The organism is Dactylosporangium sp. NPDC000521, from assembly GCF_042898305.1.
Taxonomy (GTDB): Bacteria; Actinomycetota; Actinomycetes; order Mycobacteriales; family Micromonosporaceae; genus Dactylosporangium.
Map to the genome: position 1 here is coordinate 1 of NZ_JBIAYW010000019.1, position 57,671 is coordinate 57,671.

Here is a 57,671-nt window from a genome sequence, read left to right on the forward strand (position 1 = left end):
AAACCCCCCCCCCCAAACCTTACGTTTTTTTTTAACCACCCCCCCCCCGCCCCCCGCCCCCGGGGGGGGGGGGGGGGGGGCCTCCGGTTGGGGGGGGGGGGGGGCCGGGCCCCCCCCCCCCCCCCCCCACTGCTGTGCGGGCCACGAACGCCGCACCGACGGCCGGCCGGCCATTCGACAGAAAACGTCGATGTTGACGGGCCACTCACGGGCAGTTCACGCACGGCGCGACGTCGAACGAAGCCTCAGCGCCCGACGGTGAGCCGGAGGGCGTTGAGGCGCTCGGCGGGGGTGTCGGACCACGCGCCGCCCTTCAGCTCGCCGGGCGCGGTGACGCCGGCGCGGTCCAGCGCCGCGGCCACCCGGGCGACGAGGTCGGCGGCGACGCCCTCGCCGGGGACGGTGTCCACCCGCTCGCCGAACTCGTCGGACCAGCCGAACCGGGCCGTCACCCGGTCGCGGGTGAACTCGCCCTCCGCGACCATGGCCCCGTTGCCGCGGCGCAGCCGCCAGTGGGCGCTGCTGGCGTACGGGTGCAGCATCGGCAGCGCGGAGCACCACGACGTGAACAGGGCGCGCAGCTCCTCGAGCGTCCCGTCGAGGGTCTCCGACGGCGAGTGGTCGTAGATCATCATGCCGTGCAGGGCCTTGGCCTGCGGCGCCTCGATGTCCGGCTCGGTGAACCACTGCTCGTCCGGGGCCCACTCGTCGGGCGTCATCATCCACTTCTGCTTGTTGTAGATGACGTTCTCGCGCGGGCCGGTCGGCTCCGCCGTCAGCCGGATGTGCCGGCCCCACAGGGCCTCGAGGGTGATCGTGGTGTCCTCGCCACGCCAGCGCGCGAGCGGCATCCGGCCCTCGGAGCCGACGATCGGCGGGTGGCCGAGCACCGCGACGGCGCCGGCGAGCGCCCGGCGGAAGTCCTCGACGACGCCGGCCTCGCCGACCGGCCGCTGCGCGCTCAGCGAGCTGAGCTCGCCGTGCCCGTAGTACCCGGCGTCCCAGTCGTGCGCCTCGATCCGCTCGCCGCCGGCGGCCAGGAGGTCCTCGCCGTCCGGCTGCCAGCCCTGCTCGGCGACGAGCCGGTCGAACGCGCCGCGGGACCAGTCGCCGAGCCCGCCGGCGAAGACCGCGCACAGCCGCCGCCACTCCGGCGAGGGCGCCGGCAACCGCGTCGCCGGGTCAGGGTCGTCCGGCACCTGCTGCCCGGGGCCGGGCGCGACCGTGCGCAGCTGCGGCGCCCGCATGCCGTTGTTGTCGAACGAGGTGTAGGTCAGCAGGGCCGGCTCGGCGATGCCGTGCACGTCGCGCAGTGTCCGGACGATCACGTCGGCGAGCCGCCGGGCCTCGGCGGGCCGCACCGGCACCGGGACCTCCGGCATGCACAGGGTCACGTCGCCGTCCTCGTCCGGCCGCCATCCCAGCGCGGCGAGCTCCGCCGCGCGCTCCGGCACGTCGCGGGTGAGCATGTACACCGACGACACATCCAGCTTGAGGCCGCGGGTGAAGCGGATGAACTGCACGAACGCGTCGCCGAGGGCGAGGGAGATCGCCGCCTCGGGCCGCAGCGCGCCGATCGCCTCCACGAGCTCGCCGGTCACTTCAGGCCACTCCGCTGATGCCATCACGCACTCCCCCCGTCGTCCGGTGACGGGTGGAGCATAGGTGTCCGGGCGGCGGCCGCCGAGGTGAGGGCGGGTGAGGGCGGGTGAGGGCGTCCGGCAAGCGGCCGTTGGTCGATGCGGCGGCGGATAGACTCGCCGCAGCCCTGCCATCCGGGAGGCCTCATGGCCACTGCGCCGCAGATCCACGGCTACCGCGACCTGACGCTGATCAGCGCCCGGGGCGGGCAGGCGCACGTGTACCGGGCACGCAAGGCGACGATGGACTCCTCCGCCGTCGCGATCAAGGTGTACCGGCGGGACCTCGACGACGCCGACCGGCGGCGGTTCCGCCGCGAGGTCGAGGCGCTGCAGGCGCTGCAGGGCCGGCCGCACGTGGTGCGGCTGCTGGAGGCCGACTTCACCGCCGAGGGCCCCGGATACGTGGTCATGGACCTCTACCCCGGGTCGGTCGCCGACCGGCTGGCGGTGGAGGGGACGCTGCCCGTCGGCGACGCGCTGCGCATCGGCGCGGAGGTGGCCGAGGCCCTCATCCACACGCACGAGGCGGCGCCGTGCATCCTGCACCGCGACATCAAGCCGGGCAACATCCTGCTCACCGGCGACGGCTCGGCGGTGCTGTCCGACTTCGGCATCTCCGCGATCCACCGCGACGACGGCCGGTTCACGGCGACGGCGAGGATCGGCACGCTGGGGTACACGGCGCCGGAGGTGCACGCCGGGGAGTCCGAGAGCGTCGCGTCGGACCTCTACTCCCTCGGCGCCACCCTGCACGCGCTGCTGACCGGCGCCCCGCCGGCCGGGCCGGGCCAGGCGCCGCTCGACGGGGTGCCCGGCCCGGTCGCCGTGGTGCTGCGCCGGGCGCTGTCGCCCGACCCGGCGGACCGGCAGGAGTCCGCCCGGCGGATGCGCGAGGACCTGCTGCGCGCCGCGGACCTCGGGACCACCCGGGAGTCGTCGTTCGCCAGTCCCGCGCCGGCCTCGACCAGGGTCCTGCCGGACGACCCGCCCGAAGGCGTCCGGCCGCGGCTGATCGAGCCGCCGCCCAGCGACCCGGACCTGGGCCGCAACATCGCCGCCGGCCTGCTCGCCCTGCTCGGCGGGCTCGGGGTGCTGGTGCTGCTCGACTGGGCCTGGTGGGGCGGCGCGCTGATCGTCGCGGCGCCGCTCGTCGCGGCCGCGGCCGTGCGCCGGGCGCTGGGGGCCCGGCGGCTGTTCGGCCCGGCCGCCGCGGCGACGCTCGTCTGCTACGCGGTGCCGTGCGTGACCTACCTGACCCGCATCGGCGAGGACCCGTTCATCAACCTCGTGATGGCCGTGTTCACGCTGATCGCGTTCGGCGGCCAGCTCACCGCGGCGCACGAGGTCGAGCGGTTCGCCCGGCAGGACATGGCGCAGTCGGAGACCGCCCGGGCCAACCAGGAGCGCGCGCGGATGTTCGAGCTGATCCGCGAGCGGTACTGGCTGGACGGCGGCCACCCGCCGGACTGGCTCGACGACGTGCTCGGCCCGCTGCCCGCGGCCCGGGCGATGCCCTGGCGGGGCGGCGGCGCCGTCCGGTTCGCGGTGGTGTGCGACCGGAGCGTGGCGCTCGTGGCCGTGCTCGACGGCGTGCGCCCCGGCCGGTACGAGCTGAGCCCCGCGAACGGGAACCCCTGCCGGGTGTTCGCCGACGGGCGGCCCAACACGTCCGTCGACACGCGGCTCAAGGAGCTCGCCCGCGGCGTCGACGCCGCCGGCTGGGGCACCGCCGGGGTCAGCGCCGGCTGCGTCGTCGTGCTGACCACCGACGGCGCGCGGTCCGACGGCATCCGGCTCGCGCCGGCGCAGTTCGAGTCGTCGAGCCTGACGGTCGTCGTGGCGCGGGACGCCGGACCGGCGCTCGTGCGGCTGCTGGCGGGCGCGGACCCGCAGGTCATCGACCCTGTACTCCTCCAGATGGTCGCCGAGCGCGCCCGGCGGGCCTGAACCCGCCCAGCACCCGCTCGATGTAACGCAACCCACACGGCTTGACACCGGTCGCTCCGCAACTATTCTATTCCTACCTACTAACTAGACAAGATAGGCAATGACAGCACCCGGGGGAGTCGATCGGAGCACAGCGAGGTGCACATCTCTGTCCGTGCCGACTACGCGATCAGGGCGATGCTCGCGATCGCCGCGGCGGAGCCGGGCCGGATCACGGCATCGGAGCTGGCGCACAGCGAGCGGATGTCCATCGGATCGTTGCAGACAGTACTTCTTGAACTCCGCCGCGTGGGGCTCGTGCACAGCCACCGCGGCACGGAGCGGGGATACGGCCTCGCCCGACCGGCGGCAGCCATCACGGTCGGCGAGATCCTCCGCGCCATGAACGGCGCACTGACCACGGTGCGGGGCCTGCCCACCGAGCAGGCCACGTACGACGGGGTCGGCCGCGGGTTGCGCAAGGTCTGGCTGTCGGTCGACGACGCGGTCAACACGATCGTCGACCAGGCCACCCTCGCCGACCTGCTCGCCGACCCGGACCTTGAAGACGACCACCGCACCACCCCCTTGAGCACAGCCGACCCCAGGAGGACAGGTTCCCCATGAAGCACCGGATCAGAGCGGCCGCCGCTCTCATGCTCACCGCCGGCTTACTGCTGTCGGCGTGCGCGGGGACCACCAAGAAGGACGACGCCGGCGCCGCCGGCGAGTCGACCACGCTCAACATCGTCGGCTTCGCGGTGCCCGAGGCCGCGAACAAGGCCATCGCCGCCGAGTGGAACAAGACCCCGGCCGGCAAGGGCGTCAAGTTCCAGACCTCCTACGGCGCCTCCGGCGACCAGAGCCGCGCGGTCGTCGCCGGCCTCAAGGCCGACTACGTGCACTTCTCGGTGTCCAGCGACGTGACCCGCCTGGTCGACGCCAAGCTGGTCGACCCGAGCTGGAACGCCGGCCCCACCAAGGGCATCGTGTCCTCCTCGGTCGTGGTGCTCGCGGTGCGCCCCGGCAACCCGAAGGGCATCAAGGGCTGGGACGACCTGGTCAAGCCCGGCATCGGCATCGTGACGCCCAACCCGGCCTCGTCCGGCGCGGCCCGCTGGAACGCCCTCGCGGCGTGGGGCCACGTCACCGCCAACGGCGGCACCGACGCGCAGGCCGGCGAGTTCCTCACCAAGCTGTTCTCGAACGTCGTCGCGCTGCCCGGCTCCGGCCGCGACGCCACGACGGCGTTCCTCGGTGGCACCGGTGACGTGCTGCTCGCCTACGAGAACGAGGCCATCCTGGCCCGGCAGAGCGGCGAGAAGCTCGACTGGGTCTACCCCGACACCACCATCCTGATCGAGAACCCGGGCGCGATCCTCACCAACGCCAACCCGAAGGCGAAGGAGTGGCTCGACTTCGTCCTCAGCGCCAACGGCCAGCGCCAGTTCGTGCTCAAGGGCTTCCGGCCGGTCATCTCGGGGGTCGACACCAAGGGCGTCGAGGGCGCCATCGACCCGAACAACCCGTTCCCGACGCCGAAGAAGCTCCTCACCGTCGACAAGGACTTCGAGAGCTGGTCGAAGCTCTCCAAGAAGTACTTCGACGAGAAGGAAGGCCTGATCGTCAAGATCATCGCCGCCTCGGGCAAGGCCAAGTGACATCCGAGGCCACGGTCACGGGCCGGCCGGCGGGCAACCGCCGGCCGGCCCGGTCGGCCGTTTCCGGGCACCCCCTCACGCGCGTCTCCGGCCTCGGGCTCGGGGTCGCGATGCTGTGGTTCAGCCTCCTGGTCCTCATCCCGCTCGCCGCCGTCATCACCGTCGCCGGCTCCGAGGGGTGGAGCGGCTTCTGGGAGGCGATCACCGCCGAGCAGACCCTCGCGTCGATCGAGCTCACCATCTTCACCTCGATCGGCGTCACGCTGGTGAACGTCGTCATGGGCACGCTCATCGCCTGGGTGCTGGTCCGGGACCGCTTCGTCGGCAAGCGGGTGCTGGAGGTCCTCGTCGACATCCCGTTCGCGCTGCCGACGATCGTCGCCGGTCTGGTGCTGCTCTCGCTGTACGGGCCGAACAGCCCCATCGGGGTCGACATCGCCAACACCCGGGTCGCGGTCTTCGTCGCGTTCCTGTTCGTGACGCTGCCGTTCATCGTGCGGACCGTGCAGCCGGTCCTCGCCGAGATCGACCGGGACGTCGAGGAGGCCGCCGCCTCGCTGGGCGCCAGCCGGTTCACGATCTTCCGGCGGATCATCCTGCCCAGCCTCACCCCGGCGATCACCGCCGGGGCCGCGCTGTCCTTCGCCCGCGGCGTCAGCGAGTACGGCTCGCTGGTCCTGCTGTCGGGCAACCTCCCGATGCGCACCGAGGTGACCTCGGTGCGCATCTTCAGCAGCATCGAGAACGACCACCTGGAGAACGCGGCTGCGGTCGCGACGGTCCTGCTGGTCATCTCGTTCGCCGTCATCGTGATCCTCGACGTGATCCAGCGGAGGACGGTCCGCCGTGGCTGACACCCTCGTGAAACCCGCGCCCGCCACCAAGGCCGCCGGCAGGGCCACCGGCAAGGCCTGGACCCGCCGGCGCGGCCCGGTCGCATACCTGGTCCGGCTGATCGTCGTGGCCTACCTCTTCTTCCTGGTGGCCTGGCCGGTGTACCTCGTCGGCCAGAACACCTTCAAGAACGGCTTCGACGACCTGCAGGCCATCCTCACCGACCCGGACATCGTGCACGCGCTGCACCTGTCGCTCGAGATCGCGGTCATCGCCGTGGTCATCAACACGGTCTTCGGCGTCGGCATCTCGATCCTGCTCGTGCGCTACCGCTTCCCCGGCAAGCGCCTGCTCAACGCCCTGCTCGACGTGCCGCTGTCGGTGTCGCCCGTCGTCGTCGGCCTGTCGCTGGTGCTCGTCTACGGCGGCCGCAACGGCTGGTTCGGCCCGACCCTGGAGAGCTGGGGGCTGCAGATCATCTTCGCCGAGGCCGGCATGGTGATGGCCACCGTCTTCGTGGCCCTGCCGCTGGTCATCCGCGAGGTCGTGCCGGTCCTCGAGGAGATCGGCGAGGAGCAGGAGCAGGCCGCCCGCAGCCTCGGCGCCAACGCGTGGCAGACCTTCCGCCGCATCACCCTGCCATCGATCAAGTGGGGCATCATCTACGGCGTCGTGCTGAGCCTCGCCCGCTCGCTCGGCGAGTTCGGCGCGGTGAAGATCGTGTCGGGCAACGTGCTGGGCCTCACCCGCACCGCACCGCTCGTAGTCGAGGAGAAGTACCTCAACTTCGACAAGGGCGGCGCCTACGCGACCGCGTTCCTCCTCGCCCTCGTCGCCGTGGCCAGCATCATCGTCGTATCCGTCCTCCGGCCGAAGGAAGACCGTTGAGCATCGAAATCGCAGGGGTCGGCAAGCGCTTCGGGGACTTCGTCGCGCTCGACAACGTCTCGGTGAGCATCCCGTCGGGCCGCCTCACGGCGCTGCTCGGCCCGTCCGGCGGCGGCAAGTCCACGCTGCTGCGCATCATCGCGGGCCTCGAACGCGCCGACACCGGCCGGGTCGAGATCGAGGGCGTCGACGCGACGGACCTCCCGCCGCAGAAGCGCAACGTCGGCTTCGTGTTCCAGCACTACGCCGCGTTCAAGCACATGTCGGTGCGCCGCAACGTCGCCTTCGGTCTGCAGATCCGCAAGCGCCCGAAGGACGAGATCGCCGAGCGCGTCGACGAGCTGCTCAAGCTCGTGCACCTGCAGCAGTTCGCCGACCGGCTGCCCGCCCAGCTGTCCGGCGGCCAGCGCCAGCGCATGGCCCTGGCCCGGGCCCTCGCGATCAAGCCGACCGTGCTGCTGCTCGACGAGCCCTTCGGCGCCCTGGACGCCAAGGTCCGCAAGGAGCTGCGCGACTGGCTGCGCCGGCTGCACGACGAGGTCGAGGTGACCACCGTCTTCGTCACCCACGACCAGGAGGAGGCCCTCGAGGTCGCCGACGAGATCGTGGTCATCAACGACGGCCGGATCGAGCAGATCGGCTCCCCCGACGACCTCTACGACCGCCCCGCCAACGACTTCGTCATGCGCTTCCTCGGCCCGGTCACCCAGCTCGGTGACCGCCTCGTGCGCCCGCACGACCTGCAGATCGGCACCGGTCCCGCGGACCCTTCCGCCCCGGACGGCGTCACCGGGCAGGTCGCGCGGATCACCCGGATCGGCTTCGAGATCCGCATCGACGTCACCACCGCCGCCGGCCAGGACGTCATCGTGACCGTGACCCGCAACGAGTTCCTGGCCCTGGGCATCGACACCGGCGCGACGGTCCACCTGCGGATCGCGCCCGGCAGCCCGACCACCCCGGCCGCCGGGAGGCCCGCCGCCGAGCCCGACCTCGCGACGACCGGCAGCCACTGACGCGCCGGGCCGCGCGGCGGGTGCCGCACGGCCCGGCCCGAACGGTCGGGTCAGGACGATCGGGTCAGGACGGCGGCCTGACCCGGAAGGTGACGTAGGCCCAGTCGGAGACCAGCCCGTCGCCGCTGGTGCTGCGGACGAGGAGGTCCACCCAGCCACCGGTGGCGTTCGGGTACTCCAGCGGCGTCCACCGCACCGTGGCGGTGCCGTCCGCCGCGGCGGTGACCGTCTGCCGCGGGTCCGCGCCGAACTGGTAGGTGTAGGACACGACACCGGCCGCGGTCGGGTGGAACACGAACGTGCCCTCGACGCCGGGCCCGCCGCCGCCCTGCCAGTCGCCGGGCGGGTAGTCCGCGGACGTCACGGCCGGCGCGATCGACGCCGGGAAGAACGAGACGCCGGCGGTCTCCGACTCGGTGCCGTCGGCCGTCCTGGAGGTGACCGTCAGCGTGTTGTAGCCCGCCCGGCCCGGGGTGAAGCGGACCGTCGCGGTGCCGTCGGCGCCGGCGGCGACCGTCCGCTGCGGCTGCTCGTCCTCCTGCCCCCGGTTGAACTGGTACGTGTAGGCGACCACGCCGTGCAGGTGCGGCTTCAGCGTGAAGACGCCCTCGGTGCCGACCGGCTTGCCCTGGGAGCCGTCGGTCGGGTAGTCCGCCGACTCGACGAAGGGCTCCGTGTCGACGTACAGCGTCCGCGAGCTCGTGCCCGACCTCATCCCGGCCGCGGTGGTGCTGAACACCGAGACCGTGGTGCCCTCGGCGCCCGGCACCACCGTGACGCGCGCCTTGCCGTCCGCCTCCGCCGGCACCGTCCGCTGGGTGCCGCCGTCGAGCTGGTACGTGTAGCTGACCGTGCCGTCCAGGTTGGCGGCGAACGTCAGGTGGTGCGGGTCGCCCAGCCAGGCATCGGGGTCGGCGTCCTCGATCGCCGGTGCCGTGTTCCGGACCAGGAACCGGTAGGACACCATCTCGGAGAGGTTGCCCGCGCGGTCGACGCTCTGCACGTACAGCGTGAGGATCCCCGACCGGGACGGCGCGAACTGGATCGTGACCGGCCCGCCCAGGGTGGGGGCGGCGACGCGGGTCATGGAGAAGTAGGACTCGCCGTACTGGTAGCCGGCGACGTCGGCGACCCCGTTGGCCGTGAACGTGAAGGCGCCGGGGATCCCCGGGCCGCCGTGCGCGGGGCTGCCGGGCGGGTAGTCGGCGGAGGACACGGCCGGCGGCGCGGGGTGGCTGGTGTCGACGGTGAAGCGGCACTCGGCGCTCCACGGCGACACGTCCGTGTCGTCGCGGGACTGGGCGGCGACCGCGTAGGTGCCGCCGTCGGTGAGGATGCCGGCCGGGATGCTGCCCCACGACCGGGCCGGCGTGTACCCGGCGAAGTTCTCCGGCAGCTCGACCCGGTCCTGCGGCCGGTCGACCGGCCACACCGCGAACCTGCCGTAGGCGACGTCACGGCCGCTGCCCGGGTCGTTGATGTCGGCGTCGGTGAGCAGCGCGGTCAGCTGCGGCGTGTCGGTCGTGACCCACAGCGGGCCGCCCGTGTCGCAGGACCGCCCGTCGACGGTGAGCTGGGCGGGTGTGCCGGGCAATCCGTTGGCGTTGATGAGCAGCACCGGGTCGTTGCGGACGTGCCGCCCGTAGTGCAGGTTGCCCTCGAGGCGGTCGGGGACCCGCAGCTCGAACGTGACCGTGTGCTGGCCCGCGGCGAGCGCGTCCCGCACGACGGTGCCGAGGTCGACGCCGATGTAGCTGGACGGGCAGGCGTCGGCGCCGGTCACCTCGAACAGCTTCCGTTCGCGCGGCGGCCGGCTCCACGACGTCGTGGACGTGACCGGGTCCGTGCTCCACAGCTGCCAGCTGCGTTCCTTGCGGCAGTCGGTGACCTGCGTCTCGGCGAGGACGAAGCCGGCCGCGTTGATCCGCATCCCCTGGTACGCGCTGATGTCGTAGCTGAAGTAGGACCGGGACTTGTGCTTGCCCGCGGCGTCCCTCCAGGCCCCGACGGGCGCGTCGGCGGCGCTGCCGGTGACGGCCTTGCCGGGCGTGCGGGAGTCGGTGTAGGTCCAGCTGGTCGGCGGGAGCGCCTGCTGGCTGGTGGCGGAGGCGGCCGGCGGGTGGACGAGCACCGCACCGCCGGCCGCGACGAGGACCGCGACGAGCCCGGCCCGCCGACTTCGTGATGACGCAGGGTTTCGTGACATTGGAGCCCCCCGTGACGATGGACGTCTGTCGAGGCGAACCATAGACCCGCGCCACGGTCCCCGTCACCCCGGTTTCTCCAATGTGGACAGAGACCGCGAAGTCACCGTCGGGATGCTCCAGGTGGCGGGCCGCCCGTGCCGTGGACACGGGCGGCAACCTGTTCCAGGATGGCCGGCTTCCTACGTTTGCCGGATGACGACGTTGTCGACGCCGGCCTCGACCAGGCTGGCGGTCGAGGCGTCCGCCGCCTCGAACAGGATCCGGACGCTCTGCCCCGCGTACGGGGTGAGGTTGACGCTGCCGGTCGACCAGGAAGCGTCCCGGTCGGAGGCGGCGCCGGCCACGGTGGCCAGCACGGTCGTGCCGCTCGCCGTGACGACGCTGACCCGGAAGAAGTCCGCCGACGAGGCGTTGCTGCCGTGGCCGAGATACCAGGAGTAGCTCAGCGTCAGCGTCCCGCCCGCCGGCAGCGTGATGCTCGGCGAGCGCACGCTCGTCGTGCCGCCGTCGACGTCGTTGGCGCCGGCGCTGGAGCCGGCCAGGCGCGCCGTCACCAGGTCGTTGCTGCCGCTGACCGTGGTGCCGAGCTGCTTCGGGCCGCTGGAGTCGGTGGCTTCCGGGTCGCCGCGCTCCCAGGCGCCGCTGGTCGCGGTGTCGGTGCCCGACGGGTTGGTGGTCCAGCCGAGGTTCGTCTCGAAGTCGTCGGACCAGACCGTGGTGCCCGGCGTGGTGGTGCCGCAGTACTGGGCCTCCTTGCCGATCACCCGGTACGGGCAGTCGGCGTACTCGGCGATCTGCAGGCTCGCCTCCCGGTTGAGCGCGGTCTGCGCGGCGATCACCTCGTCCGGCGGGTAGAAGCCGCCGCCGCCGGAGTTGCCCGGGTACATCTCGAACGTGTAGGACCACACGCCCTGGTCGGCCCACAGCCAGTCGTCGATGGTGCCGTCGGTGATGTACAGGTCGCTGGCCTGCTCCGGGGTGTAGCCGTTGGTGGCGGCCATCTGGGTGCCGAGGGTGCGGAAGGTGAGCTCCTGGTCGGCGTCCAGGCCCGGTGCGGTGTTCGAGGTGGTGTACCCGAAGGGCCAGAGCACGAGCTTGCCGTACGTGTGGAAGTCGATGTGGGTCTTGATCTGCTGCACCCCGCCGACGCGCCGGCTCAGCACGAGGTCGCGGACCCGCTGGGTCTCCGGCGCGGAGAACGCCGACGCCCCGCGGTAGGTCTCCGAGCTGGTCGTGCCCGACGACCCGCCGCAGCAGCCGAAGTTGTAGCCCCAGTTGCGGTTCAGGTCGGTGCCGACGTTGCTGCTGCCGCTGTTCGGCTGCCGGTTCTTGCGCCACGACCGGTAGGAGCCGGTGGCGATGTCGTACTCGCCGCCGTCGGGGTTCATGTCCGGCACGATCCAGATCTCGCGGGAGTTCACCACGTTCGTGATCCGCGCGTCGGTGCCGTAGCCGTCGGTGAGCTGCTTGATCAGGTACAGCGCCATCTCGACGGTGAGGTGCTCGCGGGCGTGCTGGTGCGCCGTGTAGAGCACCTCCGGCTCGTCCTCGTCGGCCGCGACATTGTCGGAGATCTTGATGACCGGGATGTCCCGGCCCTCGTACGACGTGCCGAGGCTGCTCTTGCGCAGGATCGCCGGGTGGTCGGCGACGGCCTGGTTGAGCTCGGCGGTCATCTCCGCGTAGTTGTGGTACATCGAGTCCGCCGACGGGAAGTCGAGGATCGTCGCGGGCCCGCCCGGCGCCGCGGGCCGCAGCGCGCGGGTGACGGTGAAGCCCAGCTGCCGCAGCTTCGCGACCTCGGAGGGGGTCGCGGTGATGTCCGCGACGCCGTGGTCGATGCCGTCGATCGCGGCACCGGTGCCGGCGATCAGGTTGCGCTGGTCGAGCGTGCCGACCCCGCTCACCAGGTAGGGAGCGGACGTCTCGGCGGTCGCCGCGTCGGTCGGCGCGGCGCCGGCCGGGCTGATCGCGGCGACCACGAGCGCGACGGCGCAGGCCATCGCGAGCGGGATGGTGCCCCTGCGGGGGTGGCTCATCAATCCTCCTTGGGTGGTGGAGGTTCACGAGCTACCAGATGACCACCCAACGCGAGATCATATCAACATACGTCTTTGTCCCTACCGCGCCGGCCAGGCCAGCACGGCCAGATCGGCGACCGCCTCCAGGGGCTTCCGGTCGGCCCCGTAGCGGGCCTGGTGGACCATGCCCGCGGCGCCTGCTGCCCGCGCCGGCCCCCGCTCTCGACGTCATCGAACGCGCCGTCGCCGCCACGAGGGCCGATCTTGTGGTGGGGCGGGCCGGGCGCCTGGATCATCCTCCGGGCCGGCGCACCTTCGACGCCGACCTCCGGCGCGTCACCGGATGACCACCGTCCGTCAGGTGGTCCGGCGACCCGGTCACGGCCCGCGGGAGGACAGCGGCGCGGCGGGGCGCCTGGGACAGTCGAGTGGGGCGCTGATCGACGGCTACGCCGTCCGGCGGTGAGACGGACCCCGGCGGGCGGCTGTGCGAGGCCTGCCTGCCGGGGTCAACACGCGCTCAGCGCTGGACGCGGGCACCGCCGCCGCGCACCAGGGACTCGACCTCGGCGAGGCTCGCCATCGAGGTGTCGCCGGGGGTGGTCATGGCCAGGGCGCCGTGGGCCGCGCCGTACTCGACCGCGGTGGCGATGCCGCCGTCGCGTTCGAGCAGGCCGAAGATGAGCCCGGACGCGAAGCTGTCGCCGCCGCCGACCCGGTCGAGGATCTCCAGGGCCGGGCGGTGCGTCGCCTCCGCGAACTCGCCGTCCGACCAGGCGACGGCGCCCCAGTCGTTGACGGTGGCGCTGTGCACGGCGCGCAGCGTGGTCGCGACGACCTCGAAGTTCGGGTACTCCTCGACCACCGCCGTGATCATCGACTTGAAGTTGCCGGCGTCGAGCGCGCCGGCGTGGATGTCGGTGTCGGGCACGGCGAAGCCGAGGCAGGCGGTGAAGTCCTCCTCGTTGCCGATCATCACGTCGACGAGGCGGGCGAGGCGGCGGTTCACCTCCTGCGCGCGGGCCTTGCCGCCGACCGCCTTCCACAGCGACGGGCGGTAGTTGAGGTCGTACGAGACGACCGTGCCGTGCCTGCGCGCGGCGGTCATCGCGGCCTCGACGGTGGCCGGGGCGGTCTCCGACAGCGCCGCGTAGATGCCGCCGGTGTGCAGCCAGCGGACCCCGAGCGTGCCGAACAGGTGGTCCCAGTCCACGTCCTCGGGGCGCAGCTGGCTGGCGGCGGTGTGGCCGCGGTCCGACGTGCCGACGGCGCCGCGGACACCGAAGCCGCGCTCGGTGAAGTTGAGCCCGTTGCGGGTGGCGCGGCCGATCCCGTCGTACGGCACCCAGCGCACGAACGACGTGTCGACCCCGCCCTGCAGGATGAGGTCCTCCAGGAGGCGACCGATCTCGTTGTCGGCGAACGCGGTGACGATCGCGGTGCGCAGGCCGAAGCAGCGGCGCAGGCCGCGGGCGACGTTGTACTCCCCGCCGCCCTCCCATGCCTGGAAGCTGCGGGCGGTGCGGACCCGGCCGGCGCCGGGGTCGAGGCGCAGCATCACCTCGCCGAGCGAGACGAGATCGTAACGGCACTCGTCCTTGGGGCGTAGCGTGAGCGTCATGCCGCCGCCTCCACCGCGGCGGCGGCCCGCTCGGCCACCGTGTCCCAGCGCCCGGCCTGCAGGAGGTCGGGGGCGACGATCCAGCTCGCGCCGACCGCGAGGACCGACGGCAGGGCGAGGTAGTCCGGCATCACCTCGGGGGTGATGCCGCCGGTGGGGATGAACCGCACCCCGCGGAACGGCGCCGCGAGGGCCTTGATCATCGGTGCGCCGCCGAGCTGCTGGGCCGGGAAGAACTTCACGATGTCCAGGCCGGCGTCGAGGGCCATCTGGATCTCGGTGGCGGTGGCGGCGCCGGGCACGACGAGCACGCCGGCGTCCTGGCACACGGCGACGACGGCGGGCGCGAAGCCCGGCGTCACCACGAACCGGGCGCCGGCGGCGACGGCCCGCTCGGCCTGCTGGGCGGTGAGCACCGTGCCGGCGCCGACGACCAGGTCGTCGCGGCCGGCGAGGGCCGCGATCGCGTCGAGGCCGGCGGCGGTGCGCAGGGTGATCTCGGCGGCCTTGAGGCCGCCCTTGACGAGGGCGTCGCCGAGCGCGGCCGCGTGCCGGGCGTCCTCGAGGACCACCACCGGCACGACCCGCCCCAGGGCAAGCTGTTCACTCTTATGAACGTCAGTCACGAGTGTGAACATAGTGCACGCGCGGCGTGTTCGCTACAGTGGCGCCGTGCAGGACGACTTCCAGCCGGTCAAGTCAGCCGGGCGCACCCTTGACGTGCTCGAGGTCCTCGCGGATCAGCCGCGCGCCTGGACGCTCGTCGACCTCGCCCGCGAGCTGGACATCCCCAAGAGCAGCCTGCACGGGCTCATGCGGACCATGACCGCCCGCGGCTGGGTCCGCGCCGACGAGACCGGCACCCGCTTCCGGCTCGGCATGCGCGCCCTGCAGGTCGGCGCCGCCTACCTCGACGGCGACGACAGCGTCGCGGTGATGACGGGGGTCCTCGACGAGCTTTCCCGCCGGCTCGGCGAGACCGTCCACCTCGGCCGGATCGACGGCGACCAGATCGTGTACCTCGCCAAGCGGGACTCCACCCACCGCCTGCGCCTCTACAGCGCCGTCGGCCGCCGGCTGCCCGCGCACGCGACGGCCCTCGGCAAGGCGCTGCTGGCCCAGCACCCGGAAGACGCCGTCGACGCGATGCTCAGCTGGCCGCTGGAGCGGCTGACCGCCCGCACGCTCACCGACCGCGGCGCGCTGCTCCGGGCCCTCGCCACGGTCCGCGAGACGGGCTACGCCGTCGACCGCGAGGAGAACGCGGACGGCATCATGTGCTTCGCGATGGCGGTGCCGCTGACGGTACCGGCGACCGACGCCATCTCCGTGTCGGTGCCGACGACCCGGATGAGCGCCGAGGTCGAGGCGGGCGTCGTGGCCGCCCTCACCGAGCTGCTCCAGCCGCTCGGTCAGGCCCGCAGCATGCTGTAGGCGTCCGTCAGGGCCGCGGTGACCGCCTCGACCGGCACGGTCTCGAGGGCGCCGACGGTGGCGGGGTCGAAGTCGTAGCCGAGCGCGGCGTAGGCGGCGGTCAGCGGTGCCCGGAGCCGGCCGGCGCCCGTCACCTGGAAGACCGTGCTGAACAGCCACCCGTCCCGGGTGACCCGCTGCGCGGAGCCGACGACCTTGACGGCGCCGCCGGCGTTGATGCTGTACTCGCCGGGGCAGTACTCGCCGGGGACGGCGCCGATCCGGGCGTCGACGCCGAGGCCGGTGAGCACGGCGGCGTGCATGGCCGCGAACCGCCGGAACCGCCTGACCGGGTCACGGGACGCGTCCGGGGTGCGGCACACGTGGTCCACGACGACGCTGCCCTCGTGGTAGAGCGCCAGGGTGCCGCCCTGCGGGCGGAGCACAGGGGTGAAGCCGGCCGCGCGGACCGCCTCCTCGGCATCCGGACAGCCCGGGCGCAGGGTGTCGCGCCGGCTGAACGCGGCCGTCGGTGCCGGCGAGAAGATCCGCAGGTACTCCCGGTCGGCACCGTCCCGCAGGAGCCGCGGGCCGAGGGCGGCGTCGGCGGACGGGCCGCCGGTTTGCGACCCGTCGAGCAGGACGACCGTCACAGCCTGGCGATGACGGAGGCGGGCTCCTCGATGGCGTCGGCGACGCCGCGCATGAACCCGGCGGCGGTGCCGCCGTCGCACACGCGGTGGTCGAACACGAAGCTCATCTGCGCGATCTTACGGACGCACAGCTGGCCGTCGACCACCCACGGCCGGTCGATGACCCGGCCGAGGCCGAGGATCGCGACCTGCGGGTGGTTGATGATGGCCGCGCTGCCGTCGACCCGGAACGCGCCGTAATTGTTGAGCGTGAAGGTGCCCGCCGACAGCTCCCGCGCCGTCGAACGGCCCTCGCGCGCCCTGCTCGTGACCGCGCGGATCTCCTGGTCGAGCCGGGCGGTCGTCATCGCGCCGGCGTCGATGACGGCGGGCACCACGAGGCCGCGGGGGCCCTGCACGGCGATGCCGAGGTCGATCCGGTCGAGCTCGACGATCTCCTGCCGCTCGGTGTCGAGGCGGGCGTTGAACACCGGGTACTCGCGCAGGGCCGCGACCACGAACCGGGCGACGTACGCGATCAGGCCGGGCCCGGCGGGGGCGCTCTCGCGCAGCTGCCACAGCTTCGTCGCGTCGACGTCGACCCAGACGGTCGCCTCGGGGATCTCCGCCCGGCTGCGGCTCAGTGCCGCCGACACGCTCCGGCGGAAGCCGTTCAGCGGGGTCCGGCGCTCCCCCGGTACCGGCGCCGCTGTGTCCGTCGCGGTGGTCGCGCGCTCCACGTCGGCGCGGGTGATGACGCCGCCCTCACCGGTCCCCTGCACGGTGCGCAGGTCGACACCCTTGGCCCGGGCCAGGTTGCGCACCAGCGGCGAGACGACCAGGGGGACCTTCGGAGCCCCTGGGGCGGGGAATGCCTGTGCCCCTGGGGCGGGGAATGCCTGTGCCCCTGGGGCGGGGAACGCCCGTGCCGCCGGGGCGGGGAACGCGGGCGCGGACGGGCGGACGTTGGTGCGCGGGCGGCGGCTGCGGCCCGTCGTGGTGCCCGTGGCGCCGCTGGTGCCGTAGCCGATGAGGACGTTGCCGGAGCCGGCCCGCTCCTCCTCCCGGTAGGCCTCCTTGGCGGCCGCCGCCACGCTCGCGGGTGCCCGCTGCACGGCGGCGATCGAGATGAGCGGCTTGCCGACCTGGACCGTGGCGCCGGGCTGGGCGTGCAGGGTCTCCACCCGGCCCGCGTACGGCGACGGCACCTCCACCACGGCCTTCGCGGTCTCCACCTCGACGACGCTCTGGTCGACGGCCACCGTGTCGCCCTCGGCGACGAGCCAGCGCACGATCTCCGCCTCGGTGAGCCCTTCACCGAGGTCCGGCAGCAGGAACGTCGCCATCACTGCTCCCACTGCAGGTCGTCGACGGCGTCGAGGACCCGGTCCACGCCGGGCAGCTGGAAGTGCTCCAGCTTCGGCGGCGGGTACGGGATGTCGAACCCGGCGACCCGGCGGATCGGCGCGGCCAGGGCGTTGAAGCAGCGCTCCGTGACCCGGGCGACGATCTCGGCGGAGACCCCGGCGAACCCGGCGGCCTCCGCGACGACCACGGCCCGGCCGGTGGAGCGCACCGCCGCGCACACGGTCTCGTCGTCGAACGGCACGATCGAGCGCAGGTCGACCACCTGCAGGCTGCGCCCCTCCTGCGCGGCGACCTCGGCGGCCTCGAGGGCGACGGGGACGGCGGGCCCATAGGCGATGAGGGTCGCGTCGGTGCCGTCGCGGCGGACCACGGCGGTGCCGATGCCGGGCGCAAGGGACGGCAGCTCGACCTCCTCCTTGCTCCAGTAGAGCTTCTTCGGCTCGAGGAAGACGACCGGGTCCGGCGACGCGATCGCCGCCCGCAGCAGCGTGTAGGCGTCCGACGGTGTCGACGGCGCGACCACGTGCAGCCCGGGGGTGTGGGCGTAGTAGGCCTCCGACGAGTCGCAGTGGTGCTCGACGCCGCCGATGCCGCCCGCGTACGGGACGCGGATGACCATCGGCAGCGCCACCCGCCCGCGGGTGCGGTTGCGCATCTTCGCGACGTGGCTGACGATCTGCTCGAACGCCGGGTAGGCGAACGCGTCGAACTGCATCTCGACGACGGGGCGCATCCCGTTCATCGCCATCCCCACGGCCATCCCGACGATCCCGGACTCCGCGAGGGGCGTGTCGAAGCAGCGCGCCTCGCCGAAGTCGGCGGTGATGCCGTCGGTGATCCGGAAGACGCCGCCGAGCGCGCCGACATCCTCGCCGAAGACGACCACCGTGGGGTCTTCCTCCATCGCGTCGCGCAGGGCCCGGTTGAGCGCCTGCGCCATCGACAGCTTCTCGTGCGTGGTCGGCTCGTGCGTCACGGTCATCGGGGGCTTCCTTCGCGGCTCAGCTCGTCCGCGACCAGCGCCGCCTGCTCGCGCAGCTGGGGCGTGGGGGTCGCGTACACGTGGGCGAACAGGTCGGCGGGGTCCGGCTCGACGTCGCGGTTGATGCCGTCGCGCAGGTGCGCGGCGACCCGCTCGGCCGCCGCGGTGAACTCGGCGAGCCGCGCGTCGTCGATCAGCCCCTGGCCGGTCAGGTACGCGCGCAGCCGGGTGATCGGGTCGCGCGCGACCCACGCCGCGACCTCGGCGTCGTCGCGGTAGCGGGTGGCGTCGTCGGCGTTGGTGTGCGCCTGCATCCGGTACGTGTGCGCCTCGACCAGCTGCGGCCCGCCGCCGGCCCGGGCCCGCTCGACGGCGGCGCCGAGCACGGCGAGCAGGGCGGCCATGTCGTTGCCGTCGACGCGTTCACCCTTGACGCCGTAGCCGATCCCCTTGTGCGCCAGGGACGGCGCGGCGGTCTGCCGCGACAGCGGGACGCTGATGGCGTAGCCGTTGTTCTGGACGAAGAAGACCACCGGCGCCTGGAACACGGCGGCGAAGTTGAGCGCCTCGTGGAAGTCGCCCTCGCTGGTGCCGCCGTCGCCGCACATCGCCATGACGACGGTCGGCTCACCGCGGAGCCTGGCCGCGTGCGCGACGCCGACCGCGTGCGGCAGCTGGGTTGCGAGGGGCGTCGCGTGCGGGGCGACGTTGTGCTCGTACGGGTCGTACCCGCAGTGCCAGTCGCCCTTGAGCAGGCTGAGCGCCTCGACGGGGTCGACGCCCTTGACGGCCGCGGCGACCGTGTCCCGGTAGGTGGGGAACAGCCAGTCGCCGGCGTCGAGGACCTGCGCCGCGGCGACCTGGCACGCCTCCTGCCCGTGCGACGACGGGTACACGGCGAGCCGCCCCTGCCGCACGAGCGCGTAGGCCTGGTCGTTGAGCCGCCGCGCGGTGAGCAGCGCGCCGAGCGCCTTGACGAGTTCGCTGGGTTCGGGCATCTTCCGGCCGCTCGTGACGGCCCGGCCGTGCGCGTCGATGAGGGCGACCGGTTCGTCGCCCGGCAGCAGGTGACTCGGGTCACGCGTCATGCCGTAATCCTGGGCCTCGCGCCATTCGCGTTCCACTTCCGGCACCAAACCGAGAAGATGTTCGTGTTCAGGGCGTCGTACGATGCCAGACGTCCAACCCTAAGGCTCGTTCAGGAAGGTGGGCGAGACAGGTGGCCGCCCCGCTCGACGACATCGACCGCCGCATCCTCGTGGAGCTCAGCCGGGACGGCCGGATGTCGATGCGCACCCTGGCCGAGCTGCTGCACATCTCGCGCGCGAACGCCTACGCCCGCGTCCAGCGCCTGCGCGACACCGGCGTGATCCGCGGCTTCCACGCCGACGTCGACCACGTCGCCGCCGGCATGGGCACGTCGGCGTACGTGACGGTCAACCTGCGCCAGGCCGAGTGGCGCGTGGTCGGCGAGCGCCTGCGCGCCCTGCCGGGCGTCGTGCACATCGCCCTCGTCGGCGGCGAGTTCGACGTGATCCTCCTGGTCCGCGCCAAGGACAACGCCGACCTGCGCCGCCTCGTCCTCGACGTCATCCAGGGCATGCCCGGCGTGGTGAGCACCCGCACCCTCCTGGTCTTCGAGGAGTTCGAACCCCCGACCTCCGCCACCTTGTGGGAGCACCACTGACGTTCGTCCCGCCGACGCTATCCGTAGGCGAGGATCAGGTGCTCGAGGCGTTCCGGGTCGGCCGCCCGCCGGCGCATCAGCGTCAGCCCGGCGGCGATCCGCAGCGTCTCCTCCCGGAGCTGTCGCCGGTCGGAGGTGGCCGCATCGGCGGCGAGCGCGAGCAGTACCGCGACCGACTCCGCGGTCCGCGCACCGTCGGCGGGAGCGCGCCTGGTCAGCACGGGTATGGCAACGGACGCGACGGTGACGGCGAACGCTCGCTGCCACGAGCCCGCCGGGTGGATGCGGGTGAATTCGGCGACCACCGCCCGGGCCGTGGCGGCCAGCCCGTCAACCTCCAGGGCCAGCCCGTCCTCCGGCGCTATGCCGGCGGAGCGGGTGAGCCCCTGGGCGAATCGTCGCGGCGCCGTGCCGTCGCCCATGCCCGCCCACACGGCGTCGACCGCCTGGGCGAAGGCCCAGCCGACGGCGTCGCGGAGCACGACCAGCGTGTCCTCCCACGCGTCCACGGACGGCACCGAAGCGGGCTGCTCGACGGACCGGCATGCGGCCACGATCCGCTCCCGGTGCAGCGCGTCGTGCAACGGCACCCGGGTGCCGCCGGCGACGGCCGCGAGCAGGCGCTGCGCCGCCGAGCGGGACTCCCGCGCCGCCGACGCGGCATCCCGGAGCCGGGTGGCCTGCTCCGCTGTGCGCTCCCGTTCGCCGACCAGCCGCGGCACCCGGTCGAGGTCGCCGGCCTCGGTGACGGCCGCCACCACGTCGGCGGCCAGCCGGGTCAGCCGCTCCAGCTCGTGCGCGACGGCACGCTCCCGGGCGGCGTCGACGACATGGACGAAGCCCGACTGGATGCTCCTGAGGTGGTCGACGAGCCGGTCGACGGCCTCCTCGGCGGTGCTGATCGCCTGCGCCACGGCGCCCGCGAGCCCCAGTTGCTGCTCGAGCTGGAGCCTCAGCGACGTGTTCCGCGACCTGGCGTCGTTGATCTCCCGCGCCCGTAGCGGGAAGTCGCCGGCGCCGGTCGGCTCCTCGAGGTACGGCTCGGACCGTAGCGCCCCGACCTGCTGCTGCAGCCGGGAGAGCCGGGCGGCGGCGGGCCGCAGCGCCCGGTCGAGCAGGCGGCGGACCGCGCTCACGCACAGCAGCAGCGACAGCGAGAGCAGTTGCGGCACGAGGCCGGTGCCGTCGATCGGCAGGGTCACCGCGGCCTCCACGTCGGAGCCGCGCACCTGGTCCAGGGCATCCTGCTCGGTCGTGGTCCACCGCACGGGCGCCGAGGCCTGCGGCTCCGGCAGCGCCCAGGCGCACCGGACGTCCCGCCGCAGCGCCCGGGCCGCGGCGCCGTCGCCCGCCAGCAACTGGTCCAGCTCCGCCATCGTCGGCAGCCGGTACTGCGACCCTCCCTCGGCCGTGGCGAGCCCGTTCACCCAACCGACGAACAGCGCCGCGTCGCTGGCCCACACCCCCGTCACCGGCAGCGGCGCCGAGGCGTTGGCGATGCACAGACCGTCGGGGTCCGGCGCCTGCGTGTCCCGCAGGAACAGCAGGTACAGGCTGCCCGGCACGGGACGGACACAGATCCGGCCGCCGTCCTCGATCGCGACGAAGCCGTGCAGGTAGCGGGCGACGAGCACCGAGGCGACGAGCTGCCTCCGGTCGGCGGACGCGTCCGGAGCGAACGCGGAGGACACGACCGCGTCCAGTTGGCCCCGGAGCTCGGCGGTGATCTCCGCGCTGGTCTCAGCGCATGCGAACGCCAGCGACAGCGCCGCCGTCGTCCCGGACGCCAGGCACGCCTGGGCGATCCGGTCGGCATTGGAGCCGGCCATACGCAGCAGGGTCGTTTCCAGCCACCACGGGTCGTCGACGTTGGCCACGAGCACGTCATCGAGGTTGTTGTACAGAATGTGCCGGGACGCCAGATACTCCTGGAACGTCAGGTGCGCGAAGGCGTACGTGTCCCGCTCCCGCTCGACGAGCAGGCCGTTGGACCCCACGTCGGCGAGGAAGCCGTCCGGTTCGAGCGTCGTGCTCATCCGGGCGAGCGGCGCGCGCACGATCGCCAGCACTTCGTCCATCGGCAGGTTGCGGCGCTGCTGGCGCATCATCTCGAACGCCAGGAGGGCCAGCAGCCGTTCCTTGCGCGGGCCGGCGAGCTCCAGCGGCTGGCGCTTCGCCTCCTGGCGGCGCCACAGCATCACCTGGCACACCTCGCCGTACAGGTCGACCCGGCTGCCCGGCAGCGACCCCCGGTACCGGTGCACGTTGGCGATCATGGTCAGCAGCAGCGGGTTGGTGGTCAGGTCATGCAGCGCGGGCGCCGACGCCAGCCTGTCCAGCAGGTCCTTGGCCGCCTGTCGCGCCCGCAGCCGGGTGTCGGGGCCGTCCTCGGCGGTGGCCCGTCGCTCCGTCGCCAGATACCAGCCCTGCAGGAACCGGGTCACCTGCTCGTAGGTGAACGGCCGGACGTGCAGCACCTGCGCCGCGTCGATCACCACGGAGCGGTAGCCGTGCGGCCGGGACGTGATGACGAAGACGTTGTCCGGGTAGATCGCGATCTGATGGTTCACCCACGCCACCACCCGCGCCCGGTCGGTGGTACGCGGCACCTCGTCCAACCCGTCGAGCAGAATCACACACGAGCCGCGACCGAGCCGATGCTCCCACCACCCGGGCGGCTCGACGATCTCCGCGGGCACCGACCCGCGGACCAGTTCCGGCAGCGTCAGCCGAGCGTCGGCGGCGATCCGCTCGGCGTGGTCGCGCAGCTCCAGCAGGACCGGCACGGGCCTGCTGGCGGCGGCCGCCTGCGCCACCCGCAGCGCGACGTGCCGCAGCAGCGTCGTCTTGCCGCTGCCCGGACCGCCGATCACCGCGAGCACGGTCGCGCCGTCGCCGTCGATGAACCCCCAGATGGACATGCGGGGCGTGCCGGTCAGCGGAGCCTCGCCAGGTCCGTCGGCGAGGAGGCCGGCGGGAATGTCCTGCGGGGTCCGCGGGGCGAGGCTGACGTCGACGAACACCTCGTCGAGCTCCGGGGTGAACTCGCCGACCGTCGCCAGTCCCTTGGAGTCCATGTAGCGCATCGACGACATCACCCACCGGCGGTACTCCCGCTGGTAGCCGGACAGGCCACGCCCGAATGCCCGGTCGAGCGCCTCCCCGAGCGCCTCGAGCCGGCGCTGCAGCGGCTGGGCGAGCGCCCGGCCGAGCAGTGCCGCCACGGCCAGCACCGCGGCCCAGCCCAGAGCGAGCAGAAACGCCGCGAGCGGGTGCCGTTCGACCAGGCCCTGCCACCGGGCGGCCAGGACGGCAGGAATGCCGAGGAGCACGAGCGCACCGATGACGTTCGCCCACGCACGCCGCATGGCGTCTTCGATACGCCGCGCAGGGTTCCAGCGCAAGTGCGCAGCATCGGAGATGAACAAGATGGGTACGCAAGGTGATTGTTGGGTGATGCCGGTCACTGTCCACCCGAGCGTCGACCCGGATGTCTTTTGTAGGATTCTTACAACGCGAGGGGTGTGGGATGCGTCGTGCGGCACAGTGGCGTACTCGGCGGTAATCACGCAGGGTGTATCAAGGTGCAGGCGGCGCTCCGGGACCCGGACGTCGCCTGCTGCGTGTGGGGCAATTGGGAGGCTCAACCGGTGTTCAGTCGTGTCGCCATCGTCAACCGTGGTGAGGCCGCGATGCGGCTCATCCACGCGGTCCGGGACCTTTCGGCCGAAACCGGGGAGCGGATCGAGACGATCGCCCTCTACACCGACGCCGACCGCGCCGCGACGTTCGTGCGGGAGGCCGACGTCGCCTACCCGCTGGGCCCCGCCTCCGCCCGGCCGTACCTGGACCACGCCGTCCTCGAACGGGCGCTGGTCGAGACCCGGGCCGACGCCGCCTGGGTCGGCTGGGGCTTCGTCGCCGAGGACCCCGCGTTCGCGGAGCTGTGCGAGAAGCTCGGGGTGACGTTCGTCGGCCCGAGCGCGGAGGCGATGCGCAAGCTCGGCGACAAGATCGGCTCGAAGCTGGTCGCCGAGGAGGTGGGGGTGCCGGTCGCGCCGTGGAGCCGCGGCGCGGTGTCCACCCTGGACGAGGCGCTGCGCGCGGGTGAGCGGATCGGCTACCCGCTGATGCTCAAGGCGACCGCCGGCGGCGGCGGGCGCGGCATCCGCAAGGTCACCTCGGCCGAGGACCTGACCGACGCCTACGAGCGGACCAGCCAGGAGGCGCTGCGCGCGTTCGGCTCCGGTGTGGTCTTCCTGGAGCGCCTCGTCACCGGCGCCCGGCACGTCGAGGTCCAGGTCATCGCCGACGGGCAGGGCACCGCGTGGGCGCTCGGCGTGCGCGACTGCTCCGTGCAGCGGCGCAACCAGAAGATCATCGAGGAGTCCGCGTCACCGGTCCTCTCGCAGGAACAGGCCGCCGACCTCAAGGCCTCCGCGGAGCGGCTCGCCGTCAGCGTCGGGTACCGCGGCGCCTGCACCGTCGAGTTCCTCTACCACCCGGGTGAGCGGCTGTTCGCGTTCCTCGAGGTCAACACCCGCCTGCAGGTCGAGCATCCGATCACCGAGATCACCACCGGCACCGACCTGGTCAAGCTGCAGCTGCACGTCGCCGGCGGCGGGCGCCTGGAAGGACCGAAGCCCGCCGAGGCCGGCCACGCCGTCGAGGCCCGGCTCAACGCCGAGGACCCCGACCGCGACTTCGCGCCGTCACCCGGCCGCATCGCCCGGCTGGTCCTGCCCGCCGGCCCCGGCATCCGCGTCGACACCGGCGTCAGCGAGGGCGACACGATCCCCGCCGACTTCGACTCCATGATCGCGAAGATCATCGCGTACGGCCGGGACCGCGACGAGGCCCTCGGCCGCCTGCGCCGCGCCATGGCCGAGACGACCGTCATCATCGAGGGCGGCACCACCAACAAGAGCTTCGTGCTCGACCTGCTCGACCAGCCCGAGGTCATCGACGCCAGCGCCGACACCGGCTGGATCGACCGGGTCCGCGCCGAGGGCCGGCTCGTCAGCCACCGCCACTCCGCGGTCGCCCTCGCCGCCGCCGCGATCGAGGCCTACCAGGACGAGGAGGAGATCAGCCGGCACCGGCTGCTGTCCACCGCGCACGGCGGGCGCCCCCAGGTCCAGCACGAGACCGGCCGCCCCCTCGACCTGAAGCTGCGCGGCGTCGGGTACCGGGTGAGCGTCGCCCGCGTGGGCCAGAAGCGCTACCGGGTCGGCGTCTCCGGCGGCGGCGACGTGCACCCCGTCGACGTCGAGATCGAGCGCTTCGACGCCCACAGCGGCCGGATCGTCGTCAACGGGCACCGGTTCCGGCTCGTCACCGCCACCCACGGCCCGATCCACCTCGTCGAGGTCGACGGCACCACCCACCGCATCAGCCGCGACGAGGGCGGCGTCGTGCGCTCCCCCGCGCCCGCGCTCGTCGTCGCGACCCCCCTGGCGGTCGGCGACGAGGTCGAGGCCGGCGCGCCGATCCTCGTGCTGGAGAGCATGAAGATGGAGACGGTGCTGCGCGCGCCGTTCCGCGCCCGGGTCCGCGAATGCCCCGTGTCCGTCGGCAGCCAGGTGGAGACCGGCGCGCCGCTGATGCGCCTGGAGCCCCTCGCCGACGGCGCCTCCGCCGAGGTCGTCGAGGCCGAGACGGTGGACATCGACCTGCCGCCGGAGCGGGACGGCGTGAGCGCCGCCGAGCGGGTCGAGCGCGGCCTGCAGGACCTGTGCAGCCTGCTGCTCGGCTTCGACGTCGACCCGCAGGACGGGCGGCGGCTGCTGACCGGCTACCTCGCCGCCCGCGCCGAGCTGGGCGGCCGGCCGCTGCAGGGCGAGATCGACCTGCTGACCACGTTCGCCGACCTGTCGGAGCTCAGCCGCAACAAGCCCGGCGGCGAGTTCGAGGACGAGCCGGGCAGCCCCGTGCACAGCCCGCGCGAGTACTTCCACAGCTACCTGCAGAGCCTCGACGTCGACCGGGCCGGCCTCCCCGACGGGTTCCAGGCCAAGCTGCGCAAGGCGCTCGGCCACTACGGCGTCACCGAGCTGGACCGCACCCCGGAGCTGGAGTCCGCGGTCTTCCGCATCTTCCTCGCCCAGCAGCGGATGTCCACCGACGTCGCCGTCGTGTCGGAGCTGCTGCGCCAGTGGCTGGCCGGCCCGCCGCCGGTGGAGTCGATGAACGAGCGGGCGGGCCTGGCCCTCGAACACCTCGTCGAGGCCACCCAGGTGCGCTTCCCCGCCGTGTCGGACCTCGCCCGCGGCGTCGTCTTCCGCTGGTTCGCCCAGCCGCTGCTGCGCCGCAACCGGGCCAAGGTCTACGCCGCGGTCCGCGCCGACCTGCAGCACCTCGACCGCAACCCCGACGCGCCCGACCGCGCCGAGCGGATCCAGGCGATGGTCGCCAGCGCCGAGCCGCTCGTGCGGCTCATCGGCCAGCGGATCGGGCGCCCCGGCCGCGACCACACCGCGCTGCTGGAGGTGCTCACCCGCCGGTACTACGGCAACCGGGCGCTGTCCGGCGTCACCGTGCGCGAGGCGGGCGGCTGCCGGTTCGTGACCGCGGAACGCACCGACGCGTCCGGCACCGTCCGGGTCGTCACCACCGCCGTCGACATCGCCGCCCTGCCGCGTGCCGTCGCCGCCGTCGGTGAGCTCGCCGCGGACGTCGCCGAGCACGGGCTCGTCGCCGACCTGTACGTCACCTGGGAGGGCCAGCCGGACGCCGACGCGATGGCGGTACAGCTGCAGCAACTGCTGGCGGAGCAGCCGCTGCCGAACGGGGTGCGGCGCATCACCACCACCGTCGCCGGCACCAGCGGCGCCGTCATGCACCACCACTTCACCTTCCGCCCCGGTCCTGGCCTCTTCGAAGAAGACCGGCTCATCCGTGGACTGCACCCGCAGATCGCGCAGCGGCTGCAGCTGCACCGGCTGCGGGAGTTCGACCTCACCCGCCTGCCGTCCACGGACGAGGAGATCTACCTGTTCAAGGCGGTCGCGCGCAGCAACCCGGCCGACGAGCGGCTCATCGCGATGGGCCAGGTCCGCGACCTGACGCCGCTGCGTGAGGCCGACGGCCGCCTGGTCGCGCTGCCCGCCGTCGAGGACGCGATCACCGCGGGGCTCGACGCGATCCGCAACATCCAGGCGCAGCGCCCGCAGAACAAGCGGTTCGACACCAACCGGATCCTCATGTACGTGTGGCCGTCGACCGAGCTGACCGGCGACGAGCTCAACGCGCTCGTCCAGCGCATCCTGCCGACGTCGGCCGGCGCCGGCCTCGAGGAGGTGCAGTTCATCGCCCGCCAGCGCACGTCGGCGGGCGACCTCAGCGAGGTCGCGGTCCGCATCACGCTCAACCACGGCCACGGCGTGCAGGTGTCCGTCGACAAGCCGTCGACCGAGCCGCTGCAGCCCCTGGACGACTACCGCCAGAAGGTCCTCCGGGCGGCCAGGCGCGGCAACGTCTACCCGTACGAGCTGACCTCGCTCCTCGGCACCTTCGTCGAGCACGACCTCGTCGACGGTGCCCTGGTGCCGGTCGACCGGCCGAAGGGACGCAACACCGCGGCGCTCGTCTGCGGGGTCGTCACCACGCCGACGGAGCGGCACCCCGAGGGCGTCACCCGCGTCGTGCTCCTCGGCGACCCGACCAAGGCGCTCGGCGCCCTCGCCGAGCCCGAGTGCTCCCGCGTGATCGCCGCGCTCGACCTCGCCGCTTCGATGCAGGTGCCCCTGGAGTGGTTCGCGCTGTCCGCCGGCGCGAAGATCTCGATGAGCTCCGGCACCGAGAACATGGACTGGGTCGCCGCCGCCCTCAAGCGGATCGTCACGTTCACCCAGGCCGGCGGCGAGATCAACATCGTGGTCGCCGGGATCAACGTCGGCGCCCAGCCGTACTGGAACGCCGAGGCGACGATGCTCATGCACACCAAGGGCATCCTCGTCATGACCCCCGACTCGGCGATGGTCCTCACCGGCAAGCAGTCGCTGGACTTCTCCGGCGGCGTCTCCGCCGAGGACAACTACGGCATCGGCGGCTACGACCGGGTCATGGGCCCCAACGGCCAGGCGCAGTACTGGGCGCCGCACCTGCCCGCCGCCCGGGACATCCTCATGGCGCACTACGACCACACGTACGTGGTGCCGGGCGAGTCCGGCCCGCGTCGCGCCGTGACTGCGGATGATTCTGGTCGGGACATTTCGGACTTCCCGCACAATGTCGCGGGCAGCGACTTCACCACCGTCGGGCAGATCTTCTCGGCCGCGCACAACCCCGACCGCAAGAAGCCGTTCGACATCCGGACCGTCATGCGGGCCGTGTCCGACCAGGACCACCCGGTCCTGGAGCGCTGGGCCGGCATGGCCGACGCGGACACGTCCGCCGTGCAGGACGTGCACATCGGCGGCTGGCCCGTCTGCCTCATCGGCATCGAGTCCCGCTCCGTGCCGCGGCGTGGCTTCCCGCCCACCGACGGCCCCGACACGTACACCGCCGGCACGCTCTTCCCCCGCTCGTCGAAGAAGACCGCCCGCGCGATCAACGCCGCCTCCGGCAACCGCCCCCTCGTCGTCCTGGCCAACCTGTCCGGCTTCGACGGCTCCCCCGAGTCGATGCGCAAGCTGCAGCTGGAGTACGGCGCCGAGATCGGCCGCGCGATCGTCAACTTCGACGGCCCGATCGTCTTCTGCGTCATCTCCCGCTACCACGGCGGCGCGTTCGTCGTCTTCTCCAAGGCCCTCAACCCGAACATGACGGTGCTCGCCCTCGAAGGTTCGTTCGCGTCCGTACTGGGCGGCGCCCCGGCCGCCGCGGTGGTCTTCACGGGCGAGGTCAACAACCGCACCGCCACCGACCCGCGGGTCACCGACCTCCAGGCCCGGGTCAGCGCCGCGTCCGGCGCGGAGCGGGCGGCGCTCAACGCGCAGCTCGCCGAGGTGCACTCAGCGGTCCGCGCCGAGAAGCTGGGCGAGGTGGCCGCCGAGTTCGACCGCGTGCACAACATCCAGCGCGCCGTCACCGTCGGCTCCGTGGACGCCATCATCAGCGCCGCTGAGCTGCGCCCCCGCATCATCGAGGCGATCGAGCACGGCATGAAGCGCTGACCACCGCCGGGACCGGCACGCCACCACCTGCCGTGCCGGTCCCCTCACCCTCCGCAAGCCCCCGAGAACCCCGCGGAACTGCGTAGACTACGGACAGCAACGACTCCGGAGATCAATTTCCGTCGCTGGGGTAAGGTTGCTTGCAAGCGGTCCACGGCGCACCGGACTCGACCAGCTCCTCGCCTCAACACGCCGGACCGGTGCCCCGGCAGAGGCACCCACCCGGCGGCGTGCGTTCGCCAGGCGACGACGGTCACCAGGCAGCGTGCGCGCGTCAGGCGGTGCCCACCCCGACAATGCGTCCACCGGGCGATGGCAATCGCCGGGCGGTGGCAATCGCCGGGCGGTGGCGGTTACCAGGACACTGGCGTCGGGCGGTGGCAATCGCCGGGCGGTGGCAATCGCCGGGCGGTGGCAATCGCCGGGCGGTGGCAATCGCCGGGCGGTGGCAATCGCCGGGCGGTGGCGGTTACCAGGACACTGGCGTCGGGCGGACGGTGGCGGTCAGCAGGACACTGGCGGCGGGCGGACGGTGGCGGTCAGCAGGTTGTGGCGGTCACCAGATGACGATCCCGGAGTCGGCGCAGCGGGCCAGGTGGGTGACGTGCATGATGGTCATCAGGCAACGTTCGATGTAGGACTCGTCGGCCTCGTAGTGATGTAGAGCTCGTCGGCCTCGTAATGGGGTGCGGCGGGTGGCGGCGGTGACGGCGGGCAGCTCGGCGAGCACCAGTGCGCACTCGCGCAGGAAGGCGACGGTCTCCTCCGGCGGGACGACGAGCCAGTCGTCGGCGAGGCGGGGCAGGTAGACCGCGCCGAGGTCGCGCACGATCTGTGACGAGTGCCGCCGGCGGCGGGTGCCCTCGCCGACGGCGCTGTCGTTGACGCCGTCCGGCACGTCGCGGAAGGTGAGCGTGCCGTCGGCGGCCGGCCTGGCCATCGTGATGCTCAGGCTCACCTGCGGCCCCCTGTGGTCGGAGCTGACGTCCGCTCACCGTGCCACGGGGGCGGCGGCCACCCGAGATCGAGCGGTGCACGGGGGCAGCGGCCGCCAACGATCGAGCGGTACACGGGCAGCGGCCGCCAACGATCGAGCGGCTAGCCTCGCAGGGTGACGACGCACCGGATCTCGATTGTTGACGCGCGGCGAATCGCTGTGAGGGCGCAGTTGCTGGACCGGGAGCGGCCGGTGGGGCTGCTCGAACTGGTGCGGCACCTGACGCTGCTGCAGATCGACCCTACCGCCGCCATCGCGCCGACCGCCGACCTCGTGGCGTGGAGCAGGCTCGGACCGGCGTACGCGCCCGCGGATCTCGTCGGGGCGCTGCGGCGGCGGGAGCTGATCGAGCTGGCGGCGACGGTCCGGCCGGCGGAGGACCTGGCACTGTACCGGGCGGAGATGGCGCTGCGCCGCGACGACGAGCCCGGGGCGTTCAAGTACCGGCGGCACCCGGAGTGGATGCGGGCCAACGAAGCGTGCCGGAAGGACATCCTCGCCAGGCTGACGGCGGAGGGGCCGCTGCCGTCGCGGGCCATCCCCGACACGTGCGCGGTGCCGTGGGCGTCGACGGGCTGGACCAACGACCAGAACGTCATCCGGCTGCTCGACCTGATGGCGGCGTGCGGTGAGGTGGCGGTCGCGGGGCGGCAGGGGCGGGACCGGCTGTGGGACCTGGCCGAGCGGGTGTACCCGGACGGCCCGCCGGTGCCGGCGGAGGAGGCTCCCCGGCTGCGAAGCGAACGGCGGCTGCGGGCGCTGGGCATCGCGCGGGCGAAGACGACCGAGGTGCCGATCGAGCCGTGGGGCGTCGGCGACGTCGGCGAGCCGGCCGTGGTCGAGGGGGTCAAGGGCACCTGGCGGGTCGACCCGGCGCAACTGGAGCGCCTGGGCGAGCCTTTCGAGGGCAGGGCCGCGCTGCTGTCGCCGTTCGACCGGCTCATCCACGACCGGAAGCGGGCCCTGGAGCTGTTCGGCTTCGACTACGGCCTGGAGATGTACAAGCCGGCGGCGAAGCGGCGCTGGGGCTACTACGCGCTGCCGATCCTGGCCGGTGACCGGCTCGTCGGCAAGCTCGACGCCACCGCGGACCGCAAGCAGCGGGTGCTGCGGGTCAACGCGGTCCACGAGGACGAGCCGTTCGACGCGGAGACGAGGGCAGCGGTCGGCAAGGAGATCGAAGACCTGGCGACCTGGCTGAGCCTCGAAGTCCAGACCAGCGGCCTCGAAGCCCAGTAAGCGGCCTCGAAGTCCAGTAAGCGGTCTCGAAGTCCAGTACGCGGCCTCGAAGCCCTGTAAGCGGCCTCGAAGTCCGGAGAAGTTCAGATCCGGGCGCCCTTGGCGAGGTTGCAGCGGCGGCACAGCAGCTGCAGGTTGCCGACGCTGGTCGCGCCGCCGCGGCTCCACGGGATGACGTGGTCGAACTCGAGGTACTCGGTGGCCTGGCACTCCACGCACGCGCCGCCGTCGCGGCGCCACACCTCGGCCCGGACCGCCGGCGGCACGGAGCGGGAGTCGCGCTGCGCCGGCGCCACAGCGGTGCGTTTCGCCACGCGAAGCACGCCGGTGAGCACGGCGGCCACGTACTCGGGGTCGCCGACCTCGTACGTGCCGCCGCCCCGGGAGGTGGTCGCGGCGACGACGACGGTCCCGTACTCGGGGCGTGCCTCGATGACCTTCGCCCAGGCGAGGTCGGAGCCGGCGCTGGCGCCGACGAAGCGCAGCTTGGTGTTGGTGACGATCAGCCGGCCGCTGTCGCGCTTCGGGCCGCTGGCCAGCTGCCGTACCCGCGTCGCCGGCACCTCCAGGTGCAGGATCTCCTCCGCGTCGAGCTGCAGGGTGCTGGAGGCGACCCGGGGCACGTCGCCGCCGCTGATCAGCCCGAGCTCCAGGCCGCGCCGCAGCCGGCGGCGCATCTGGCTGATCGCGGGGTCGACGACGCCGAGCGCGCGGACCGCGTCGTCGAACGCGTCCATCTCGTGCTGCTCGATGACCGCGTCGGCGAACGCGAACGTCAGCAGCTGGTGCAGGTGGTGCAGGGCGACGGGCCGCAGCGCCTCCCGGCCGGCGTCCTCGCGCACCCGGTGGTAGCGCAGCTCGGCCCACAGTTCCGACCAGGCGGGCTCCGACGTACCGGTCGAGGCGAGGACCCGGGTCGCCCGGGCCCGCCACACGTTGAGCACGTTCGCGATCTCCGGCTCGCACCGGCGGCAGGTGGCCGGCACGCCGGCGTAGCTGCGGTACTTCGGCCCGCCGCACCGGCCGCAGACCGCGGGCGTGTCGTGGATGAGCGGCACCGTCTGCATGGTCCATTCGGTGCCGTTCCACCAGCGCAGCAGCGAAGGGTCGCCGGGTGCGACGTACCAGTCGGGGCGTGGGCGGTCGACCGGGAGCGGCACGGGGTCCGGCTCCGCAGGGGAAGGGTCGACCGAGACGCCGTAGTCGGTCGCCAGGCCTTCCAGGCCGGAGGACCAGCCCTGCCCGACGGCGCGGAACTTCCACTTGCCCTGCCGCCGGTAGAACTCGCCGAAGACCATCGCGGTGACCGGCTCCACGTCGCGGACTGGGAAGCGCGCGACGACCTGCCCCCGCCGGCCCTTCACGGTGACCTCCAGGCCCGGCACCGTGTCGAACGTGCCCTCGTCCATCGACCCGGCGATGACGACGCTCGCCACGTCCGCCGGGACCCGGGCCAGATCGACGGACAGGGTCGCCCCCCGGGGTCCGTCGGTGCTCAGCGAGACCGCGCCGGTGGCGTCCCGCGGCTGGTTGTAGAAGACGAAGTCGGCGTCGCCGCGCACCTTGCCGCCCTCGCCCACCAGCAGCGCGCACGCGTCGACGGTCGCGCCGGCCCGCCAGGCCACGAGGGCCGTGACCGCGGTCTCGTCGATCGCGGTGTTCGCGCCGCGGGCAAGTGCTGCGGTCGTCATGCGGGGCCACCTCCGGGGCGTGAGCGTATCGACACGGTATCTCGCAGTCGATCATCGCGTCATGCTCCCGACCGTCCACTTTGGAGAGGGTAGGCTTCGCCGACATGGAACCGTTCCCGCTGCCACCGTGCGAGTCCGGCGGGACGGATCCGTCCGCTGCGATCGAGGGCTGGGTCACCTCGCCCCAGATGCGCGAGCTCGTGGCCAGGTTCGGTGGCGAGGTGCCCGCCGCGCCGGCGCGGGAGACGCTGGACCACGTCGCGGACTTCTCGAAGGTCTGGGACTTCAGGGCCGGGACGAAGGAGCGGTTCGACACCGCGCGCGTCGGCTACGGCGCGGACGACGGGCGGATCCGCGAGCTCATCCACGCGCTCGGCAACGGCGGCCGGCAACGCCCCACGCACGGACGCTACGACCACGTCGTCATTCTCGGTGGCGGCATCCGGGTCACCCTCGGCCGCGTCGACTTCACGGCGAGGCTTCTCCGGAGCGGCACGGCGGCCGGGACCGTCGCCGGGCTGGGCAGCCTGCGGCACCGCGACGACCGGGAGCACCGCGAAGGCATCCGCCTCGGCCTCGGCGAGCTGGAGACCGAGGCCGACATGATGACGGCCGCGCTGCGCCGGTTCCTCGACCTGCCGCAGCCCGCGAAGACCGAGGCCGGCGACGGCTGGTGGCATCAGACGTGGCCGGGCGGCGACATCCACGTCCTCGCGGCCGCGTCGACCCGGTTGCCGCTGCGCGCCAGCACCGCGTGCACCCTGCTCGGCTGGGCCGAGCACGTCACCAGGCCCGCGCCACAGGACCGGGTGCTGCTGGTGACCAACGACCCCTACGTGCGGCACCAGCACTGCGACGCGGTCCGGCTGCTCGGCCTCACGTACGGCTGCGGCATCGAGACCATCGGCATGGACGACCTCGCGACGGCCGAGTGGGGGCGCCCCCTGGCGACCACCGAGCTGCTCCAGGAAGTCCGGTCCTCGGTCCTCGCGATGCGCAACCTGTACGCCGCGATCCAGCACTGAGCCGCGCACGCCCTACACCGCGATCCGGCACTGAGACGCGCACGCCCTACACCGCGATCCGGCATTGAGCCGCGCGATCCAAGAAATAAGTCGCGTACTAAGGCTCCACTAAGGCTGACTCTTGCGCACCCCCGTCGATGCCGTTATACATCTAGGACACTTTACTGTTAACTTTATTAACGGTTGGCGGAGGGTTCTATGCGACGACGCACTCTGCACCTCTTGTCCGCCGCGACGGCAGCCCTCGTGGCCGCTTCCGCGGCGTTCTTCGTGACCACCGCCAACGCGGAGGTCGACCACGCGGCCTGCCGCCCGGACGGGCTCTACCCGACCCCGGGCGTCACCGTGCCGTACTGCAAGGTGTACGACACCAACGGCCGGGAGAACCTGGGCGCCGACCACGGCCGGCGGATCATCGGCTACTTCACCAGCTGGCGGACCGGCAAGAACGGCGCGCCCGCGTACCTGGCCAGCAACATCCCGTGGGACAAGGTCACCCACATCAACTACGCGTTCGCGCACGTCGACGGCGCCAACAAGATCTCGGTCGGCACGCCGACGGCGGCGAACAACGCGGCCACGAACATGACGTGGCCCGGCACCGCCGGCGCGGAGATGGACCCGGCCTACTCGTACACCGGCCACTTCAACCTGCTCAACAAGTTCAAGAAGCAGCACCCGGCGGTCAAGACGCTGATCAGCGTCGGCGGGTGGGCCGAGACCGGCGGGTTCTTCAACGACAACGGCGACCGGGTCGACTCCGGCGGCTTCTACCGGATGACGACCAACGCCGACAACAGCATCAACACCGCCGGCATCAACACCTTCGCCGACTCGGTGGTGACGTTCCTGCGCACGTACGGCTTCGACGGCGTCGACATCGACTACGAGTACCCGACGTCCAACGCGAAGGCCGGCAACCCGCTCGACTTCGCGCAGGCGGACGCGAAGCGGGCCGGGCTCAACGCCTCCTACCACGTGCTCATGAAGACGCTGCGGGAGAAGCTCGACGCGGCCGCCGCCGCGGACGGCAAGTACTACATGGTGACCGTCGCCGCGCCCGCCTCCGGCTGGCTGCTGCGCGGCCTGGAGTCCTACCAGGCGCTGCAGTACCTCGACTACGTCAACATCATGTCGTACGACCTGCACGGCTCGTGGAACCACTTCGTCGGCCCGAACGCGGCGCTGTACGACAACGGCGACGACGCCGAACTGTCCCAGGGCGGCGTGTACGGGGCGTACCAGAACATCGGGTACCTGAACACCGACTGGGCGTACCACTACTTCCGCGGCGCCATGCAGTCCGGCCGGATCAACATCGGCGTCCCGTACTACACCCGGGGCTGGCGCGGCGTCACCGGCGGCACCAACGGCCTGTGGGGCCGGGCGGCGCTGCCCGACCAGACGAAGTGCCCGGCGGGCACCGGCGGGGCCATCGGATCGACGACCCCGTGCGGCAACGGCGCGGTCGGCATCGACAACCTGTGGCACGACGAGGAGCTCAACGCCGAGGTCCCGGCCGGCGCCAACCCGATGTGGCACGCGAAGAACCTGCAGGAGGGGCGGGCCGGTGACTACCTGGAGGCCTACGGGCTGACCCCGGCCACCGACCCGGAGGACCGCATCACCGGCACGTACACCCGCAACTACTCCAGCGCCCTCGTCGCGCCGTGGCTGTGGAACGCGCAGAAGGGCGTCTTCCTGTCCACGGAGGACGACCAGTCGCTCGGGGTCAAGGCCGACTACGTCGTGAACAAGGGCATCGGCGGCGTCATGATCTGGGAGCTCGCCGGCGACTACGCGTGGGACGCGGGCCGCAACGAGTACTACATCGGCAACACGCTGACGAACCTGCTCTACGACAAGTTCAAGACCGCCGCCCCGTACGGCGCGAAGAAGGCCAACATCACGCTGCCGACGCAGACGCTCAACGTCGGCGTGCAGATGGGCGGGTTCGCGCTGGGTGACAACAACTACCCGATCAACCCGGAGCTGCGGCTGATCAACAACACCGGGGCGCCGATCCCGGCCGGCTCGCAGCTGGAGTTCGACTACCCGACCACCGCGCCGGGCAACCTCGGCCAGCAGTCCGGCTGGGCGCTGACCACCGTGTCGACCGGCCACACCGGCAGCAACGTCGGCGGCCTCAAGGGCGACTTCCACCGGGTGCGGCTCAACGTGCCGGCGATCGCGGCGGGCTCGTACGCCGAGGTGACGCTCAACTACCAGCTGCCGATCTCCGGTCCGTCGAACTTCACGCTCACCATCGGCGGCCAGACCTACGCGCTCGCCGCCGACTACGGCCGCGGCGGCACCGCGCCGACCGTCTCCCCCACCGTCTCGGGCAACCCGTCGACCGGCACCTGCACGGCGCCGGCGTGGGTGGCGGGCACGGTGTACACCGGCGGGAACCTGGTGTCGCACAACGGCCACACGTGGAAGGCGCAGTGGTGGACGCAGGGTGACACCCCGGGCACCAACGCGGTCTGGGTCGACCAGGGCGTCTGCTCCGGCACGTCCCCGTCGCCGTCGGCGTCCGCGTCGGTGAGCAAGAGCCCGAGCACGTCGCCCAGCACCAGCACGTCGCCCAGCAGGAGCCCGAGCACGTCGCCGAGCACGTCCACGGGCACCGGGTGCGCGGGGCTGCCGGTCTGGAACGCGGGCACGGCGTACAGCGGCAACGCGGTCGTGCAGTACAGCGGCCGCAAGTACCGCGCGAAGTGGTGGACGCAGGGTGAGAACCCGACGACCACCGGCCAGTGGGGCGTCTGGGAGGACCAGGGCGCCTGCTGATGACCGGGCCGTGCCGGGCCCTTCGGTAAGGCCCGGCACGGCCCCTCAGGCGTGCGACACGGCGGCGGCGTCGATGAACTCCATGGTCGCCGCCGCCACCTCCCGCGGGTGGGTCCACGGAATGCCGTGCGGGGCACCCTTCAGCGTGACGAGGCGGGCGTCGGGCAGCATCGGCTGCAGGCGCCCGCCCGTCGCCGCGTAGGGCAGGACGCGGTCCTGGTCGCCCTGCACGATGAGCACCGGCACGTCGATGCGCGGCAGGTCGGGACGGAAGTCGGTCAGCCAGGCGGCGACGCAGTCGTGGGTGCCCTTCGCGGAGCCCCGCGCGCCGATCTCCCAGTGCGCCCGGAACGCCTCCTCGCTCACCAGCGTGCCGCCGTTGCTGATTCCGTTCTCGTCCCAGTTGAAGAACGCCTCGCAGAACTTCGTGAGGTACGCGAAGCGGTCCTCCAGGATCGCGGCCTGGAAGCCGTCGAACAGGCTCCGGTCCACGCCCTCGGGGTTGTCGGCGGTCTTGAGCAGGAACGGCGCGAGCGGCGCGAGCAGCACCGCCCGCGCCACCCGCCGGGAGCCGCGGGTGCCGAGGTAGCGGATCACCTCCCCGGTGCCCATCGAGTGCCCGACGAGGACGGCGTCACGCAGGTCGAGCTTCGTCATCAGCGCGTCGAGGTCGGCGGCGAGCGTGTCGTAGTCGTAGCCGGTCGACGGCTGCGACGAGTTGCCGAAGCCGCGCCGGTCGTAGGTGATCACCCGGTGCCCGCTCGCCAGCAGCGGGATCGACAGCTTCTCCCAGGTGGCACCGTTGAACGGGAAGCCGTGGATGAGCACGACCGGGCGGCCGGCGCCGTGGTCCTCGTAGTACAGGTCGATGGGGCCGGCGTTCTCCGTCCCGACGGTGATGTAAGGCATGCGGGTCAGTGCCCGTTCGCGCGCGGATTACGCCACCGGCTGGCCGGCGGCCTCCACGACGAACGCCTCCATCTCGTGCAGCAGCGCCCGCAGGTCCGGCAGGGACAGGAACCGGGTCTTGACGTCGACGGTCAGCTGGACCACGTCCGGCACGTCCTCGACGACGATCATGAGCTTCGGCCCCAGGGACCGCAGCGGCTCCTCCGACAGGATCCGCGTGTCGGCGGGCACCGGCGACGCCGGCCCGGCCGGCCGGGGAGTGCGCCGGTCGTTGTAGATGCAGGTGAGGTCGAGCTCCTCGCCGCGCTCCCGGCTGACCCGCTCGGTGAGCGCCGCGCGGGCCGCCGGGTCGTAGTAGGCGTATTTCGAGGCGCTCATCGACGCCGTCCGGGCCCGGGCGATCGCCTCGTCGGGGCTCACCCCGGCGACGTCCAGGACGCACAGCCCGTCCTGGGTGATCGGGCTGACCACGTCGCGCAGCGCCGGCCGGAAGCGGTTGCTGATGATGTTGATCGCGACGAACGGGCCGGTGCCGGGCCGCAGCCGTTCGAGGCCGGCGGCGAACGCGGCGAGCAGCACCCACGCCGGGTCGGCGCCGAGCCGGGCCGACACCGCCTCGGCGGCCAGGTGCATCGCGCGGGACCGCCACCGCAGCCGGCAGTACTCCGGCGTCCCCCGGTCGACGGGGGCGTCGAACATCGACGCCGGGATGCCGCGCAGGTGCGACTCCCAGTAGCGCATCGCCGCGGCGGTCTGCCGGGTCATCGCCGGCTCCTGCTGCAGGCGGACCAGGTCGAGCGGCTGCGGCGCCTCGTAGGGCCCGGCCGGCTCGCCGGTGACCGGGTCCCGCCCGGCCAGCTCCCGCATCATCACGGCGACCCCGCCGAGGTCGGCGGCGATGTGGCACATCAGCGCCACCACGTGCGTGACGGCGCCGCGGTGGCGGACCACGCCCATGCGCAGCGGCCACTCGTGCTCGTAGTCGAACTTGCGCTCCCGCCACCGCGCGGCGAGGGCCTCGGCGACCGCCGCCGGGTCGTCGTCGCCGGTCACGTCGAGGACCAGCAGTGCGGTCTCGCCGGAGCCGAACACCTCCTGGGTCACCGTGCCGTCGTCCGCGAAGCGCAGCAGCGTCCGCATCGCCGCGTAGCGGCACATGAAGAAGCGCAGCTCCGCCGCGTAGTCCTCGGCGGTCCGCCCGCCGGTCGCGGGCATCGCACCGCCCATGCTCATCGACGAGTCGATCTCGACCATCGCCGCCCACACCTGCCGCTGTCCCCAGGCGAGGGGGCCGGCACCGGCACCGGGCCCCTCGAACCGCACGACGATCCGCGTCTCAGCATCCACGGAAGTTGATGTTGGCACAGTGCACGGAGTATTGAGATCCGCCGTTCGGTGACTGATGGCTGACCGGCCGCTACAGCGTCTCCGCCTCGGCCTGCGCGATCAGCTCCAGGGAGTCCTCCCGCCCGAGGCGCCGCTCGCACAGGTACCCGAACACCGACCACGTGGTGTCGATGACCACCTGCTCCGGGAACGCGCCGATCTCGTCCCCGTGGCCGAGCTGGGCGCGGATGAGCGCCACCGCCGCGTCCTGGTCGACCTCGACGTCGCGGGCCATCACCGCGACGTAGTCGGCGATCGCGTCGGGCGGGGTGTCCTCGTCGAACAGGCTGCACACGGCGAGCCGGATCGCGGCGGCCAGGACCTCGGGGTCCTTGTCGGCGCGCTTGTCGTGCTCCTGCGGCTCGTCGGCGACCTGCTCGGCCGCGTCGTGGTCACCGTTGAGCAGCGCCGCCACCACCGCACCGACCCGCGACCGCGGCTGCCAGCCGTCGCCGCCCTCCTCCGCGCCCGGCTCCTCGCCACCCCCGGCGCCTCTCCCCGCGCCGTCATGCTCCGCACCGGCCGCGGCACCCCGCCACGAGCCCGCCTCCGCGTCACGCCAACCGTCCGCCCCGCCGTCATGCTCCACGCCGGCCTCGGCACCCCGCCACGAGCCCGCCTCCGCGTCACGCCAACCGTCCGCCCCGCCGTCATGCTTCGGGGCGGCCTCGGCACCCCGCCACGAGCCCGCCTCCGCGTCACGCCAGCCGTCGGCCCCGCCGTCATGCTTCGGGGCGGCCTCGGCACCCCGCCACGAGTCGGCTTCCGCGGCCCGTCGGGTCTCAGCCGCGGCGTCGCGCCACATGTCGTCCACGGTGTCCCGCCACGCGTCCGCCGCCGTGCCGGCCGCCGTGTCCGCCGCCCGGCCGGCCGCCGGATCCGCCGGCGTGTCCGCGGCCGAAGGCGTTCCCCACTCACTCCCCATGGCCACGACTCTAGCCAAGCGACGCTCGGATCTTGACTGCGTTCCATGCTACGGAATGACGTTCCGCATTGTGGACTGGAAGGGCTCGCCGGACATCACCGTGGCGCTGCCGCCCGGACGGCGTGCTCGAGGTCGACGTAGCGGCCGACACCGTCCCGCACGGTGACGTCCGGGTTGAGGTTGTCGTCGAGGAGGCGCAGCGCCGCCACGTCGGCCCCGGGGTGTTTCGCGGTGAAGCGGGCGAGGTTGCGGCGCCAGTCCGCGTACCGCCGCGCCGTCATCCCGCCGCGCTCCCACGTGTACAGCACCGCGTCCGGCTCGAAGACGAACGCGAGCCCGTGGCGGCGCAGCCGGTAGCCCAGCTCCGAGTCCTCCAGCCCCCAGCCGGTGAACCCCTCGTCGAACCCGCCGACCGCGAGAAGGTGCTCACGCCGCACCGACAGGTTGCAGCTGAACGCGTAGAGCCAGCAGGACGCCAGGGCGTCCAGCTCCGCCCCGAGCCGCGCGAGGACCCAGACCCGCACGTCGCGGACCTCGGCCGGCATCCTCGCGAACGACCGGTCCCGCAGGAACTCCTCCAGGCCCGCCTCACCCTCGCCGAGGCGGTGCCGCGGGCCGGCGACGACCAGGTCGGCGCGCCGCTCGTGGTGGCGGACGTGCCGGGCGAGGAAGTCCGGCGGGAAGACGTGATCCGGGTCGATCATGACGACCAGGTCGCCGGTGGCGTGGCGGATGCCGGTGTTGCGCGCCGCCGAACGGCCGGAGGCCGCCGTCCGCGGCTTGTGCAGGTAGACGAGATCGCAGGTGGACCGCTCGGCGAGCCGCGCCGTGCCGTCGGTCGAACCGTCGTCGACGACCACCACCTCCAGGGCGTGCCCGCCGAGGTCCTGCCGCCGCAGCGAGTCCAGGCACCGGCCGAGCGCCGGCCCGGCGTTGTAGCAGGGCAGCACCACACTCACCTTCACGGCAGGACCACGCTCACCTTCACTGTTGGACCACCCTTCATCGACAGACCTACAAATAGATGGAGTTCAGTTCAGACCGTAAGCTGGCGCCATGGCTGTGACGAGCCGCCACGTGCGACGCATCTATCTCACACTGGTGCTGCTCAACACCCTCGCCGTCACGTTCATCTGGGCCATCAACTCGCTGCTGCTGTTCGAGGCGGGGCTGAGCAACACCGAGGCGCTCGCCGCCAACGCGTGCTTCACGCTCGGCTACGCCGTGTTCGAGATCCCCACCGGGTCGATCGCCGACACGTGGGGACGGCGGGCGTCGTACCTGCTGGGCGGCGGCTCCCTGACGGTCACGACGCTGCTGTACTGGCTGGCCTGGCGCCTGCACGCCGGGGTGTGGGCGTGGGCGGGGGTGTCGGTCGCCCTCGCGGTCGGCTTCACGTTCTTCTCCGGCGCCACCGAGGCGTGGCTGGTCGACGCGCTGCACCACCTGCGGTACGAGGGCCGGCTGGAGCAGGTGTTCGCGCGGGCGCAGGTGGTGGCCGGGATCGGCACCCTCGCCGGTTCGCTCGGCGGCGCGTACGTGGCGCAGGCGACCGACGTCGGCGTCCCGTTCCTCGTCCGGGCGGCGCTGCTGCTGACGCTCACCGGGGTCGCGTGGCGGGTCATGCACGACATCGGGTTCACGCCCCGGCGGGGAAGCGGGCCGGTGAAGGACGTGCGGCGGGTGCTGACCGAGTCGGTGCGGCACGGCTGGGGACGGCCGGCGGTGCGCTGGGTGATGCTCGGCTCGGTGGTCGCCACCGGGGTCAGCTACTACGTCGCGTTCACCATGAAGCCCTACCTGCTGCAGCTCGCGGGCAACAAGCACGCCTACGGCCTGCTCGGGATCGCGGCGGCCGCCAACGCGGCGGCCCAGACCGTCGGGGGCCTGCTCGCGATGGCGTGCCGGTCGCTGTTCCGGTGGCGCATGTCGGTGGTCGTCGCCGGGGTGGTGCTCAACGGCGCCCTGCTCGCCGGGTTCGGGCTGGCGGCCGGTGTACCGCTCGCGATCGCCCTCCTCGCGCTGTACAGCATGGTGTCCGCGGCGGTCCTGCCGTCGCGGCAGGCGTACCTCAACGGCCTGCTGCCGTCGCAGCGGCGGGCGACGGTGCTGTCGTTCGACTCGCTCGTCGCCAGCACCGGCGGCGTGGTGACCCAGCCGGGCCTGGGCCGGGCCGCCGACCTGTGGGGCTACCCGGCCTCGTTCGTGCTGGGCGGCCTGCTGCAGGTGGTGGCGCTGCCGGTGCTGTTCCTGGCCCGCCGTCACGAGGTCACGGCGGCGACCCGGACGGAGCCGGTGGCGGAGGCGGTGCCGGAGGCGGAGGCGGAGGCGGAGGCGGGTGCCGGAGGCGGAGGCGGTGCCGGAGGCGGAGGCGGTGCCGGAGCGCTCGTGACGCCCCGGCGGTGGTGAAGGGCGGCGACCCCGGTGCTCAGCACCGCCGCCGTCAGGTCGTGGCCGACACGACGGAGCGGACGTAGTCGTCGAACTCCGCGACCGAGTCGCCGGTCCACACCATGCCGTGCTCGCGGATGATGAACCAGTTCGACGACTTCTGCCGCAGCTCCCGGAAGAAGTGCCGGCCCGCGGCGAAGCGGCCGCATTCGATCCGCGCGTCGGAGACGAGCCCGCGGTGGCGCCGGCCGCGGGTCAGCTCCCGGTGGTGGAAGTGCACGATGAGCCGCGGCCGCCGGTCGTGCATGGCCAGCAGGCTGCTCAGCATCAGGAACTCGGGCGCGTCGGAGCTCGGCAGGCGCTCCCCCGCGTAGGTGAGGCTCTGCGCCCCCTCGTCGAACGAGGTGATCAGGTCGTAGTCGGCGGCGGTCATCCGCGTCTTGTCCGTGACGGTCTGCGAGACGAGCCAGTGCCCGTCGTGCGTGAACATGATCGAGCCGTCGGTGTAGGGCTTGCGCTGCCACAGGTGGTGGTCGCGGTGGATACGGGCCAGCGCCGCGATCTCCCCGGCGTGCCGCACCCGCATCCGGTCGAGCATGGCCAGGTCACCCGGGTCGACGCTCTGCGTCGGCTCGTACTTGACCCGGACCGTCTCGCCGATCGCGTTGACGTGCACGTCCTGCCACGTGTTGGTGCGCAGCCCCCGGACCAGGTCGAGGTGGTCGGGGTAGATCGCGTTGATGTCGAGGGCGTCGCACAGCCGCGGCACGACGGTGCGGGCCAGGGCGTAGTCGGGCCCGTCGTCGTTCGTCTCGGTCAGCGGGTACGCCGAGATGATGTTGGTCCGGGCGCCGGTCGCGGCGAGCGCCGCGAGGTAGTGCTGCTCCTCGGGCGGCATCAGCAGCGGGTTCGTCGGCCCGTAGACGACGTACGTGACGCTACCGGGCCGCTCCTGCGGCAGCTCACCGTAGGCGATGGGCTCGGCGGTCACGCCGTACTCCCGGTGCAGCGCGCGGAACGCCGGCTGGATGATCTCCCGCAGTGCCCATTCACTGTGCGGGGAGGCCGGGTTCAGGACATAGCAGAAGCGCAGCTCATCGACGTTGCGCTTGTACCGGAAGTCGTAGGCGCGCAGATCCGGCGTGGAAGTCATCGAAGTGACCACCCAGAGGACTGTACATCGACGGCTCCTTACGCGCTCTCCGTCGCTACTCGCGCCAGCCCGACAGCTCGACACCCTTGGCGGTCTCGACGCGGTAGCCGAGCCGCACCGCCTGGCTCTGCCCCTCGGGGACGACCAGGCGCCAGGTGAGCACGCCGAGGTCGGTGCGCTCCGCCGGCGGCGGCTCCAGCACGGTCTCCCTGACGGAGATCGTGTCGTGGCGGCTGACCGGCAGCTGGTCGAGCACGGTGATCCGCACCGGGCGGCCGGTGTAGTTGCCGACGGTGGTGCGGTATTCGACCTCGCGGCGCCGGGCGGAGCCCAGCGTCGCCTTGGTCGCGGTGCGGCGGGTCAGCTCCCGCTCCACCCGGACCCGGTCGTCGAGGCCGAGCGCCAGCTCCAGCTCCTCGCCGGGCGCCCAGGTCGACAGGGCGGTCTTGCTGACGAAGTCGGCCTCGTGGAACACGGCCGCCTGCCCGGGCGGCAGCGTGTGCTGCGACGTGTTGGTCACGTTCGCCCGGAGGTGCACGTCGGTGGACCGCGACGGCGCGACGACGTGGTCGAGCTGGCTGCCGAGGTCGAGCACCAGCACCGTCGCGCGGGACGTGGTGCCGTTGGCGGGCACCGGGACCGCGCGGGCCGGGCGGTAGGTGGCCGCGACCGGCCCCTCCTCGACCCTGGCCTGCGCGACCTCGACCTCCGCGAACCCGTCGAACTGCTCCTTCGCCATCGCGCGGGGCGCCGGCGCCATCGCGGCCACGGGTGCGGCACCGGGTGCGGCGCCGTAGGCCGCGAACGACTGCATCGGCGGCATCGGCGGCGGTGGCGGCACCAGCAGGTCCAGGTACCAGGGCTGCAGCTCGGGGATCGCGACGACGCCGGACGGGCGGGCCGTCGACAGCGCCAGCTCGCACTCCGGCCAGTCCTCGCCGGTGTGCTGCTCGACCAGGCCGAACCAGGTCAGGCGCAGCGTCTCGCCGGTGAGCCGCACGTCGTAGGAGGAGCGCCAGCCGGCGTCGGGCACCTGGTACGACACGTCCAGCTGGACCGGGCCGGCCGCCGACACGGCGAGCGCGACGACCGCGTAGCGCGCGTCCGGCTCCCGCTTGCCGGACAGGTCCAGCAGCTGCCGGTCCAGGGCGGCGATCCGGTCGACGGCCCGGGAGCGCCGGCGCTGCAGGTCGCGGAGGCCGGCCAGGACCGACGACAGCTCGCCGCCCATCGTGGCGGTGAACGCGGTGACCGTCTCCGCGGCGGCGGTGCCGGTGGCGAGGCCCCGCGCGTACGCGCCGCTGGCCCGCTCGCCGAGGGTCGTCAGGAACGCCTGCCGCTGCCGCAGGACCGTCTCGGCGTCCGAGATCTCGGCCATCTCGTCCTCGAGCGTTCGCCGCTCCTCCTCGACGGCCGTCACGGTGGCGTCGGACGGCTCGGCGTGACGCTTGAGCACCACGTCGACGCCGAGGACGGTCGCCGGGCCGCGCCCGCTGACCCGGATCGAGTCGGCGTCCATGCCCATGGGCAGCGGGCCGATCTCGACGAGCTGCTCGCCGGCCTCGAGGGTGGCCTGGCCGCGCCGGGTGACGCGAGCCTGCCGGGGATAGACGGTGACCGCGACGATCTCGTTCTGCACCTCCCGCACGGTAACGCATGCCGTCGCCACCGCCACCGCCGTTCGGGGCGTGGCGGGTGACCGTTCCGCCCGCGGACCGGCCACCGTTCGGCGCGGGTCGGCGACACGCCGTGCGGTGCGCCCCGGTTCCGCGGCGCGGTGCGCTCAGAATCGCCTCCCGCCCTCAGGAAGGAATCCTCGTGACGGTCATGCTGACCCTGCCGGCCAGCGCGGCGACGCGGTACCCGCTGCGGTACGCCGTCGTCGACGTGGAGACGACCGGCCTGCACGCGCCCAGCGACCGGGTGCTGCAGATCGCCGTCGCGCAGATGGAGTCCGACGGGACACCCGGGGAGGTCTGGTCGACGCTGGTCGACCCCGGGTGCGACCCCGGCCCGGTGCACGTCCACGGGATCACGCGCGAGCGCCTCGCCGGCGCGCCCCGCTTCGACGCGGTCGTCGGCCGGCTCGCGCGGCTGCTCGACGGCCGGGTGCTGGTCGCGCACAACGCCGCGTTCGACTGGAAGTTCCTGGCCGCGGAGGCGCACCGGGCCGTGCACCGCCTCCCGGTCAGCCAGCGGCTGTGCACGCTCGCGCTGAGCCGCCGCCTCGACCTGCCGACCGCGAGCCTGTCCCTGGCGGCGCTGGCCGCGCACTGGGGCGTGACGCAGGCCCGGCCGCACGACGCCGAGGACGACACCCGGGTCCTCGCCGAGATCCTCCGGCACAGCCTCGCCGCCGCGGACTCCCTCGCGGTCGAGCTGCCGCTCAGCGCCTGCGACGCCGCGGACACCGGCCGCGTCTACCCGGCCCGCCTGCCGAGGCCCGCCTGCCCGTGGGCGTGGCCGGGCAGGTGGACGCCGGGCCGGCGGCTGATCCAGGGCGCGAAGGTCGCGATCACCGGCAGCACCGCGACGGCCCGGGACGCCCTGGCCGCCCGCGCGACCGACGCGGGGCTCGACGTGATGAACACCGTCAGCGGCAAGACGGGCCTGCTCGTCACCAACGACGCGACCGCCACGACCTCGAAGCTGCGCGCGGCCGCCATGTACGCCGTGCCGGTCGTCTCCGAGGCCACGTTCGCCGAGCTCCTGGCGGAGGTCGAGCCCGGCACGCCGAAGGAGCCGAGCCAGCCGCGGGCAGGGGTGCCGTCGCAGCGGGCCGCCGCACCGGCCGGGCCGCTCACCGGGCGGTGCCTGCTCGTCCTGGGCGGCACCCACGCCGACGCCGCCGGGGTCCGCGACCGGATCGCCGAACTCGGCGGGATCGCGGCGGTGAACCTGACGGCCCGGGTCACCGACGTCGTCGCCCTGCCGGGCGCGGGCAACGACCGCCGCTGGGCCACCGTCACCGCCCTCGGCCTGCCCGTCCGCACCCCGGCCGCCCTCGAACCGCCGGCCGCCGCTGACGCCGCGGTGGCCGAGCCGGCCGCCGGCGCCCCCGGCACGGCGGCGGTCGAGCCGCCGGCCGCCGCGGCGGTGGTCCTGTCCCGGGGCGCCGTCATCGACCTGCCCGGCGACGTCGAGGACTGGACGGTCGCCGTCAGCTGGCCGGCGGGCGCGGGCGCCGAGGTGGACGTGGTCGCGTTCCTCACCGACCAGGACGAGCAGGTCCGCGCCGACGCCGACTTCGTCTTCTACAACCAGCCCGCCGCGGCGGACGGGTCGGTGGAGCTGACCCTCGACGTGCCGCACGAGGCGCTCGTCGACGTCCGGCTCGGCCGGATCCCCGAGGACGTCAGCCGGATCGTGCTCGCCGCCGCCATCACCGGCACGCACACGTTCGGGGATCTCGGACCGGTCGAGTTCGTCGCGCGGACCGGCGACGGCACCACCCACGCGCGCGCCACCCTCGACGCGGCCACCACCGAGCGCAGCCTGCTGCTCGCCACCATCTACCGGCGCGACGGCCGGTGGCGGCTGCGCGCGATCGGGCAGGGTTACGACCACGGCCTCGCCGAGCTCGCCACCCTGCACGGCGTCGCCGTCGACGACGACTGACACCCCCGGCCCGATGATCCGGAAAGACCTTGCGCACCCAGGAGTGCACCAGATCTTTCCGGATCACGGCCTCCGGATCACGGCTTCCGGGTCACGGAGCGCGAGCCGGGTCAGCGCGTCGGGGCGGCGGCCTCCCGGGGCTTGCCGAGGTCGACGCCGGTCCGGGCGGCGTCGCCGTGGCCCGGCCACCAGGCGGCGTGCCCGAGCAGCGCGGTCAGCGCCGGCACCAGGAACATCGACATCACGAACGCCGACAGCAGGATGCCGGCCGCCACCGAGAACCCGATCTGCCGCAGGAACGACACCGGGGCGAGGGCGAGGACCGCGAACGTGCCGGCGAGGATCAGGCCGGCCGCGGCGACGGACGGGCCGGCGTGCCGGACGGCGAGCGCCGCGGCGGCCCGGGGCGCGTTGCCGGCCCGCGCCTCCTCCCGCAGGCGGGCGATCATCAGGATGTTGTAGTCGGTGCCGATCGCGAGGACGAACAGGTACAGCACGATCGGCAGCTGGAACGTCACCCCTGGCCGGCCGGCGAGTCCCTGGAACAGGTAGATCGCGGCGCCGAGGGTGGCGGCGAAGTTGAGCAGCACCGCGACCACCAGGTAGACCGGCGCGACGACGCTGCGCAGCAGCAGGCCGAGGATGGCCGCGATGAGCAGCGCCGCGACGGGCAGGATCACCGACAGGTCGCGGGTGTTGGCCGCGTCGATGTCCGCGTAGATCGCCGTGGTGCCGCCGACGAGGACCCTGGTGCCGGGCGGTGCGACGGCGTGCAGGTCGGCGCGCAGGTGGTCGTGGACCAGGTCGATCGCCTCGTTGGACGCCGGGTTCACCGCCAGCAGCAGGGCGAAGCGGGCCACGGCCCCACCGGCCGCGGTGACCGGTGGCTGGACGCCGCCGACCCCGGGCACCTTGGCGGCGGCCGCACCGAACTGGTCGAGCTGCGCGGGGGTGAGCGCGCTGCCGTCGCCGGTGGTGAGGTACGCCTCGGTCGGGTCCAGCGCGCCCTGCGGGAAGCCGCGCTCCAGGTCGGCGGCGGCCCGCGCCGACTCGGTGGTGCTCGGGAAGCCCGCCGCGAAGTCGTAGTCCGCCTTGTACAGCAGGACCCCGCCGGCGAGCGCGACCAGCACCGCGCCGGAGGCGGCCGCCGCGACCGCGGGCCGCCGGCCGAGCGCCGCGCCGATCCGCGGGAACGCGGTGCCCTTCGGCTCGCGCCGCCACGCCTTCGACGGCCAGAACGTCGCCGGGCCGATCAGGCTCACCAGGGCCGGGATCAGGGTCAGGCCGGTGACCAGCATGACGAAGACGGCGATGGCGAGCGCCGGGCCGAGCGAGCCGAAGCCGCCGAAGCTCGCCAGCAGCAGCACCAGGAAGGCGACGATGACGGCGGCCGCGGCCGAGGTGATGACCTCACCGACCCGGGCGACGGCGTGCACCATCGCGGTCTTCCTGTCCTCGCCGGCCCGCAGCCGTTCGCGGTACCGGAAGAGCAGGAACAGCAGGTAGTCGGTGCCGATGCCGTACAGGACGATCAGCAGCAGCGTCTGCAGGCTCTGGTCGACGGCGAAGCCGAACGCCTTGCCGGCGGCCGCGATCAGCTTCGACGAGACCTGCAGCACCACGCTGATGACGACGATCGGCAGCAGCGCGGCGACCGGGCTGCGGAAGATGATGAGGATCAGCACGATGATCAGCGCGAACGTGGCGGCGCCGACGACCGCGAACGCGGTGTTGAACGTGTCGTTGTTGTCGGCGACCTGAGCCACCTGCCCGGCGACGCCGGCGCTGAGCCCGGTGCCGGCGAGGTCGGCCTTGATCACGTCGCGGGTCCTGGTCACCGCATCCAGCTGCCCCTGCGCGTCGGTCAGGGCGGCGGTGATCGGCACGGTGACCAGCTGCACCAAGCGGTTGGGCGCGACGGCCTGCGGGCCGGTCTGCGCCGTGCCGATCCCGGCGATGTGCGCGCCGTCGATCGCGGTGGCGAGCGCGCCGACCCGGGTCTCGTCGGCGGCGGTCAGCGGCCCGCCGTCGGCGCGCTTCACCACGACGATCGCGGTGGACGTCGCCTGCTCCGGGAACGCGGTCCTGGCGAGCTCGATCGCCTGCACGGACTCGTAGCTGCCGGGCAGGAAGCTGCCCTGGTCGCCGCTGGTGATGTCGGAGAGGCTGGGCAGCAGGCCGATGATCAGCGCCGCGCCCACGAGCCAGCCGGCGATGACCCACCAGGCGCGCCGGACGACGAACGTGCCCCATCTGTCGAACATGGAACCTCCTCCACTGATCACTGGGTCACGAGCGGCGGACGGTGATGTCGCCGTACGAGGTGCGGCCGCGGACCTCGACGGTCTCGTCGGTGGGCTCGGGCTTCGTGGCGCCGTCGAGCAGGTTGTGCACGCGGCCGAAGCCGGTGGTGACGTCGAGCCAGGCGGCGGTGCCCTCGGCGATCCCGATCTCCAGGTCCCCCATGGCGGTGCCGAGGACGACCGAGCCGCGCGCGATCTCGCCGAGGCGGATGGCGCCGTTGGAGGTCTTCGCGTCGACGCCCGCACCGGCCCGCTCGACGGCGATGTCACCGTTGGCGTTGCGCACCCGTACATCACCCGCGACGGCCGCGAGCGTCGTGTCGCCGTTGGAGTTCCGGACCACGGCGGTGCCCCGCACGTCGCCGACGCGGACCTTGCCGGAGCCGGTGTGGATCTCGGCGTTGCCGGCGACCCCGGCGACGGTGACGTGCCCGGCCGCCGTGTCCAGGCGCAGCGGGCCGGTGTCCGCGAGCGAGACGTTGCCGGCGCCGGTCCGCACCCGGCACTCGCCGAGCCGGCCGTCGCTGCGCACGCCGCCGACCTGGAGCTCGGTGGCCACCTGCGACCCGCTGGGCAGCTCGATCGACACGTCGACCGACCGGGTCCTGCGGGAGAAGTCGAACAGCCGCGACCTCGGCCCGGTCACCCGGAGCACGCCGTCGGTGAAGTCGACCCGGACGTGCTTCGCGGCCTGCACGTCGGACTCGTCGGCGGCGTTGCTCGGGCGGACCTCGACGACGGTGTCGGTGCGGTCGCTCGCGACGATCCGCACGTCGCCGACGCCCAGCTCAACAGTGACGGAGATCGATTCTGGGGTGGTGAATTCAGGCATGGTGGTCCCCACTTCATGGGTCGGTGAGTCGTTTCCGCAGCTCACGGCCGCGGAACGGTGGTGAGAAGGGTGGTGAGGAGGAACGGTGCGGGCTAGCGCACCCAGCCGGTGAACGCCTGCCTGGACTGCTGCGCGCCGGCGACGGGCTCGGCGCGCGGCTCGGCGCGCTGGAGCGCCGCGGCGGCGGCCCGGCTCAGCCAGGCGTTGACCGAGCGGCCCTCCTTCGCGGCGGCCTCCTCGATCGCGGCCTTGAGCTGCTCGGGCAGCCGGACGTTGATCCGCGCGGCCGGGCCGTCCTCGCCGAACGACGGCTCGCTCGCCGTCGTCTCCGGCATGGCGGCGCCCTCGGCGGCGGCCGCCGGGGCGGGCGGCAGGGTCACGACGAAGTTCGGGTCGCGACCGCGCAGCCGCAGCTCCACCGAGCCGGGCGCGAGGTCGAGGGTGATCTCGTCGGCGGCGGCGGACAGCGCCTCGAGGAGCGTCATGCGGATCGCCGACTCGAGCGGTCCGGTCAGCCGCTCGACCACCGCACGCGCCTCCTCCCCGCCGGCTTCGGCGAGGGTGGCGAACTCACGTCCGAGGTTGGCCACATACGAGTTCAGGTCCATGGCACCACTATGGCACACGCATGGCACACCAGCAAGCTTGTGTGTGCCAAAGTGGCACACTCAGGTGCCGGGCTGTGCCAGGAGTGCCGTGAACATGTCGGTGAACGGCCCGGCGAGGTCGTCCTGCCCGGCGGAGGCGAGCGGCTCGAGGGCCGTCGAGGCGCGCAGCAGCGCGATGCCGATGGACGCGGCCAGGGCCAGCTGGGCCCGCAGGATGCCGGCGTCGTCGGACTGCCGGCCGGCGGCCGTCGCCAGCTTCTCGGCGAAGCGGCGCAGGATGTCCACCCGGATCGCCTCCGCTTTCTCGTCGCCGGAGGACCGCAGCAGCAGGAGCAGCTGGGTGCGGTGCTGGGCGGCGTGCGGGCCGGCGAGGCGGGCCGCGATGTCGTGCGGGATCCGCTCCAGCGTCACGTCGCCGACGGTGCGGCCGAGCTCGTCGCCGACCCCCGCCAGGCAGGCCTCGAACAGGCCTTCCTTCGACGTGAAGTACCGGTTGATGAGCGCGACGTTGACACCCGCGTCGGTGGCGATGTCCCGCACGGTGGCGGCGGCGTAGCCGTCCGCGGCGAACCGGCGGCGAGCCGCGTCGAGGAGCAGCCGCCGGGTCCCGGCGGCGTCCCGGCGGCGCACCCCTGCCGCATCCTGGCCGTTCCTGGTCGTCACGCCACCAGGGTAGACGCCGCCCGGTGTGACGTAAACGATTGTTGACTTAGCCCACCGGCCGCCCATACTTGGCAAGTCAGCAATCGTTTACATAGCTCCGCGAGGACCTCATGACGCGAACCCTGGAACCGCCGGCCACCGCCCGGCACGCCAACAGCACGCTGCTGGTGGTCTACCTGTCGCTGGGCGGCCTGGCCTTCGCGGTGCTCCAGTCGCTGGTGGCGCCCGCGATGTCGACCATCGCCCGCGACCTGAACGCCTCGACCGCGGACATCAGCTGGATCCTCACCGCCTACCTGCTGTCGGCCTCCGTGCTGACCCCGATCCTCGGCCGCCTCGGCGACATGGCCGGCAAGCGCCGCGTCCTCATCGGCGTCCTGGCCGTGCTCGCCGCCGGCACCCTGCTCGCGGCGCTCGCCCCGAACCTCGCGGTGCTCATCGTCGCCCGCGCCATGCAGGGCGCCGCCGGCGCGATCCTGCCGCTGTCCATCGGCATCGTCCGCGACGAGCTCCCCCGCGAGAAGGTCGCCGTCACCGTCGGCCTGCTGTCGGCGATCTTCGGCGTCGGCGCCGGCGTCGGCATCGTCGGTGCCGGCCCGATCGTCGAGCACCTGTCCTGGCACTGGCTGTTCTGGCTGCCGCTGGTGCTGGTCGTGGTGGCGCTGCTCGGTGCGATCTTCGGGATGCCGGAGTCGCCGGTGCGCACCCCGGGCCGCCTCGACGTGCTCGGCGCCGGGATCCTGTCCGTGTCGCTGGTGTCGCTGCTGCTCGCGATCAGCAAGGGCCAGTCGTGGGGCTGGACCGACGGCAAGACGACCGGCCTGCTCGCGCTCGGCGTCGTCACCCTCGTGGGCTTCGTGCTGGTCGAGCTGCGGGTGCGGGAACCCCTCGTCGACATGCGCCTGATGTCGATCCGCGGCGTCTGGGCCACCGACCTCGTCGCCCTGATCCTCGGCTTCGCGATGTTCGGCACGTTCCTGCTCGTGCCAACCCTGTTGCAGCTGCCCGCCGCCACCGGCTACGGCTTCGGCAAGTCGGTGTCGGAGTCCGGCCTCTTCCTGCTGCCGACGGTCCTCATGATGGTCGTCTTCGGCCCGATCGCCGGCCTGCTCAACCGCCGCTTCGGCCCCAAGGTCCCGTTGTTCCTCGGCGCCGCCGCGGTCGTCGCCGCCTTCGCCCTCCCGGCCGTCGCCCACGGCGCCGTCTGGCAGGTGCTCGCCTCGGGCGTCCTCACCGGCGCCGGCATCGGCCTGTCCTTCGCCGCCATGTCCAACGCCATCATCGAGAGCGTCCCGGCCGCCCAGACCGGCGAGGCCAGCAGCGTCAACACCATCGCCCGCACCATCGGCAGCAGCATCGGCACCGCCGTCGTGGCCGCCGTCATCACGTCCAAGAGCACCCCGCGCGGGCTGCCGGCCGACGCCGCCTTCACCGCCGGCTTCTGGGTCTGCGCCGGCGTCGCCGTCCTCGCGGTCGTCGCCTCCCTCGCCCTGCCCTCGGCGCACCGCCGCCACGAGCAGGCCGTCGCCACCGGCGTCAAGGACCTGCCCCCGGAGCCGGCCGAGCTGCACCTGCCCCACCTGCACAGCCGCTGACCCCCAGGCCGTCCGCTGCCTGCTGTCCGCTGTCCGGAACGACGGACAGCGGACAGCAGGCTTGATCAACGTTGCGGGGGCACGAAACAATGCCGCCCGTGGAGACGGAGAACGAGGGCCAGCGGAAGTCTCGGTGGTACGACGGGTGCGACGCCTTCAGCGGGTGTGACATCCCGGGCTGCGACGGGTGCGACGTGCCCGGGTGCGACTGCAACTTCATGCTGGGCACGATGCTGCTCAGCACGATGGCGGTCAGCGCGCCGACGCGCAAGCCGCTGCGCCGGGCCAGCGCGCCGGGGCGGGCCGGCATGGTGGCCATCCGCGGCTACCAGCGGTGGCTCTCGCCGCACCTGCCGACGCGGTGCCGGCAGATCCCGACGTGCAGCAACTACGGCATGGAGGCGGTGCGCCGGTACGGGCTCGTCGCCGGCTCGCGGCTGACCGCGGCCAGGATCCGCCGGTGCAACGCGTCGACCCCGCGGGGCACGGTCGACCAGGTGCCGTAGGAGCGACTGGTGTGACTGGTGCGCCGAAAACCAGTTGCCGCGGCCGGCGGACTCCAACGATCATGGACGGCATGACGCGCTGACGGACTCCCCGTGTTGCCATGCCCCTCCTCCCGCTGAAGCGAGGACCATGTCCGCCACCGTCACCGTGTTCGCCGGCCCCGGCAGCTGGATCGAGTCCGACGCCGTCGCGCAGTGCCACCAGGTCGCCGCGCTCGACGGCATGCTCCACGTCGCCGGCATGCCCGACCTGCACCCCGGCAAGGGTGCGCCGATCGGCGCCGCGATGGCGTCGACGGTGTTGTACCCGCTGCTCGTCGGCTCCGACATCGGCTGCGGCATCGCCGTGTTCCCGATCGGCCTGAAGCGGGCCGTGCCGGAGAAGCTGGCCGCGAAGTTCCCCGACCTGGACGTCCCGCTCGACCCCGACCTCGTCGACGGGGAGATCCCCGGTGGTCACGTCGAAGGGCTCGGCACCGTCGGCCGCGGCAACCACTTCGTGGAGCTGGCGAAGGTCGGCACCGTCCTCGACGAGGCGCACGCCGCCCGGCTCGGGCTCGCCGCCGGCGACCTCGTGCTCGTCGTGCACAGCGGCTCCCGCGGCTTCGGCGAGCGGATCCTGCGCGCGCACACCGAGGTCCACGGCGCCGGACCGGCCGCCGACCCGGCCGCGTACCTGGCGGCGCACGACGACGCGGTGCGCTGGGGCTCGCTCAACCGGCGGCTGCTCGCGGCCCGGGTCGCCGACGCCCTCGGCGCGCAGCTCTCCGAGCCGGTCGTCGACCAGTGCCACAACCTCGCCGAGGTCCGCGACGGCGGCTACCTGCACCGCAAGGGCGCCGCGCCGGGCGACGGGCGGGACGTGCTGGTCGCCGGCACCCGCGGCACCCCGTCGTACCTCGTCGCCGCGCACGCCGGCGCCGAGGCGAACCACTCGGTGGCGCACGGCGCCGGCCGCAAGATGTCCCGGGCCGACGCGCTGCGCCGCGGCAAGGCCAAGCACACCGTCGAGGAGCTGCGCCGCACGCCGGTCGGCTCGCTGGTCGTGTGCGGCGACCGGCAGCTGCTCTTCGAGGAGGCGCCGACCGCGTACAAGCGCATCGAGCAGGTGATCGGCGACCTGGAGGCGCACGGCCTGGCCACCCCGGTGGCGACCACGGTCCCGCTGGTCACGTACAAGACGGCCGAGGCGGGACCCCGCGAGCGCCGCAGGCGCTGATGCTACGTCAGCACCTGATGTTCTGCTTGGCGAGCTCGGCGATGAGGGCGCTGGCGGTGAGGTTGGTGAAGTTGACGTCCTTGCCGTTCACGGTCTCGATGACGTAGTCGTCGTCGCCGGAGTCCTGCTCGATCTCCACGCTGCAGGAGCCGGCCTTCGCGTCGGCCTCGTAGTCGTCGAGCTTCTTGACGTTCTTCTTCTTTTTCTTGTCGTACACGCTGTCGTAGTCGGCCTCGGCGGACACGTTCGTGTAGCCGGCCTTGGTCAGCTGCTTCTCCAGGTCGTCGGACTGCGACGAGCAACCGGCGAGCCCAGCGCCGAGGAGCAGCAAGGTCGTGGCGGCAACGATGGATCGGGTGGCCCGCATGGTTATTCGCACTTCTTCCGTCTCGGGGGGGGTGGTCCACCTATTCTGGATCATCCAGCGGACGGCGCTGTCGGGATGCTGATGCCGGTTGTGTCGCCTACAGGCTCAATGGCTTCGGGCAGGGCGCCCGTGCGGCGCGCGTCGTAGCCGGGTTCGAGCGTGCCGAAGAGGCGGTCCCACACGGTGGAGTAGAAGCCGAGGTTGTACCGCGGGGCCGCGTGGTGCCCCACGTGCATGGCCGGGGTGGCGACCCACTTGAAGACCGCGGAGGCCCGCACCCGCGGCGGCAGCGGCTCCACCCCGAGGTGCCCGAGGATCCCGAAGAGCAGGTTGACCAGGGTGTACGCGGCGACCGCCCACGCCGAGAACGGGTGCACGGCGAGGATCGCCAGCCACGCCCCGCCGAACCCGGCCACCTCCACCGGGTGCAGCGCGAACAAGGTGATCGGCCGCGGGTCGGCGAAGACGTGGTGCAGCCGGTGGGCGAGCGGAAACAGCCACCGCACGTGCACGGTCGCGTGGCTGACGTACAGGAACACGTCCATGGCCAGCAGCAGCACCGCGAGGTCCGGCAGCGCCCGCCAGGTGAGCGGCAGCGTGAACGTGATGATCCCGGCGCGCCACAGCCACCAGCCGGCGACGGTGACCGCCGCGTTGAGGACCGTCGCGACGGCGACCAGCGCCAGCTCGAGGCGGCTGACGGGGCCCGGCGGCGGGGTGACCCGGTGCGCGCCGGGCAGCTTCAGCGCCCAGTGCCCGAGCAGGGCGGTGACCCCGACCAGTGCCGCGTTCTCGGCCAGGGCCAGGGCAACGATCCAGCCGGTGGGCAGGTCCCGCAGCCAGGTGGCGATCTCGTGCACCCCCGCACTCTCCCACCCCGGCGCAACCACGAAGCCGTTCGTCTTCGACGAGCTGGTCAGGTGGTGGCGGAAAGGCGACGCTCCAGCCGGGCGGTCAGCTTCGGGTACCAGCGCGGCAACCACCGCACGAGGAGGTCGGCGGACCTGGCGTCGTTGCCGACGAGGATCCGCGGGCGGCCCGCCTCGACGCCGTCGACGATGATGCGGGCGGCCCGGTCGGCGGGCATCGTCAGCAGCTTCTCGTTGTAGAGGCGGGTGCGGGCCTCGTCGCGGGCGGTGACGTCGGCGCCCTGGCCGCGGGCGTGCGCCAGGGCGGCGGTGGCGATGTTGGTGCGGACCCCGCCGGGGTGCACGACGCTGACGCGGACCGGGTGCCCGGCGGCGAGCAGCTCGCCTCGCAGCGCCTCGGTGAAGCCGCGCACGCCGAACTTGGCGGCGCAGTAGTCGCTGAGCGCCGGCTGCGCCATGATCCCGTTGAGGCTGGAGACGTTGACGACGTGGCCGTCACCGGAGGCGATCAGGTGCGGCAGGAACGCCTTGGTGCCGTGGATGACGCCGAACAGGTCGACGGTGATGGTCCGCTCGTACGCGGCCCAGTCGCTGTCCAGGACGCTGCGCCCGCCGCCCGCGACGCCGGCGTTGTTGTACACCTGGTGCACCACGCCGAAGCGGGCGGCGACGGCGGCGGCGTGGGCGAGCACCGCGGCGCGGTCGCTGACGTCGAGCGGCGCCGCGTGCACCTCGGCGCCGAGCGCCTTGACCTCCTCGACGGTGGCGGCGAGCCCGGCCTCGTCGACGTCGCTGACGGCGAGCCGCGCGCCGCGCCGGGCGAGCTCGGCGGCGAGCTGCCGGCCGATGCCGGAGCCCGCGCCGGTGACGACGGCGACCTTGCCGGAGACTCTGCCGGAGACTCTGCTCATTCGCGGACCCCTGCCGTGGTGGTGATGTGGTCGGCGGTCAGGTCGACGACGCGGTCGATGACGCCGGGGGCGAAGTGGTGGCGCATGCCGGCGATCTCGACGTGCCGGGCGCCGGGGATCGCGGCGGCGGTCGCCCGGCCGCCGCTGGGGTGCACCATGCGGTCGGTGTCGCCGTGGATGACGAGCGTCGGGGCGGTGATCGAGCGCAGCTCCGCGGTGCGGTCGCCGGAGGCCTGGATGGCGCCGATCTGCCGGGCGACGCCCGCCGGGTTGGGCCGCCCCTCGGCGCGGTCCCACACGCCGGTGACCCACGCGCGTTCGAGCGCCTCGTCGGGCGGGAAGTCGGTGGTGGAGCCGATGTGGCGCAGCAGCGACAGGTGCCGGTCGACGGCCTCGTCGACGGTGCGGGCCGGCCGCTTCGCCATCCGCAGCAGCGTCGAGCGGGCCGGCTGCCCGACCCGCCGGTCGCCGGTGGTGGAGAAGACCGAGGTGAGCGTGGCGACCCGGTGCGGGTGGCGGGCGGCGAGGGTCTGCGCGATCATCCCGCCCATCGACATGCCGAGCACGTGCACCGGGCCGGCGCCGAGGTGGCCGAGGAGCCCGTCCACGTCGGCGGCCATGTCGCCGAGGTCGTACGCGCCGGGCACGGGCCGGGC

General features: G+C 73.0%; 43 protein-coding genes (1 of these 43 running past the window's edge). 17 read left to right on the forward strand and 26 right to left on the reverse strand.

The window, feature by feature from the left end:
- Positions 1–245 precede the first annotated feature (245 nt).
- Positions 246–1,625, reverse strand: a complete 1,380-nt coding sequence (locus ACFY3L_RS41335; RefSeq protein ID WP_389337600.1) for a hypothetical protein — start codon at positions 1,623–1,625, stop codon at positions 246–248.
- A 162-nt stretch (positions 1,626–1,787) separates the two neighbouring features.
- Here ACFY3L_RS41335 and ACFY3L_RS41340 point away from each other — a divergent pair, with 162 nt between their 5' ends.
- The 6 genes from ACFY3L_RS41340 to ACFY3L_RS41365 all read left to right on the forward strand — a co-directional run bounded on the left by ACFY3L_RS41340 (position 1,788) and on the right by ACFY3L_RS41365 (position 7,968).
- On the forward strand, positions 1,788–3,590 hold the full coding sequence (locus ACFY3L_RS41340) for a serine/threonine-protein kinase (RefSeq protein WP_389337603.1): 1,803 nt from the start codon (positions 1,788–1,790) through the stop codon (positions 3,588–3,590).
- A 138-nt stretch (positions 3,591–3,728) separates the two neighbouring features.
- Positions 3,729–4,196, forward strand: a complete 468-nt coding sequence (locus ACFY3L_RS41345; RefSeq protein ID WP_389337606.1) for an RrF2 family transcriptional regulator — start codon at positions 3,729–3,731, stop codon at positions 4,194–4,196.
- Complete coding sequence (locus tag ACFY3L_RS41350; protein WP_389337609.1) at positions 4,193–5,230, forward strand: sulfate ABC transporter substrate-binding protein; 1,038 nt, start codon at positions 4,193–4,195, stop codon at positions 5,228–5,230. The genes ACFY3L_RS41345 and ACFY3L_RS41350 overlap by 4 nt, the downstream gene beginning before the upstream one ends.
- Positions 5,227–6,084, forward strand: a complete 858-nt coding sequence (cysT, locus tag ACFY3L_RS41355) for a sulfate ABC transporter permease subunit CysT (RefSeq protein WP_389337612.1) — start codon at positions 5,227–5,229, stop codon at positions 6,082–6,084. Before ACFY3L_RS41350 ends, cysT begins: the two co-directional genes overlap by 4 nt.
- Entirely contained in the window at positions 6,077–6,952 is an 876-nt protein-coding gene (locus tag ACFY3L_RS41360; protein ID WP_389337615.1) for a sulfate ABC transporter permease, read from the forward strand. Before cysT ends, ACFY3L_RS41360 begins: the two co-directional genes overlap by 8 nt.
- The gene (locus ACFY3L_RS41365) at positions 6,949–7,968 is read left to right on the forward strand and encodes a sulfate/molybdate ABC transporter ATP-binding protein (protein ID WP_389337618.1); all 1,020 of its coding nucleotides are present in this window, start codon (positions 6,949–6,951) and stop codon (positions 7,966–7,968) included. The genes ACFY3L_RS41360 and ACFY3L_RS41365 overlap by 4 nt, the downstream gene beginning before the upstream one ends.
- A gap of 64 nt (positions 7,969–8,032) precedes the next feature.
- Here ACFY3L_RS41365 and ACFY3L_RS41370 read toward each other — a convergent pair whose 3' ends face one another.
- The 4 genes from ACFY3L_RS41370 to eda all read right to left on the reverse strand — a co-directional run bounded on the left by ACFY3L_RS41370 (position 8,033) and on the right by eda (position 14,443).
- Entirely contained in the window at positions 8,033–10,174 is a 2,142-nt protein-coding gene (locus ACFY3L_RS41370) for a hypothetical protein (protein ID WP_389337621.1), read from the reverse strand.
- 180 nt (positions 10,175–10,354) lie between these two features.
- Positions 10,355–12,214 carry a M14 family zinc carboxypeptidase gene (locus tag ACFY3L_RS41375; RefSeq protein ID WP_389337624.1) on the reverse strand — a complete coding sequence of 620 codons (1,860 nt, stop codon included), beginning with the start codon at positions 12,212–12,214 and terminating at the stop codon, positions 10,355–10,357.
- A gap of 502 nt (positions 12,215–12,716) precedes the next feature.
- Positions 12,717–13,817 (reverse strand): sugar kinase, encoded by a 1,101-nt coding sequence (locus ACFY3L_RS41380; RefSeq protein ID WP_389337626.1) that lies wholly within the window; start codon positions 13,815–13,817, stop codon positions 12,717–12,719.
- Complete coding sequence (gene eda / locus ACFY3L_RS41385; RefSeq protein ID WP_389337628.1) at positions 13,814–14,443, reverse strand: bifunctional 4-hydroxy-2-oxoglutarate aldolase/2-dehydro-3-deoxy-phosphogluconate aldolase; 630 nt, start codon at positions 14,441–14,443, stop codon at positions 13,814–13,816. Before eda ends, ACFY3L_RS41380 begins: the two co-directional genes overlap by 4 nt.
- Before the next feature lie 46 nt (positions 14,444–14,489).
- On the opposite strand from eda, the gene ACFY3L_RS41390 reads away from it, so the two are divergent.
- Complete coding sequence (locus tag ACFY3L_RS41390) at positions 14,490–15,251, forward strand: IclR family transcriptional regulator (RefSeq protein ID WP_389337630.1); 762 nt, start codon at positions 14,490–14,492, stop codon at positions 15,249–15,251.
- On the opposite strand, the gene ACFY3L_RS41395 is transcribed toward ACFY3L_RS41390, so the two are convergent.
- Genes ACFY3L_RS41395 through pdhA form a run of 4 tightly spaced genes read right to left on the reverse strand, consistent with a single transcriptional unit; the run spans position 15,230 to position 19,300 of the window.
- Positions 15,230–15,883, reverse strand: coding sequence for a hypothetical protein (locus ACFY3L_RS41395; protein WP_389337632.1), 654 nt, complete (start codon positions 15,881–15,883; stop codon positions 15,230–15,232). The genes ACFY3L_RS41390 and ACFY3L_RS41395 overlap by 22 nt on opposite strands.
- Positions 15,880–17,208: a dihydrolipoamide acetyltransferase family protein gene (locus ACFY3L_RS41400; protein WP_389337635.1), complete on the reverse strand. Its 1,329-nt coding sequence runs from the start codon at positions 17,206–17,208 to the stop codon at positions 15,880–15,882. The genes ACFY3L_RS41395 and ACFY3L_RS41400 overlap by 4 nt, the downstream gene beginning before the upstream one ends.
- A complete protein-coding gene (locus ACFY3L_RS41405) occupies positions 17,208–18,212 on the reverse strand; it encodes an alpha-ketoacid dehydrogenase subunit beta (RefSeq protein WP_389337638.1) in 1,005 nt (334 codons plus the stop codon). The genes ACFY3L_RS41400 and ACFY3L_RS41405 overlap by 1 nt, the downstream gene beginning before the upstream one ends.
- Positions 18,209–19,300 carry a pyruvate dehydrogenase (acetyl-transferring) E1 component subunit alpha gene (pdhA, locus tag ACFY3L_RS41410; protein ID WP_389337641.1) on the reverse strand — a complete coding sequence of 364 codons (1,092 nt, stop codon included), beginning with the start codon at positions 19,298–19,300 and terminating at the stop codon, positions 18,209–18,211. Before pdhA ends, ACFY3L_RS41405 begins: the two co-directional genes overlap by 4 nt.
- A 131-nt stretch (positions 19,301–19,431) precedes the next feature.
- Here pdhA and ACFY3L_RS41415 point away from each other — a divergent pair, with 131 nt between their 5' ends.
- Positions 19,432–19,899: an Lrp/AsnC family transcriptional regulator gene (locus ACFY3L_RS41415; RefSeq protein WP_389337644.1), complete on the forward strand. Its 468-nt coding sequence runs from the start codon at positions 19,432–19,434 to the stop codon at positions 19,897–19,899.
- Between the two features lie 17 nt (positions 19,900–19,916).
- Here ACFY3L_RS41415 and ACFY3L_RS41420 read toward each other — a convergent pair whose 3' ends face one another.
- On the reverse strand, positions 19,917–23,267 hold the full coding sequence (locus ACFY3L_RS41420; RefSeq protein ID WP_389337647.1) for an NACHT domain-containing protein: 3,351 nt from the start codon (positions 23,265–23,267) through the stop codon (positions 19,917–19,919).
- A 282-nt stretch (positions 23,268–23,549) separates the two neighbouring features.
- Here ACFY3L_RS41420 and ACFY3L_RS41425 point away from each other — a divergent pair, with 282 nt between their 5' ends.
- The gene (locus tag ACFY3L_RS41425) at positions 23,550–29,015 is read left to right on the forward strand and encodes a biotin carboxylase N-terminal domain-containing protein (RefSeq protein ID WP_389337650.1); all 5,466 of its coding nucleotides are present in this window, start codon (positions 23,550–23,552) and stop codon (positions 29,013–29,015) included.
- A gap of 556 nt (positions 29,016–29,571) precedes the next feature.
- Here the strand turns inward: ACFY3L_RS41425 and ACFY3L_RS41430 are convergent.
- Positions 29,572–29,973, reverse strand: coding sequence for a hypothetical protein (locus ACFY3L_RS41430; RefSeq protein ID WP_389337653.1), 402 nt, complete (start codon positions 29,971–29,973; stop codon positions 29,572–29,574).
- A gap of 198 nt (positions 29,974–30,171) precedes the next feature.
- Between ACFY3L_RS41430 and ACFY3L_RS41435 the strand changes: the two genes are divergently transcribed.
- Positions 30,172–31,251, forward strand: coding sequence for a DNA glycosylase AlkZ-like family protein (locus ACFY3L_RS41435; RefSeq protein ID WP_389337656.1), 1,080 nt, complete (start codon positions 30,172–30,174; stop codon positions 31,249–31,251).
- Between the two features lie 83 nt (positions 31,252–31,334).
- On the opposite strand, the gene ACFY3L_RS41440 is transcribed toward ACFY3L_RS41435, so the two are convergent.
- On the reverse strand, positions 31,335–32,942 hold the full coding sequence (locus ACFY3L_RS41440; protein ID WP_389337659.1) for a TerD family protein: 1,608 nt from the start codon (positions 32,940–32,942) through the stop codon (positions 31,335–31,337).
- Positions 32,943–33,046: 104 nt separating this feature from the next.
- Here ACFY3L_RS41440 and ACFY3L_RS41445 point away from each other — a divergent pair, with 104 nt between their 5' ends.
- Together ACFY3L_RS41445 and ACFY3L_RS41450 are read left to right on the forward strand one after the other, a co-directional pair.
- The gene (locus tag ACFY3L_RS41445; protein ID WP_389337662.1) at positions 33,047–33,967 is read left to right on the forward strand and encodes a hypothetical protein; all 921 of its coding nucleotides are present in this window, start codon (positions 33,047–33,049) and stop codon (positions 33,965–33,967) included.
- Positions 33,968–34,165: 198 nt separating this feature from the next.
- On the forward strand, positions 34,166–36,760 hold the full coding sequence (locus tag ACFY3L_RS41450; protein ID WP_389337665.1) for a chitinase C-terminal domain-containing protein: 2,595 nt from the start codon (positions 34,166–34,168) through the stop codon (positions 36,758–36,760).
- A 45-nt stretch (positions 36,761–36,805) separates the two neighbouring features.
- Here ACFY3L_RS41450 and ACFY3L_RS41455 read toward each other — a convergent pair whose 3' ends face one another.
- The 4 genes from ACFY3L_RS41455 to ACFY3L_RS41470 form a co-directional block, all read right to left on the reverse strand.
- A complete protein-coding gene (locus tag ACFY3L_RS41455) occupies positions 36,806–37,669 on the reverse strand; it encodes an alpha/beta fold hydrolase (RefSeq protein ID WP_389337668.1) in 864 nt (287 codons plus the stop codon).
- Between the two features lie 27 nt (positions 37,670–37,696).
- Entirely contained in the window at positions 37,697–39,016 is a 1,320-nt protein-coding gene (locus ACFY3L_RS41460) for a condensation domain-containing protein (protein WP_389337671.1), read from the reverse strand.
- Positions 39,017–39,086: 70 nt separating this feature from the next.
- Positions 39,087–39,980 (reverse strand): hypothetical protein, encoded by an 894-nt coding sequence (locus ACFY3L_RS41465; RefSeq protein ID WP_389337674.1) that lies wholly within the window; start codon positions 39,978–39,980, stop codon positions 39,087–39,089.
- A 95-nt stretch (positions 39,981–40,075) separates the two neighbouring features.
- On the reverse strand, positions 40,076–40,945 hold the full coding sequence (locus ACFY3L_RS41470) for a glycosyltransferase family 2 protein (protein WP_389337677.1): 870 nt from the start codon (positions 40,943–40,945) through the stop codon (positions 40,076–40,078).
- A 91-nt stretch (positions 40,946–41,036) separates the two neighbouring features.
- Between ACFY3L_RS41470 and ACFY3L_RS41475 the strand changes: the two genes are divergently transcribed.
- On the forward strand, positions 41,037–42,389 hold the full coding sequence (locus ACFY3L_RS41475) for an MFS transporter (RefSeq protein WP_389337680.1): 1,353 nt from the start codon (positions 41,037–41,039) through the stop codon (positions 42,387–42,389).
- A gap of 34 nt (positions 42,390–42,423) precedes the next feature.
- On the opposite strand, the gene ACFY3L_RS41480 is transcribed toward ACFY3L_RS41475, so the two are convergent.
- Both ACFY3L_RS41480 and ACFY3L_RS41485 read right to left on the reverse strand, forming a co-directional pair.
- Positions 42,424–43,536 carry a hypothetical protein gene (locus ACFY3L_RS41480; protein ID WP_389337683.1) on the reverse strand — a complete coding sequence of 371 codons (1,113 nt, stop codon included), beginning with the start codon at positions 43,534–43,536 and terminating at the stop codon, positions 42,424–42,426.
- Positions 43,537–43,579: 43 nt separating this feature from the next.
- Positions 43,580–45,163 (reverse strand): DUF4139 domain-containing protein, encoded by a 1,584-nt coding sequence (locus ACFY3L_RS41485; RefSeq protein ID WP_389337686.1) that lies wholly within the window; start codon positions 45,161–45,163, stop codon positions 43,580–43,582.
- 188 nt (positions 45,164–45,351) lie between these two features.
- On the opposite strand from ACFY3L_RS41485, the gene ACFY3L_RS41490 reads away from it, so the two are divergent.
- Positions 45,352–47,142 carry a TerD family protein gene (locus tag ACFY3L_RS41490; protein ID WP_389338040.1) on the forward strand — a complete coding sequence of 597 codons (1,791 nt, stop codon included), beginning with the start codon at positions 45,352–45,354 and terminating at the stop codon, positions 47,140–47,142.
- Between the two features lie 110 nt (positions 47,143–47,252).
- Here the strand turns inward: ACFY3L_RS41490 and ACFY3L_RS41495 are convergent, their stop codons facing one another.
- From ACFY3L_RS41495 to ACFY3L_RS41510, 4 genes are all read right to left on the reverse strand, one after another.
- Positions 47,253–49,406 carry an MMPL family transporter gene (locus ACFY3L_RS41495; protein ID WP_389337689.1) on the reverse strand — a complete coding sequence of 718 codons (2,154 nt, stop codon included), beginning with the start codon at positions 49,404–49,406 and terminating at the stop codon, positions 47,253–47,255.
- A 25-nt stretch (positions 49,407–49,431) separates the two neighbouring features.
- Positions 49,432–50,277, reverse strand: coding sequence for a DUF4097 domain-containing protein (locus ACFY3L_RS41500; protein ID WP_389337692.1), 846 nt, complete (start codon positions 50,275–50,277; stop codon positions 49,432–49,434).
- 92 nt (positions 50,278–50,369) lie between these two features.
- The gene (locus ACFY3L_RS41505; protein WP_389337695.1) at positions 50,370–50,885 is read right to left on the reverse strand and encodes a toxin-antitoxin system HicB family antitoxin; all 516 of its coding nucleotides are present in this window, start codon (positions 50,883–50,885) and stop codon (positions 50,370–50,372) included.
- 60 nt (positions 50,886–50,945) lie between these two features.
- The gene (locus ACFY3L_RS41510) at positions 50,946–51,548 is read right to left on the reverse strand and encodes a TetR family transcriptional regulator (protein WP_389337698.1); all 603 of its coding nucleotides are present in this window, start codon (positions 51,546–51,548) and stop codon (positions 50,946–50,948) included.
- A gap of 110 nt (positions 51,549–51,658) precedes the next feature.
- Here ACFY3L_RS41510 and ACFY3L_RS41515 point away from each other — a divergent pair, with 110 nt between their 5' ends.
- The 3 genes from ACFY3L_RS41515 (at position 51,659) to ACFY3L_RS41525 (ending at position 54,868) form a co-directional block, all read left to right on the forward strand.
- Positions 51,659–53,143, forward strand: coding sequence for an MFS transporter (locus ACFY3L_RS41515; RefSeq protein WP_389337701.1), 1,485 nt, complete (start codon positions 51,659–51,661; stop codon positions 53,141–53,143).
- Positions 53,144–53,241: 98 nt separating this feature from the next.
- Positions 53,242–53,649 (forward strand): membrane protein insertion efficiency factor YidD, encoded by a 408-nt coding sequence (yidD, locus tag ACFY3L_RS41520; protein ID WP_389337704.1) that lies wholly within the window; start codon positions 53,242–53,244, stop codon positions 53,647–53,649.
- Between the two features lie 130 nt (positions 53,650–53,779).
- Positions 53,780–54,868, forward strand: coding sequence for an RNA ligase RtcB family protein (locus ACFY3L_RS41525; RefSeq protein WP_389337707.1), 1,089 nt, complete (start codon positions 53,780–53,782; stop codon positions 54,866–54,868).
- Positions 54,869–54,875: 7 nt separating this feature from the next.
- On the opposite strand, the gene ACFY3L_RS41530 is transcribed toward ACFY3L_RS41525, so the two are convergent.
- The 4 genes in view from ACFY3L_RS41530 to ACFY3L_RS41545 are tightly spaced (at most 56 nt apart) and all read right to left on the reverse strand, a layout consistent with a single transcriptional unit that may run on beyond the window.
- A complete protein-coding gene (locus ACFY3L_RS41530; RefSeq protein WP_389337710.1) occupies positions 54,876–55,235 on the reverse strand; it encodes a hypothetical protein in 360 nt (119 codons plus the stop codon).
- 50 nt (positions 55,236–55,285) lie between these two features.
- Positions 55,286–56,095: a sterol desaturase family protein gene (locus tag ACFY3L_RS41535; RefSeq protein ID WP_389337713.1), complete on the reverse strand. Its 810-nt coding sequence runs from the start codon at positions 56,093–56,095 to the stop codon at positions 55,286–55,288.
- A 56-nt stretch (positions 56,096–56,151) separates the two neighbouring features.
- Positions 56,152–57,015, reverse strand: a complete 864-nt coding sequence (locus tag ACFY3L_RS41540; protein ID WP_389337716.1) for an SDR family NAD(P)-dependent oxidoreductase — start codon at positions 57,013–57,015, stop codon at positions 56,152–56,154.
- A protein-coding gene (locus ACFY3L_RS41545) for an alpha/beta fold hydrolase (protein WP_389337719.1) crosses the window boundary here: on the reverse strand, positions 57,012–57,671 show its 3' portion. 246 nt of this gene lie beyond the right edge of the window; only the last 660 of its 906 coding nucleotides appear in the window; its start codon lies beyond the right edge, outside the window; the stop codon is at positions 57,012–57,014. The genes ACFY3L_RS41540 and ACFY3L_RS41545 overlap by 4 nt, the downstream gene beginning before the upstream one ends.

Excerpts from the sequence above, each read along its gene's own strand:
- ACFY3L_RS41335 (WP_389337600.1), bottom strand. The coding sequence starts at position 1,625 with ATGGCATCAGCGGAGTGGCCTGAAGTGACCGGCGAGCTCGTGGAGGCG.
- ACFY3L_RS41340 (WP_389337603.1), top strand. The coding sequence starts at position 1,788 with ATGGCCACTGCGCCGCAGATCCACGGCTACCGCGACCTGACGCTGATC.
- ACFY3L_RS41350 (WP_389337609.1), top strand. The coding sequence starts at position 4,193 with ATGAAGCACCGGATCAGAGCGGCCGCCGCTCTCATGCTCACCGCCGGC.
- ACFY3L_RS41370 (WP_389337621.1), bottom strand. The coding sequence starts at position 10,174 with ATGTCACGAAACCCTGCGTCATCACGAAGTCGGCGGGCCGGGCTCGTC.
- ACFY3L_RS41375 (WP_389337624.1), bottom strand. The coding sequence starts at position 12,214 with ATGAGCCACCCCCGCAGGGGCACCATCCCGCTCGCGATGGCCTGCGCC.
- ACFY3L_RS41380 (WP_389337626.1), bottom strand. The coding sequence starts at position 13,817 with ATGACGCTCACGCTACGCCCCAAGGACGAGTGCCGTTACGATCTCGTC.
- ACFY3L_RS41400 (WP_389337635.1), bottom strand. The coding sequence starts at position 17,208 with ATGGCGACGTTCCTGCTGCCGGACCTCGGTGAAGGGCTCACCGAGGCG.
- ACFY3L_RS41405 (WP_389337638.1), bottom strand. The coding sequence starts at position 18,212 with ATGACCGTGACGCACGAGCCGACCACGCACGAGAAGCTGTCGATGGCG.
- pdhA (WP_389337641.1), bottom strand. The coding sequence starts at position 19,300 with ATGACGCGTGACCCGAGTCACCTGCTGCCGGGCGACGAACCGGTCGCC.
- ACFY3L_RS41420 (WP_389337647.1), bottom strand. The coding sequence starts at position 23,267 with ATGCGGCGTGCGTGGGCGAACGTCATCGGTGCGCTCGTGCTCCTCGGC.
- ACFY3L_RS41440 (WP_389337659.1), bottom strand. The coding sequence starts at position 32,942 with ATGACGACCGCAGCACTTGCCCGCGGCGCGAACACCGCGATCGACGAG.
- ACFY3L_RS41445 (WP_389337662.1), top strand. The coding sequence starts at position 33,047 with ATGGAACCGTTCCCGCTGCCACCGTGCGAGTCCGGCGGGACGGATCCG.
- ACFY3L_RS41450 (WP_389337665.1), top strand. The coding sequence starts at position 34,166 with ATGCGACGACGCACTCTGCACCTCTTGTCCGCCGCGACGGCAGCCCTC.
- ACFY3L_RS41455 (WP_389337668.1), bottom strand. The coding sequence starts at position 37,669 with ATGCCTTACATCACCGTCGGGACGGAGAACGCCGGCCCCATCGACCTG.
- ACFY3L_RS41465 (WP_389337674.1), bottom strand. The coding sequence starts at position 39,980 with ATGGGGAGTGAGTGGGGAACGCCTTCGGCCGCGGACACGCCGGCGGAT.
- ACFY3L_RS41475 (WP_389337680.1), top strand. The coding sequence starts at position 41,037 with ATGGCTGTGACGAGCCGCCACGTGCGACGCATCTATCTCACACTGGTG.
- ACFY3L_RS41490 (WP_389338040.1), top strand. The coding sequence starts at position 45,352 with ATGCTGACCCTGCCGGCCAGCGCGGCGACGCGGTACCCGCTGCGGTAC.
- ACFY3L_RS41495 (WP_389337689.1), bottom strand. The coding sequence starts at position 49,406 with ATGTTCGACAGATGGGGCACGTTCGTCGTCCGGCGCGCCTGGTGGGTC.
- ACFY3L_RS41500 (WP_389337692.1), bottom strand. The coding sequence starts at position 50,277 with ATGCCTGAATTCACCACCCCAGAATCGATCTCCGTCACTGTTGAGCTG.
- ACFY3L_RS41505 (WP_389337695.1), bottom strand. The coding sequence starts at position 50,885 with ATGGACCTGAACTCGTATGTGGCCAACCTCGGACGTGAGTTCGCCACC.
- ACFY3L_RS41515 (WP_389337701.1), top strand. The coding sequence starts at position 51,659 with ATGACGCGAACCCTGGAACCGCCGGCCACCGCCCGGCACGCCAACAGC.
- ACFY3L_RS41525 (WP_389337707.1), top strand. The coding sequence starts at position 53,780 with ATGTCCGCCACCGTCACCGTGTTCGCCGGCCCCGGCAGCTGGATCGAG.
- ACFY3L_RS41530 (WP_389337710.1), bottom strand. The coding sequence starts at position 55,235 with ATGCGGGCCACCCGATCCATCGTTGCCGCCACGACCTTGCTGCTCCTC.
- ACFY3L_RS41540 (WP_389337716.1), bottom strand. The coding sequence starts at position 57,015 with ATGAGCAGAGTCTCCGGCAGAGTCTCCGGCAAGGTCGCCGTCGTCACC.